Consider the following 57,671-nt stretch of genomic DNA (forward strand, 5'->3'; position numbering starts at 1 on the left):
GCGCCGCGCCGCCGCCCCGGCGACGTTGGGTCGGCGGGGGTTGAAGACCCAGACTCCCTGGGAATGGGTGGCACCCAGCACCCTGCCGATGTCGAGAAGCCAGGGGTTCGCCTTCTGGAAGGGCGCGAAATTGTCGTTGGAGACGATCACTCCGCCCACCTCTTCAGCGATGGAGATGACCAGTGCGTCCCCGCGGCCCTCGGTGCCCGCCGGCGGTTGCACCACGGTGCCGGCTGCGATCGCCTCCTCGACCAGCGGACGTTCCTCGGGAGCGACATCGTGCCGGAGTGTCGCATCGACGACGACGTGGATGTCCCGATCGGAGTTCTTGAACCGCAGTGATTTGATCGCGGCCTGGAGAGCCTGGAAGCTCGGCCGCCCGCCTGCCGAGCGCGGCGGGCGGCCGTTCCACGCAAGGTTCGAACCGTCGACGACCAGAGGCCCACCGGGCTGCTTGCCCGCCTTGGCCGACCGGGCCACCGATGCCGGCGTGGGAGGGGTCGTGGAGCCCGCCGCCGGCGCGGCGGCGGTCGGCCCCGGCCCCATGGCTGCGGGGACGGACTGCGGATGTGTCGGGCGAGGCGTTTCACGGCCGGTCGTGCGCAGTGAGAGAAGCTCGTTGAGTTCACTCTCGATCTCGGGCGGCACGGTGCTGTCACCGAAGACCCGGACCTCGCCGTCGAGGACGACCTGTCCCGTCTTCTGCAGCGTGGCCCTCACCGTCAGCAGGCCTTCCTTGCTGTAGGTGTACTCGAGGTCGAACGCGCCGTCCTCGGCCGCCCGGGAGCGTTCCGGGTAGGCGAGAAGGAGTTCGGTGAGCTTCACATTGTCGGGGTGGTCCACGGGCCGGTCGGGATCGCCTTCCCACACCTCGACGGTCAGTTTGGACACACCGTCCCTGGACGGCTGGTAGGACTTCTTCCGCTGCTGGGGAAGGCGCTGGTTACGGTCGATCAGCGCGCTGAACTCGCGCTTGCCGTACTGGTCCTTCGTGATCGTTCCGAGCGCGTGCGTGTTGACCACGCGGATGATGCTCTTCAGCTCTCCGTCCATGGCGGCCGCGCAGATCGCCGCTCCCTCGGCGACCGCGGTCAGCGGGTGGCAGAGATCCGCGCCGACGAGTTCGCAGTCCAGGGCCTCCGCCACCGCGTCGCGCACGGCAGGTATCTGGCTGCTGCCGCCGATCATCAGCACGGCTTTGAGTTCGCTCGGGTCGATCCGGGCCTGCTCGAGGCACTCCTCGACCGGGTCGAGAGCGCGGGTGATCAGGTCCTGGATCGCGGCGGAGAACTCGTCCTGGCCGATTTCCACGGCGATCCCGTCCGGCCTGGTGACGCGCACGAACTCCTGGGAGGACAGCAGGATCTTATTGCGCTCGATCTCAAGGGCGAACTGTCGCTGCTCGGACTCGGACCACTTCCCGCGTACGGGTGCCCGGTCGAGCACCATGCGGCGCAGGCGCGCGTCTATCTCCAGACCGCCGAGCTTGTTGACTCCGCGGCTGGCCTTCTCGTCGAAGAAGCCGTCGTCGTGCAGCAGCAGGGTGGCGTCCATCGTTCCGCCGCCCCAGTCGAAGACGAGGAACTCGCCGTCCTCCTCCAGGGTGTGCGCGTAGGCGATCGCGGCGGCCGTCGGCTCGTTCAGCAGCGTCTTGACGGCGATACCGGCCGCCCGTGCTGCTTCCCGGGTGCGGAACCGGGCCGCTCCCGTGGCGTTCGCCGGGACGGTGATCACTGCTTCGCCGATCTCCGTCGCGGCTTCCTCCTCCGCTGCCATGGCCATGGAGCGGAACACGCCGGCGGCCGCGGTGGTGGCGGCGAAGCGTCGTCCGCCGACCGTCACGAGCGGCTCCTCGCGCAGCATCCGTTTGCACGCCTCGACCGCCTTCTCGGACCGCAGTTTGGCTTCCCAGCCGAACAGGGCTCCGGGGCGGAGGGAGCTCGTGCCCACCACCGACGGGTAGAGCTTCTCGAAGCCGGGCCGTTCCCAGTCCGCGTCCAGTCCCTGACCACCGAGTTCCAGGATCTCGACGTACTCGCCGTTCCACTGGGCGGCGACCGAGTTCGTAGTGCCGAAGTCGATACCCGTCGTCATTCTTCCTCCCCCACTGCACTGTTGCCTGCGGGAATCCTCCGCAGGTGCCCGGCCAGAAGGACCTTGCCGGTCAGTTCGTCCACGTATGCCGGACGCAGCACTTCGAAGTCCTCGCCCTCGCCCTCGGTGACGACGAACCGATCTCCTTCCTCCGGCTCGGTCACCCTGAGGAGGCGTAGTTGCCGCAGATGGTCCTGCAGCGTGCCGTCGACGAGTTCGCCGCCGTGGTCCGGCTGCGTCCACAGCAGCGCGTCGATCTCCGCGAGTCGCCCCGCGAATTGGGTGCGTGTGCGGAACTCCTCGAGAACGGCTTTGCGCACGGCCACGTTCAGACCGGGGACCGGGGCGGCGCCACCAGCGGTCGTCGCGGTTTCCAAGGCGGCGGAAATCCGTTCCACCACCCCCTGGATGATCGTCTTGGCGTCGATGGGCTCGGGGACTTCGGTCACATCCCGTCGGCCCTCCCGCTTCTCCTTGCGGCGGTGCAGTCCGCCTGGCTTGTGCGGCGCGTCCACGTGGTTCTTGCCCGGTTGTATCTGCCCGCAGTGCGGGCAGGGGCGATGAGCGCGCTGGTTCTTGGGAACTTTCGCCTTTCCACGGCTTGCCGTGGTCTTCCTTTTCGCGGCCATGGACTGTTCGGGCCTCGCTCACCGTCGTGCGTTCGGTCGGGGAAAGCCGTCAGCGGGTGGAACCGTGACGGTCGAGGTGCGGTGGGGTGCTGCGGAAGTCGTCGAGTAGTTCGACGGCTGCCCGGGCACGGATGGACTCGAGGTCCACGCCGCTTGTGAGGGCGGTCCGGCGTGCCATCGGCTGCAGCGGAGGCACCAGCCGCCTGGGTACGGCGTCGGGCAGACCGTAATGGTCCGGGTCGAGGGGCACTCGGAAGAAGACGTCGAATCCTGCCCCGTTGCGGGCCGCTTCGTCTATGCGATCCTGGGCGTGGTTGAGCCGCGCCTGGGCCGCCTGGTCCCTCTGCTCCTCGTACTCGCGGAAGAGGGCGCGACAGTGCCGTTCCCATCCTCCCGCCCCGTGCTCCAGGCCGATTTCGAGAAACGGGTTCGTCATCGTTCCGCGTTTGTTCTTCGGCGTGGACCTCCAGGTGCGGACGTGCATGAGATTGCGCTCTGCGGCAGGCCCGCCGTTCTCCGCCGCTTTCTCCGCATACGTCTCGGCGAGGGCCAACTGCTCCCTTGCAGCCCGGTCGCTGCCTGCCTCGGGTGACGTGACGGCGGCGAGGTAGGCGGCGATGGTGTAGGCCTCGTCCATGAGGTCGGCGGGCAGGGAAGAGTCCTTCCTGCGCTCCCGCACGAAGGACTCGGCCTGATGGCGCGCCCCTTCCAGATCGCCGCACTTCAGCAGGTCGTACGCTCGATCGAGTGCGACCAGGGCGTAGAACTCGCTGCGCCGGGGATCGACGGTCGCGGTCGGCCGCCACAACGCGGCCATCAGTTTCCACAACCCGCGGTCGCGGAGGGTGTCGCCGTCCCATTGGCCGACGAGCGCCCCCGACCTGAGGTCGCGCAACTGGATCTGCTGGGTGCGCGGCAGCGCGGCGTCCAGCGCGTCCAGTGACGACAACTGGACGTCCCTGACCACGTCGTACAGCAGATCCCAGACGTCCTCGGGTTCCTGCCGGAGGATCGTCTCGTCGGCGAGGAACGCCCGGCGGCGCAGCATGTCCTGCCAGTCGAGCCGCTCCGCGTCCTGCGGGCTGATCGTGTGGGGGGCGAGGCGGGCGCGCAGGTAGAGCGCTTCCTCTTCGGTCCGCGCTCGCCAGGGCTCGTCCTCCGCCAGCAGACCTCCGTGGTCGACGAGGTCGTCGAGGACCGACAGCGGCGCCCAGGTAAGGACCCGGCCCAGGACGGCGTTCGGTACGGGGATCGCGCCTCGGGTGGCGGCGGTGGCGAACAGGGAGAAGGCGGGTCCGCCGGAGACCGCGTGGGACCTCGTACCGACGAGTTCGAGGCCGGGAGCGGTCGAGCACAGGATCTGACAGCGTTTCGATCCCTGCTCGTTGAGCCAGCGTACTCCGGCGGCCCACAGACTGCGCAGGTGTCCGAGGACGACCTCGGCCTCCAGGGTCGCGAGGCCGGCCCGGACAGCCGGGAGCAGGTTCTCGCGGTCCGGTGTCCCGGCGACGGCCCGGTTCAGCGTCTCCCGCTGGTCGTCCGTCAGCGTGGGAGCCTCCACGAAGTCCCGCAGCATCACTTGTACGGTGTGGACGGCCTCGTCGCCGTTGACGCCGAGCCAGCGCCACTTCCGTCGGCCGAAGCCGCTCGCGCCGCCAGGTTGTCCCTGGCTCGACCGGCGCTCTCGCGCCCTGGCCAGGCGTTCCTTCTCGGCGGCTATCGCAGCGCGGCGGGCGGCAACCGGGTCGGTCATGTCGTACACGCCGACACTGTAACCGTGCACGAAAACTTCACCCACCCCTCCCCTGAACTGTGATTCCCCAGGTAACCTGCCCGTCGCGGAGCGTGTTGCCGTGCCGGCGAGAGCGCGCCGCCGGGCCGCTCAGCCGACCCTCTTCCACTCCTGGCACCGGTTGGTCTTGAAGTACTCGCCCTTGTTGAGGGTCACGCGGCCCGGGCCGTTGAGGTTGTTGTTGGCGATGATGGCGTCGAACTCGCCGCTGGCGTTCTTGGCCCGCTCCCAGTAGCAACCGAACTCGTCCTCCGCCCCGGCGGTCTTGTAGGTGCCGGGCTTGATGTCCTCGCCGACGAGGAACTCGCCCTCGCCGGAGAAGCTGGTCGCCGGGCCGGGCTTCTTGGTCTTCTTCGGCTTCGCCGTCACCGTTTCGGTCTCGGTGACGGTGGGGGCGGGCTCGGCCTCGGCGGTTTCGGTGACGGTGACCGTGGGGCGGGGGCCGCCCGTGGTGTCGGCGGCCGTCACCGTGCCGGTGTCCGCCGACCCGCTGCTCGTGCCGATGCCGACGCCTATGAAGAGGGAGACCAGGGCGACTCCTCCATATTTCAGCCATCGTCTGCGGTCGCCTACGGGCCGTCCCGGGCCGGTGGGAGTGCCGAGACCGAAGGGGCCGGCGCCCTGCGGAGGGTGGTCGGGGAACGGGGGAGGCTGGTGGAAGGTCATGGCGTGCTCCGCTTCCGGGCGTGTGGTGGGCTCGGTGTGGGGTGGTGCCGCCGGGTTCCGGCGTGCGCCGGGGCTCAGAAGCCGCGAATCCTGCGGCCCGCTTCGGTCGCCGGGTAGAGGATCGCCTCGGCGACCCGGCCGCCGGAGTCCTTGACCCCGCCACTGAAGTTCAGGCGTCCGGACGTGCCGGTCTTGGCGGCGACGCCGTCCCAGTACTTCGCCTCGCGCTCCCAGCGGATGTCGTCGAGGAGGCGGACGAGGTCGTCCGTGCGGAAGGCGGAAGCCGTGTCGGCCCAGGGCATGGTGTGGTGGGCGGCGATGCCGATTCCGGCGAGGACGGCGGGCGCGGTGATGGCGCTGCGCGAGGTGAAGTGGTGGGCGTGGCGGGCGATGAGCTGCGCGAGGACCGGTACGACGGTGGCCTCGACCTGCTCGGGCCGGTACGCCGCCGGCAGTTCGTCCTCCTGCACCGATTCGGCGGACCGCTGGAGACCGTTGCGTCCGTAGAGCGTGGTGACGACGAGGGCGCGCAGCGCGGAGAGGGTGACGACCTCGCGGTCGCTCGCGGACACCTGCCGCTTGCTGACGTTCACGAGCCGCGCGAAGGGCACACGCTGCCCGTCGACGTCGACGTTCACAGCGTCGGCCACGAGGTGCGCGAGCCGGGTGCCGTAGTCCCGCTGGTCCATGGACATGGCCAGGTTCTTGGCGACGGCCACGCCCTGCACGTTGCGGTCGTAGAAGATCTGCCGCGCGTCGGCGGGCGCGAGGTCGATGTACAGCTCGAACGGCAGGCGCACCTGGGCGAGTTCGGGGTAGGTCAGGCCGTACGTCTCGGGGTCGTCGTAGAGGTCGTGCCAGGCGGTGGTCTGGGTCTCGCCGTCGATGGCGATGACCATCGTGCCGGGCGCGACGGTGAGGGTGCGCAGGCCGCTGCCCGGGACGAGTTCGTCGCTGAGCGCGGCGAGTGGTCCGGCGTGCCAGAGGGTGACCGGCGGGGTGGACCAGGCCGCGCCGAGCTCCCCCTTCAGTCCGGCGGCGATGTACTCGGCGTACGGACCGACATTCTTGCCCTTCTGGGACGACTTCAGCGTGCGCTGCACGGTGGCCCGTAGCTCGGCGTGCCGCCGCACCAGGCCGGAGGCCGCCTTCAGCCTGCGCGGGTCCTCCTCGGCGCGGGGTGAGGGCACGAGCTGGACGAGCGTCGGCACGGACATCGTTCCGACGACGGCGTCGGCGCGGAACGGCATCACCGTGAGCTGGGTTCCTTCGACGACGGCCGTCGGCATGGTCAGAAGCATGGGACTCCCCCGGAGCACTTAGCACTTGCGGCTTCCACTCGGAAGCAAGGCTAGAGAAGCATGACAATGAAAGCGTCGTCAATCACGTTGACAGATTTGACGGACGCTGTAGGTTGTTGACTGCTCACTCCAGAGAGGCTCAGGACTCCCGTCATGCCCCAGTCATCCGCTCAGGTGACCGCCGCCGAGATCTCCCGCATCGCGGGCGTCACGCGCGCCACGGTCAGCAACTGGCGCCGCCGGCACGAGGACTTCCCCGCGCCGTCCGGCGGCACGGACAGCAGCCCGCTGTACGACCTGGAGTCCGTGCGCGCCTGGCTCGCCTCGCGCGGTCACGCCTCTGCCGCGACCCCGTCGGAGGAGCTGCGTACGACGCTGCGTCTGCGCACGCAGAGCGGTGGCAGCGGTACGTCGGAGGGGCTGCTGCTCCTCGTCCTCGCGGCGGCGGGGCATTCGGTGGAGGAGCTCACGGTTGCCACGGAGCTGTCGGACGCGGATCTGGTCGCGCACGCGCGGCGTGACACGGCGACGGCGGCGGACGCCGTACCGGCCGCGGACCCGGTGCGTTTCGAGGCGGGGGACGCGGCGGTACTGCGCGCGCTGTACGTGTGTGTACGGGACGAGGGCGGCGAGGCCGCGCTGGGTGTGCTCGCAGAACGGGAGCTGGAGGACAGCGCCGCGTCCGGCGCGTACGTGACGCCCGCGCCGCTGGCCGACCTGCTCGCCCGCCTGATCCCGGGCTCCCCGTCCAGTGTCCTGGACCCGGCCTGTGGTGCCGGCACCCTGCTGGCGGCCGCAGCCCGGCAGGGTGCGCGTGAGCTGTACGGCCAGGACAACCTGCCGGTGCAGGCCCGGCGCAGCGCCGTGAGCCTGATGCTGACAGCACCTGAGGCCACGGTCACCGTGCGGGCCGCCGACAGTCTCCGCGCGGACGCGTTTCCGGAGCTGGTCATGGACGCGGTGCTGTGCAATCCGCCGTACGGCGTCCGGGACTGGGGGCACGACGAGCTGGCCTACGACCCGCGCTGGGCGTACGGCGTACCGGCCCGCGCGGAGTCCGAACTGGCGTGGGTGCAGCACGCGCTCGCGCATCTGGCGCCCGGTGGCTACGCGGCGCTGCTGCTGCCGCCGGCCACGGCAGGGCGTGCGTCGGGTCGGCGCGTGCGGAAGGAGCTGGTACGCAGCGGGGCGCTGCGGGCGGTGATCGCGCTGCCGGTGGGCGCGTCGGTGCCGTTGCACGTCGGGCTTCAGGTGTGGGTGCTGCAACGGCCCGAGCCGGGCGGTCCGGAACGCAAGTCGGTGCTGTTCGTGGACACGGCGGCGGAAGCGGCGGCCGGGGCGGCGGGCAGCGGTACGGCGTCGGGCCGTACGCGGGGTGCGAGCCGGTCCGCCTCCTTGGACTGGCCGGGCGTGACGGCGCGGGCGCTCGGTGCGTGGCGGGCGTTCACCGAGGACCCCGACGCGTTCGAGGGTGAACCGGGTGTCGCGCACTCGGTCGGTGTGGTGGATCTGCTGGACGACGTGGTGGATCTGACCCCGGCCCGGCTCGTACGGGCGTCACGGGCCGAGGTCGATCCGGCGGAGCTGTCGGCGGAGGTCGACGCCACCCGCCGGGACCTCGCCCGGGCCGCGAAGGCGCTGGCGCGGGCGGCCGGTCACGAGGAGTGGAGCGCGGCCGGAGCGGCGGCACGGGAGTGGCGGACGGCCACGGCGTCCGACCTCGCGCGCGGTGGGGCGCTCACGCTGCTGCGTACGGTGCCGGAAGGCGCGCGGGGGCGCGCAGAGGACGCGAGCGGGGAGCAGGGTGCGGCCCGCGCGGTGCTCACCGGGTCGGACATCTCCAATGGTTCGGGCCCCACGGGTGACCCGGCGGAGCTGCGCAGCGACACGGCTCCCGTGATCGCCGTGGGGGATGTGCTCGTACGGGCGGTCGTGGGCGGGGACGGGCCGATGGCCCAGGTAGCGGGCGAGGAGGACGCCGGCGCGCTGCTCGGGCTTCACGTCCACCTGTTCCGTCCGGACCCGAAGCGCCTGGACGCGTGGTTCCTCGCCGGGTTCCTGGGCGCGGACGAGAACATCGCGGGGGCGTCCACGGGCAGCACGGTTCTGAGTGTCAGCCCGGGGCGGCTGCGGGTGCCGCTGCTGCCGCTGGAGGAGCAGCGGCGGTACGGGGAGGCGTTCCGGCATGTGCACGCGCTCCGGGCGGAGGCTCGGCGGGCGACGCGGCTCGCCGAGGAGACGGCGCGGTTGCTGGCGGGCGGACTCACGGGCGGGCAGTTGTTGCCGTCGCGGGAGGCGGCGGAGGTACGCGGTCAGGGTGGCGATTCGCCCCATTAGGCACACGCGCCTTCACACATAGACCACACTTGTCGGACCGTCCCGGCCGGCTGATCGGCTCGGGGCGGTGGGGTTGGGACATTTCGGAAGGAATCCGGGGATCCAGTTGAACAGCAGTAAGCACACGGAGTTGGCGAACCACGCGTGGTCCGTCGCCGACCTCCTGCGGGGGGACTACAAGCAGTCCGACTACGGCAAGGTCATCCTGCCGTTCACGGTGCTGCGGCGACTGGAGTGCGTGCTGGAGCCGACCCGTGAGAAGGTCGCGGAGATCGCGGAGCAGCACAAGGAGAGCGAGATCGACCCGGACCGCTTCCTGCGGCGGGCGTCGGGGCATTCGTTCTACAACCGGTCGAGCCTGACCCTGAAGAAGATCGCCGCGGATCCGCAGAACGCCGCGCAGAACCTCCAGGTGTACGTGGGGGCCTTCTCGGACAACGCGCGGGGTGTGCTGGAGCGCTTCGAGTTCGCGCAGCAGATCAAGCGGCTGGACAGCGCCGGGCTGCTGTACAAGGTCATCGGCAAGTTCACGGACCTGGACCTGCGTCCCGAGGTCGTGCCCAACCACAACATGGGCTACATCTTCGAGGAGCTGATCCGCCGGTTCGCGGAACAGTCGAACGAGACGGCCGGTGAGCACTTCACGCCCCGTGAGGTCATCCAGCTGATGGTGCGGCTGCTGGTCGCACCGGACGGGGACGCCTTGCAGCTGCCGGGTGCGGTGCGCACGGTGCTCGACCCGGCCTGCGGCACGGGCGGCATGCTCTCCGCGATGGACGACCTCATCAAGGAACTGAACCCGGACGCGACGGTGGAGGTGTACGGGCAGGAGCTCAACCCCGAGTCGTGGGCGATCTGCCGGTCGGACCTCATGATCAAGGGGCAGGACCCGGAGAACATCGCCTTCGGCAACTCCTTCTCCGATGACGGGCACGCGCGGAAGTCCTTCGACTACATGCTGGCCAACCCGCCGTTCGGCGTGGAGTGGAAGAAGGTCAAGGACGAGGTCGAGCACGAGCACAAGGCGCTGGGCGAGGCCGGCCGGTTCGGGGCGGGGCTGCCGCGGATCAACGACGGGTCGCTGCTGTTCCTCCAGCACATGATCTCGAAGATGAAGCCGGTGGATGTCAGTGGCGGGGGCGGTTCGCGGCTCGCGATCGTCTTCAACGGTTCGCCGTTGTTCACGGGCGCGGCGGGCTCGGGTGAGTCGGAGATCCGGCGGTGGATCCTGGAGAACGACTGGCTTGAGGGCATCGTCGCGCTGCCGGATCAGTTGTTCTACAACACCGGTATCTCCACGTACTTCTGGATCCTCACGAATAGGAAGAGCCCTGACCACAAGGGCAAGGTCGTGCTGCTGGACGCGCGCGACCAGTGGCAGAAGATGCGGAAGTCACTGGGCGACAAGCGGAAGGCGTTGGGCAAGGAGCACATCGCGGAAGTCGTCAAGCTGTACGGGGAGGCGCTCTCCGTGGCGGGGGATGCGGAGCATCCGTTGCACGGCAAGGTGAAGGTCTTCGCGAACGAGGACTTCGGATACCAGCGGATCGCCGTGGAGCGTCCGCTGAAGCTGCGGTTCGAGGTGACGGAGGAGACGCTGACGGCGCTGGAGGCGTCCAAGGCGATCCAGAAGCTTCCGCAGGCTTCGGCGTTGACGGATGCGTGCAAGTCGCTGGTGGGGGCGAGCTGGGGTACGAAGCAGGAGGCTTGGCTCGCGTTGAAGGACGCGGTGGTACAGGCCGGCGGGACGTGGCCAACGGGGGCGCCGTTCAACAAGGCGCTGCGGGATGTGCTCGGAGTGCGGGATTCGGCGGGCGAGGTGCAGCTCGTCAAGGGGCAGCCCGAGCCGGATGCGGAGCTTCGGGACTATGAGAACGTGCCGTTGGGGGAGGACGTCGAGGAGTACTTGGCGCGGGAGGTTCACCCGCATGTGCCGGATGCGTGGATCGACCACAGCAAGACGAAGGTGGGGTACGAGGTTCCGTTTACTCGGTACTTTTACGTGTACGAACCGCCCCGACCGTTGGCGGAGATTGATGCAGAGTTGAAGGACTTGGAGGAAGAAATTCAGCAGCTGCTCGGTGAGGTGACGGAGTGACTTCGGTACTCGGCATTCCGTTGCCCGCCAGTTGGTCAGCCGCCCCATTGAAGCATGTAACAGACGTACTCAACCGTGGCTCAGCACCGAACTACGCCGACACTGGGCTCGTACGCGCAATCAGCCAGGCTGCGAACCAATCCAGATCGATCGACTGGGAGCGTGCCCGCTTCCACGCCCACGAAGGAGAGCCGTCGTCACTCAAGGGCTACCTGCGCCCGCACGACGTGCTGATCAACTCTACAGGAACGGGAACTCTCGGTCGCATTGGTTACTTCACGGGATCACCCGACGGTTCGCCTTGCATGGCCGACAGCCACGTGACCATCGCGCGAACCAAACCCGGCCTACTGAATCCCCGGTTTGCCTATTACTGGCTTTCATCAAGGCCGTTCCAAGAGTATATCTATGCCGCGCTAGTCGTCGGGGCTACGAACCAGATCGAACTCAATCGGGATCGTCTGGGAGACGCCCTCGTCCCGCTACCGCCCTTGTCAGAGCAGCAACGTATCATCGACTTCCTCGAAGCTGAAACCGCCCGTATCGATCGATTTGCGTCCGCTTCACAGAGACAGTCATCACTCCTCGACGAACGACTGCTAGAGACCTTCCGCACATTGACGACTTCTGATGGAAAGCCGGCGACCCAACTGACCGGAGTACCCTGGATGCCGTCAATAGCATCACAATGGGAACTCCGCAAGATCGGCAGGTCATTCAAGACAGGGAGTGGAACCACTCCTCGTTCTAGCGATGCCGGCTACTTCGGTGGTGAACACTTCTGGATCAACACTGGCGACCTGCGGGACGGAATTGTCAGCCATCCGAGAAAGACACTAACTAACCAAGCCCTCAGGGATTATCCGACACTGAAGATCTATAGACCGGGAAGCCTCCTTGTCGCAATGTACGGAGCCACGACAGGGCGAGTCGGAATCTTGGACGTATCAGCTTGCGTCAATCAGGCTTGCTGTGTTCTGTCTGAACTCGGACCCGTAGATACCCAGTACGCCTTCTACTGGTTTCGCGCACACCGGCAGGAGATTCTGCGACTTGCCTCGGGAGGCGGTCAGCCAAACATCAGCCAGGATCTTGTAAGAAGCTTGCGGATTCCAACTCCCCCCAGAGAGAAGCAAAAAGAAATCATCACTCGGGCCGCCCAAATGGAACGTCAGACAGTCAGCGAACAAGGTTTGCTGCTCCGTCGACGCACTCTGCTGGCTGAGCGCCGCCAAGCCCTCATCTCTGCCGCTGTAACCGGCCAATTCGACGTATTCACCGCCAGTGGCCGCAACGTAACCGAAGGAGAAGCCGTATGAGCCCCGTGCACGACGAGTCCTCCTTCGGGTCCGCCATCGTCGCCGCCCTCTGCGAGCGCGGTTGGCGGAAGGCGAATCCCGAGGACTACCGGGCCGATCTTGGCCTCGACACCAACGAGTTGTTCACCTTCATCGGGGCGACCCAGGCCGACGAGTGGTACGAGCTGGTCACCGTCTACGGCGGCGACACCAACGAAGCCCAGCGTGGTTTCGCGCAGCGGCTCGATCGGGCCGTCGCCGACGACGGGCTGCTCCACGTCCTCCGCAACGGCGTCAAGGACCGTGGTGTGCGACTCCGCGTCGCCTACTTCAAGCCCAACCTCATCTCCGCCGACTCCGTGCTCCACGGCTACCGGGCCAACCGACTCACCTTCGTCCGGGAACTCCCCTACGCCACCAAGCAGGCCGACTGGGGTCACCGGCTCGACCTCACTCTGTTCCTCAACGGCATTCCCGTCGCCACGGCCGAGTTGAAGAACCCGCTCACCGGGCAGGGTGTCGAGCAGGCCAAGGAGCAGTACCGGACCGACCGGGACCCGACCGAGCTGATCTTCACCCGCCGCGTCGTCGCGAACTTCGCCGTTGACCCGGACCTGGTCTTCGTCACCACGCAACTGCGCGGCAAGAACACCCAGTTCCTGCCCTTCAACACCGGCTCGAACGGCCCCGGCCAGCCCGGTGGATCCGGCAACCCTGCTCCCACCGCCCACGGCACGTACGCCACTTCCTACCTCTGGCAACAGGTCTGGGAGCGGGACAACTGGCTCGATCTTCTCCAGCGCTTCGTGCATCAGCAGAAGGAGAAGACGCCCGGCGGCGGCGTCACCAAGAAGACGATCTTCCCGCGCTTCCACCAGTGGGACGTGGTCCGCAAGCTCACCGCGCACGCCTCCGTCCACGGCGCCGGCCAGAACTACCTCGTCATGGCCTCCGCCGGCTCGGGCAAGTCGAACACCATCGGCTGGCTGGCCCACCGTCTCAGTGACCTGCACGCCCGGACCGACCCGAGCGTCCTGAGGCCCGATGCACTGGCCGAAGGCCGTATCAAGCCGGGCGAGCCCGTCTTCGACAAGGTCATCGTCATCACCGACCGGCGCAACCTGGACGCCCAACTCCGGGAAACGGTCGGCAGCTTCAGCCAGACCGACGGCCTGGTCGTCAAGGTCGACGAGAAGCACGGCGCCAAGAGCGAGCAGCTCGCCCGTGCCCTCTCTCGGGACACCGGGAAGATCGTCACGGTCACCCTGCACTCGTTCCCGGCGCTGCTGGACTACATCAAGCGCAACCCCACCGAGATCAAGGGCACCCGCTTCGCGATCATCGTCGACGAGGCGCACTCCTCGCAGTCCGGTGACGCAGCCACCGCCGTGAAGTCCGCCCTGCGCGACCTCGGCCTGGACTCCGACTCGGACGACGAGGGCGCGACCGCGCTCACCGTCGACGACCAGCTCAAGGTGAAGGCAGTCGCACGCTCCCGCGCCGCCAACCTCTCCTACTTCGCCTTCACCGCCACACCGAAGTCGAAGACCCTCGAACTCTTCGGCACGGAAGGCGTCGAGAACGGCAAGACTGTCTATCGCCCCTTCCACACCTACTCCATGCGCCAGGCCATCGAGGAAGGCTTCATCCTCGACCCCTTGCGCAACTACGTCACCTACAACACCTACTGGAAGCTCGCGAACCTCAACCGCGACGAGAAGGAGGTCGACCCCTCCAAGGCGAACAGCCTGCTCGCCCGGTTCGCGCTCATGCACGAGCACACGGTGTCGCAGCACGCCCAGGTGATCGTCGAGCACTTCCTCGCCCACACCCGCGGCCGGCTCGGTGGACGCGCCAAGGCCATGGTGGTCACGGCGTCCCGTCACTCCGCCGTCCAGATGGCCCGCGCCATCCGCAGTTACATCGCCGACCGCGAGTACGACACCAAGTACCCCGACTTGGGCGTGCTCGTCGCGATCTCCGGTTCCCTCACCATCGACGGTGAGGAGACCACCGAGGTCAAGGAGAACGGCGGCATCTCCGAGGCCGCGCTGCCGAAGGCGTTCGGCTACACCCGCGCCGACGACAAGGCCGCGAAGGCCGGCGGCAAGGGGCAGCAGGAGTACCGGATCCTGGTCGTCGCCGAGAAGTACCAGACTGGCTTCGACCAGCCGCTCCTCACCACGATGTACGTCAACAAGACGCTGACCGGCATCGCCGCCGTGCAGACACTCTCGCGCCTCAACCGCACCGCCGAACGCAAGGCCCAGGCCGACCTCGCCGTCCTCGACTTCGTCAACGAGGCCGAGGACATCCAGGAGGCCTTCCGCCCCTACTTCGAGGAGGCGCACACCCTGCCCTCCGACCCCAACCTCCTCTACACGGCACAGAGCCGCGTCATGTCCGCGCCGATCATCTCGGAGCAGGACATGGACGAGTTCGTGGCCGCGTACGTGGAAGCGGAGCAGAAGGCTGGTGGCGTCCAGTCCAAGTGGGAGAAGCTGCACGCCGAGCTTTACCGGCTCCTCTCCCCCGCGGTCGCCCGCTTCACCGCTCTTCTGGAGAGCGAGGAGGAGGACGACGCCGAGACGGCCGAGGAGTTCCGCGCCAACCTCAATGACTACGTCCGCAAGTACGGCTTCCTCGCGCAGATCGTGCCATACCGGGATGCCGAGTTGGAGCGCCTGCACCTCTACGGGCGCCACCTGCTCAACCGGCTCCCCCGTCTCGCGGACGGCGGCGTCGACATAGGCGAGGTCGATCTGAGTCACCTGCGCGTCGAGAAGACCGGCGAGCACGACGTGTCGCTCACCCCCGAGGGTCCCGCTGAACTCAAGGGCTTCGGTGAGGGCACAGGCGGGGCCAAGGATGACGAGAAGTCCCTGCTGTCCGAACTGATCGACAAGTTCAACGCCAAGTTCGGTACGGAGTTCACGAAGGAGGACGTCCTCCCCGCCTTCAACGCGACCAAGGAGGACCCGAAGGTCCGCGCCGCCGCCGTCGTCAACGACGAGGCCAACTTCGGGATCGTCTTCGACAAGAAGTTCGAGGAGAACATGATGGATCATGTCTCTACGATCGACACCCTCGGCAAGCGGTACTTCGGTACGGACCGGGACTTCAAGTCCAACCTCGACAGGAGCGCTCGCCGCGCGGCCTGGCGGATGATCCGCCGGGAGGAAGGGTTGGACGACTTCTGACGGAGGCGAGTGGGCCCGGTGCGACGCACGCACCGGGCCCCTTCATGTTGCGTCCGCCGGTTCAGCGCTCGGCGGCCATGCGCACGAAGCCGCCCCATGCTTCGGGGCCGAAGGCAAGCCTGGCCACCGCGGGCTGCTTCGAGTCCCTGACGAGAACGCCCCCAGAGGCCGCGGCGACCTCGACGCACTCACCACCGTTGCCTGTGCTGTAGCTGCTCCTGACCCAAGCGGCCTCGGGCACAGCCGCCTTGCTGTGCTGCACGCTCATGTCTCTCCCATCAGTTGCTTGATGAACGCCGCTGACTCGCTCGGTGTCAGGGCTTGTGATCGGAGGATGCCATAGCGTGCTTCCAGCGTGCGCACGTATCCAGCGTCGGTGTAGATGCTGCTGTGATCTTGTACTTCCGCGTACGCGATCCGCTGGCCCCTGTCGGTGTCGATCAACGAGAAGGGACCACTCAGCGCCCCGTTGTCTTCCCGCTCAATCGGCATGACCTGCACCTCCACGTTCCTAGACTGGCCCGTGACGAGGATGTGTTCCAGTGTCTCGCGCAAGACTTTCGCTCCACCGATCGGCCTGCGCAGCACGGCCTCTTCGATCACGAAGCTCATCAAGGGTGCAGGGCGACGAGAGAAGATCTCCTGGCGCGCCATGCGTGCCTCAAGTCTCTGCTCGATCACGTCGTCCTCCAGCAACGGCCGCTGCATGTGGAAGACCGCACGTGCGTAGGCTTCGGTCTGCAACAGACCAGGCACCGCGTACATGGCGTACAAGTTCAGGGCCGTGGCTTTCGACTCGATCCCAGCCATGTCCCGGAACATTGCCGGGTACTGGGCCTTCCCCACTTCCTCCTTCAGTGCGCGGAGTACGCCCCCGGCCCCCAGCACCTCATCCGCCTTGTCGATGAACGACGCCTGCGGAATCCGCCTCCCCTGCTCGATAGAAGCAACCGTCTCCCCCGAGTACCCCACCCGCTTCCCGAACTCCGCCCGCTCCAGCCCCGCCCGCGTCCGCAGCAGCTTCAACTGCCGTCCGAACGCGGTCACCACGCCCGTACCGGGCTCGTCCTCCGGCCGCCGCTGCTGCCGTACCGTCTCCTCGTCCCGCACCTCGGTCACCGCCCTTGCCGCCTCTCCCCGCGTACCGTCCCGTACAGCGCCCACGCCGACCCGTACGGAAGCCCGGCGACGGCGCGTCACCACTGGTCACGCTATGCCACAGGGCGCCACCGTAAGTGCATGAACGTCACACAATCACCCCCCACGGTGCATCAGTTCTCGATGCGCTTCAGCTCCACCCCGCGCGGCGCCCGCCTCGCCCGGCGCATGTGCGAGCACTGCCTCGACGCGTGGGGCGTGCCGTACGACAGCGACGCCCACGACGTCGTCACGCTCGTCGCCGCGGAGCTGTGCGCAAACGCCGTACAGCACGGGCACGTCCCGGGACGCGACTTCCACGTACGCCTGACCGCCGCCCCGGCCGCCCGCACCGTACGGATCGAGGTCACCGACACCCGAGGCGAAACCGTCCCCGACCTCCCCGCCGCCGACGCCTCACCGGACGGCGAGAGCGGGCGCGGCCTGCTGCTCGTCGCGGCACTCGCCGACCGCTGGGGCTGCTCGCCCCGCGCGGGAGGCGGGCCCGGCAAGACCGTCTGGGCGGAGTGCACCGCCTACCCCGCCTGACCTGATCACATAACCAGCACCCGCCCTGGTTGGACGCACACGCCCCCGCCCGGAAGACTGATCCCCGACTACCACGCAGACCTCTTCGGGCACTCCACGTGAGCGGGGGCGGGACCAGGTGCCGGACGTACGACGGATCGCGGAACGCTACGAACTGCTGGAGCAGTTCGACAACGGCGGCATGGGTGACGTCTGGCGCGGCTACGACGCCGTACTGGACCGGCCGGTGGCCGTGAAGCTGATCCGACCGCAGGCCGTGACGTCCCCGCACGTGGCGGAGGAGTTCGAGAAGCGCTTCCGGCGCGAGGCACGCGTCACCGCGCGGATCCAGCACCCGGGCGTGCCGCAGGTGTACGACGCGGTGCTGGACGAGTCGTACGAGCAACTGTTCCTCGTCATGGAGCTGGTCGACGGCGTCCCCCTGACCGCCTACGTGCGCCCGGACCAGCGGCCGCCCCTCCCCCTGAGCTGGGCGGTGTCCGTGGCGGCGCAGGTGGCGACCGTGCTGTCGTACGCGCACGACGTGCCGGTCGTGCACCGTGACCTGAAGCCGGGCAATATCCTCGTCGCCCGCGATGGCACGGTGAAGGTGCTGGACTTCGGTATCGCGGCGATCCTGCGGACGGACGTCACCAAGCTGACCGCGACGGGCAGCCCGATCGGCACGCACCAGTACATGGCACCGGAGCAGGTACGCGGCGCCCGCGTCACCCCGCGCACCGACCTGTACGCGCTCGGGTGCATCCTCCACGAACTGCTCTGCGGGCGGACGCTGTTCGCCGGGGACAGCGAGTGGCAGCTGATGATGCAGCACGTCAACGCGGCTCCGACGCCGCTGCGGCAGCTGCGCGCCGACGTACCGGAGACGCTGGAGGAACTCGTCCTGCACCTGCTCCGCAAGGCGCCCGAGGCGCGTCCGGCGGATGTGCAGGAGGTGTACGAGCGGCTGCGGCCGTTCCTGCCGGCGCCCGGTGAGGAGTCCGCCCCGGCGGAGACGGGTCCGTCCGGGACGCCCGACCCGACCGGGATCTTCCGCCGCCCGTACGCACCCCGCGCGCGTACCGGTACCTCCAGCGCCCGCCCCGCAGCGGCCCCGGGCGGCGCACCGCCCGCCGTTCCCGCGGCCGAGCGGGAGGCGCTGCGGGAAGAGATCCGCGAGGTGTACGCGCACTACCGCGCGCTGCTGGAGGAGGAGCGGTACGCGCAGGCCGCCGAGGTGGTGGGCGAGATGATCGAGCCGGCCGCGCGTGCGCTCGGCGCCGACAGCAAGCCCGTACTCGGGCTGCGGATGCGCCGGGCGGTGAGCCGTCAGCTGGCCGGTGACCACCGGGCCGCCCTGCCCGAGTTCGAGGCGCTTGCCGACGCCTACGCGCGCGTGAGCGGTCCGAGCAGCGAGGAAGCCCTGGACAGCCGCGCCCAGGCGGCCCGCTGCCGTGGCGAACTCGGCCAGGTGACCGAGGCGCTGGCCGGCCTGAACGGCGTACTGGACGCCGTACGTGCCGTCGACGGCGATGTGAGCGAGAACGCGGTGGAGCTGCGCCGCGACATCGGCATGCTGCTGCTGGCGCAGCAGCGGGCGGCGGAGGCGTACGACGTCCTGGAGCCGCTGCACGCCGACCTTTGCTTGGTGTTCGGTCCGGACGACGAGCTGACCGCCGAGGTGGCCGAGACGCTGGCCGTGATCCGTCTCGATCTCGACGGCGGGGCCGCCGGGTCCTCTCCCTGACCTGGCCTTCATCTCCGTCCCCACCCGCACGGACACTAGGATCCACACATGCCGCGACTCGCCTTCGACATCGGCTTCTTCGCCGAACTCCCCAAGCTCCAGCCGCCGGTCAGGAAGGGCGTCCTGGACGCCTGGGAGAAGTTCGACCGGCTCACCCTCGACCAGCTCTTCAAGGACCAGGGGCTGAAACTGGAGAGCCTGTCGAAGGCCAAGGACAAACAGATCCGGACGATCCGTATCGACCAGTTCTGGCGCGGTGTGGTGCTCGCGCCGCCCACCGGGGACACGTTCGTCCTGCTGCGGGTCATGCCGCACGACAAGGCCATCGCCTGGGCGATGAAGCAGAAGTCCAGCATCAACGAGGTCACGCGGGCGGTCGAGATCCGGGATGCGGCGACCCTGGACGAGATCACGCCGGCCTACGAACGGGTGGCGGAGGCGTCGCCGAAGCCGCGCCTGTTCGCGAAGTTCTCCGACGGGGACCTCATCGCGCTCGGCATCGACGCCGAGACGCTGCGGCAGGCCAGGTCGCTGGTCGACCAGGAGCAGTTCGACGTCTTCGCGCCGCTGCTCCCGCAGGATCAGCGGGAGGTGCTCCAGTACCTCGCCGCGGGGTGCACGGTGGAGGAAGTCTGGCAGGACATCGTGGCGCCCGCGCTCCAGGCGTCCACGCAGCCGGTGGACACGGGCGACTACGAAACGGCGATCCAGCACACCCGTGCCCGCATCGCGCTGGTGACGGCACCCGAGGAGCTCCGGGACATCCTGGAGAAGCCCTTCGCGGCCTGGCGGGTCTTCCTGCACCCGTCCCAGCGGAAGGTGGCGTACCGGGCCTCCTACTCTGGGCCCGCACAGGTCACGGGCGGGCCCGGCACCGGCAAGACCGTGGTCGCGCTGCACCGGGTCAAGCATTTGCTAGGGCATCTGCGCGACGGCGACCGCATCCTGCTGACGACGTACACCAACGCGCTCGTCAACGCCCTCCGTTCGGGCCTGGAGTCGCTGGTGGACGATCCGGAGCTGCGCGAGCGGGTGGACATCTCGACGGTGGACGGCTTCGCGAGCCGGGTCGTGGCGGAGGCGCCCGACGCGGTGGCGCTGCGGCCGCTGATGAGCAACGAGGAGGTGAGCCGGTGGGGAAAGGCGGCGAAGGCGACGGGCTTCACCGGCAGCGCCCAGTTCCTCGCGCAGGAGTACCGGCACGTCATCCTGGCTCAGGGCATCACCACCCTGGACGAGTACGAGGCGGCGGACCGGCGGGGGCGGGGCAGTCGGCTGGCGGCGGCCGAACGGCCGCTGGTGTGGGAGACGGTGGAGCGGTTCACGGCCGGTCTCGCGGCCGACGGCTGCCGCACCTGGCTCCAGACATGCGCGGAGGCGGCGCGGCTGCTGGAGGAGAAGGGACCGCAGTACCGGCACGTGGTGGTGGACGAGGCGCAGGACCTGCATCCGGCGCAGTGGCGGCTGCTGCGCGCGGCCGTCCCGGTCCGCCCGGACGACCTGTTCATCGCGGGCGACCCGCACCAGCGCATCTACGACTCGAAGGTGTCACTGAAGTCGCTCGGCATCAGGGTGACGGGGCGGTCGGTGAAGCTGCGCAAGAACTACCGCAGCACGCAGGAGATCCTGCGCTGGTCCACCTCCCTGCTCATCGGCCGGCCGATCGCCCAACTGGAGGACGAGGGCCGTAACGAAACTTTGCTCGGCTACCGTTCCGCCCTGCACGGCGACGGTCCGGTGGTACGGGGCGCGGCGAGCGAGGAGGCCGAACTGGACGCGCTCGTCGACCAGGTGCGGGCATGGATGGACGCGGGCGTCGGTGCCGGGGAGATCGGGGTGAGCGCCCGGTTCAACAAGACGTGCGCGAAGGCGGTGGCACACCTGAAGGACGCCGGCATCCCCGCGGTGACCCTGCGCAACGCCTCCGGCGATTCCGCGGACGGCGAGGTGACGGCCGTACGGGTCGGGACCATGCACTCCTTCAAAGGGCTGGAGTTCCGCTGCGTCGCGGTCATCGGCGTCAATGACGAGGCGCTGCCCTTCGCGAAGGCGGTCACGCCGTCCGACGTGGATTCCAAGCAGCACGAGACGGACCTGATGTCCGAGCGCTGCCTGCTGTTCGTGGCCTGCACAAGGGCCCGCGACAGCCTGTACGTGTCCTGGTGGGGCGACGCGAGTTCTTTCCTGACGGAGGCGGGCGTTTCGCAACAACAGGCTGTCTGAGCTGTTACTGCCGTCAGATCGGGGTCAGGTGGGCACCGTATGGCAGGAGGGCCGACCACGGGCGCTCGGGACCGGGAGTTCCCAGATGTGGAGCTCATCGACAGCACGAGGACCCACGTTCGCTGGGCGTTGCAGCAGTCCTCCCGCACTGCACGGACTGCCACCGGCGGAAGGTCCCCACTACTCTCGACGGCCGTGATCGTCAGGGCTCACCGGAAGGCTGGCCTAACCGGCAGCCACAAGCTGCCCGGTGGCGGTGACGGTCCGGAGTTCTCAGGTACCGTGGGCGGGCTCCGTGGCGCGGTCCCGCGGCACAGCGGCCGCGTGTGCTAGGCATGTTTCCATGTCGCTGCCGCACATCGCGCTCACGAAGTCTCAGGCTCGCCTGCTCGCGGACCTGGTGCTCGCACCCCTTCCGCTCTCGGAGGACAGTGACTCCGGAGTTCCGGAGAACGAGGTGACGGCGCGTCCGCAAGGCAGTGCGCTGCATGTGGAACTGCGCCACCTGGAATTCCTCGGGCTCGCCGTGCGAGAGGCCGGTGTCGCGCGGGCCACCGACCTTGGGACAGCCGTGCACTACGAAGCGCATCTCGACGCTGCTCACGCCCGCCTCGGCGACGTGGTGCGCTTCGCCGACGCTCTGCAGACGACGCACCCTCGACTCGGCCGGACGCTTCGCCTGCTGGCGCAGGGCGAGATTCCTCTTCGGACAGCGGTCGCCGAGGCCGGAGGCGTGAAGCGGCGCGGCTGAGGCGCGGGGTGGATCAGTCTCGGTCATCGGGAAAGAGTCCGTCCGCCGCCGGCCGCCTGGCCTTGCGTGCCGAGAGGTGTACCGGCAGGACTCCTGCCGCTGTCAGCTCTTCCTCCGTCACCACCGGGCCGGCCAGGATCGCGGTGAGCAGGTCGCCCTGTTCCGGGGAGAGATCAGTGAGGTGTCGCAGGACGGAGAGCAACTCGATGAGTTCGGTCGTCCATGCGGGTGGCCAGGTCTCGACGTGAAGGTCGTCGAGAGGGCTGGTCTTCTTGCTGTTGGGCGAAGCCTTCCGGTAGCCGAACCACTTCTTGACGACCGGCATTCCGCCGACGTCGTACGACCACACCGCTGTCGGCACCGGCGCGAACTCCCCCTCGCCGACGTACAGGGTCTCCGACTCGGCATCATGTCGTATGCGCTCGGGAAGTGTGTCGCCGATGTGGGCGACGTACCGCACTCTGCGAGGGTCGCCGACGGGGAACTCGACACTCGCGGGCGTTCGACCCCGTACAGGGTCTGCGAAGCGCGCTCCGAAGGTGGACGCCCAGAGGATCTGGTGGCCCAGAGTGACGGCCCGGTCCCACAGAAGGCCGTCGCGGGTGAGCGGGAGCCGTACGCCGGGTGTGAGCAGTTCCTCGCTGAAGCGCTGGGTGAAGGCGTTATGTCCCGCGACGGCCACGGCGTACGCCGCGAGGTCCTCGGCCTCGATACCGGTGCGGTCGAGTGCTCGTGCGAGGTGAGGCAGGAGACCTGCCGCGGTGTTGGCCGAACCGTCGGGGTGCAGCACGGGCATGATGCGGCCGCCGCGGCCGTTGAAGTGGTCAGTGTCGGGGATCAAGTGGGTCGCGACCAGTGCAGGGCCTGAGTCGATGGGATGTGAAGACTGCTGGTTGAGGAAGATCTGCCCGCTGCGCAGGGCCGCCGCCCACAAGTCGGGGCGTGGACGGTCGAGCACGCGGCTGTCGGAGACGATGTACTGGCGGTCGAAACTGCGCATGGCCATGCGCGCGAGCTTCGGAGTGGTGCCGCGTTCCTCGGTGAGCGGGTGCCGGGAGGTGGACTGGCCGGGTAACGGGTCCCGCTTGCTCTTCAGGGTCCGGTCATCCGTCTCCTTGAAGAGTGCCGCCTGCTGTGCCGGATCAGTCTCGCGCAACAGCGTCGCCCATCGGCGGCGCAGTACCTCCTCCGAAGGCGCGATCACCCATGACCGGTTCGCCTTGGAACCAGGACTGCCCCAGGGGAACAGGTCGTTGAGCGCCGGAAAGTCCTCCCAGCCCGACTCCGTCACCGGCGTCAGCGGCCGTGTCGGGTGAGTGTGCGTGTCGCGCCACCCGCCGTCGTCCAGCCGGATCTCCCGCAACTGGCGGAACTTGTCCGCACGCTTCCCCGCCACCGCCCGGTAGTGCATACGTGCCCGGTGCTCGGGTCCTCGTACTGTTCCCGCACGACGGACGAACAGGAAGATGGCGAGCGGCTGGGCGACACCGGGGAAGACGCGGGTGGCGACATCGGAACGATGTCCCTCAGGGGTGAGGTTGACGATCCAACCCTCGTCGCAGGTCCGCCGAAGATACTCGCGCATTCCGCGTCCGCCGGGGCCGGTGGCCCATCCGGAGGGGGTGATGAAGCACACCACGCCGTGCCGGTCGTCGGCATGGGCGTCGAAGACCTTCCACGTCGCCCATCGCCAGAAGTACACGTACAGGTTCTTCAGGATGTGTTCGTAACGGCCGTTGCCGGTGTGGCGGAAGTCGTCGAGCAGCGCCGCTTCCCTGCGGTCCGCGCGCTTCTCCACCCAGCCACCACGCCCGTCGGCCTTGTCGTCGTACGGCGGGTTGCCGGCGACCACGGTGATCGGGATGTCCGCCTTCACCTTGTTGGCCCGTCTGCGTGACTGGGCGAGCGGCTCGTACGTGGACGCCAGGTACTCCTCCTCGGCGTACGGATTGTCCAAGGTGTCCGTGACGAAGAAGTTGAGGCCGCCCGCGGGCACCGGAACGCCGTGCTTCTTCAGCAGGTCGGAGGCGCGCAATTCGGCGACGGCGAACGAGCCCATCTGCAGTTCGAAACCATAGAGACGCGAGGCGAGCCGCTGGATGGCGTCGCGAGCCATTGCCGGCCCCTGCCGGTCGGCGGCCTGTTCGGCGACGCGCTCGATGACGGTGTGCAGAAAGGTGCCCGTACCCATGGCGGGGTCGACGATCCGTACGTCGTCGTCGGCAAAGCCGTGTTCCCGGCCCAGTCGGGTGCGCAGGACGTCCTCGGTGAGACGGATCATCTCCTCGACCACTTCACGGGGCGTGTAGTACGAGCCGCTCCTCTGGCGCAGGGCCGGATCGTAGACCGTGAGGAAGTGCTCGTAGAGGTGGAGGTAGGCGTCCCGGTTCCCGCTGCGGACGGCCGGCCAGTCCACTTGCGCGACGGTACGCGTCAGCAGGTCGAGCGTGACGGTGAAGCGCGCGTTGACGTTGTCCGTCAGAAGCTGGAGCGCCTTGCCCATGAGGGCGTGGCCGTTGTCCAGGCGGCGGCCGATCTCGTGGAAGGAGCCGGACGCGAGCGGGATGCCCTCCGTCTGGGCCAGCAGGAGCGAGAAGGTGACAGTCTGGGCGAAACCGTCGGCGAAGGTGGCATCGTCGGCGGACGGGAAGAGGTAGCGGCGCCAGTCGTTCTTGAGGCCCGTGAAGGGCCGTGCGCGCACGTCGTCGTCGGGCGCGGACGACCTGGCCTCGGCCACCAACTGCTCCTGAACGGCGGCCCGCAGCAGCCTGCACAGGCGGGCGATCTCCTGCACCAGGCGGGCGACGTGTCTGATCGGCTCGGGTTTCCACCCCAGGAACTGCTGGAGCAGCGCGTCGAAGGCCAGCGGGTCGGGGACGGCGAGTTTCTCGCCCGCGCTCCGCAGGGTGCCGGCGAAGAACACCGTATCGCCGACCTGCCGACCGCCACGGAAGAGCCGCCACTCCGTGCCGTTCGAGTACAACAAGTTGGGCAGGTCCCGGAGTTTGTGCCACTGCTCCCGGTTGCCACGACCGAAGGTGTCCGGATCGACGGACAGCCCTGGCCGCTTGAGTTCGACGTAGCCGCTGATCTCCCCGGCCACGCTCACCGCGTAGTCCGGCCGGACACCGAGATCCGGCAGCGGGTACTCGTCGTGCCAGCTCACCCGGTGCTGTTCGTGGTGCTCGCTCACCGTTCGGAGCAGGACTTCCAGCGGTCCGCGGATCGCGGCCTCCTGGCCGCCGCCTCCGCTCAGCTTGTCCTTGCACATCCCACCGAACTGCGACACGGCAGCACGAAGCCACCCGTACTGATCCCCACCCATGGTCCCCCCAAGGACACGATCACTGACACCGGCGCACGGTCCCGGGCCCCCACCACGTCCATGCTGACAAGGACACGGTGGTGCGTCAGCCCTCTGGACGACCTCCCGGTGGTGTGTGCACTCGACAAGGGGGAGCGCGCCACGATGGCACGCCCCCGCTCCCACACCAGCGCACACTGACAGGGCTGAGCCCCATTCAAGGGGCAGGCATCCCCGCCGGCCCATCGAAAGCCGCAATCAGGGAAGCAGTTACTGAAAGCACTGTCAATATTTCTGGCGCTCCCGACGCCCCTCGCCCTCGCAGTCGCATGAGCTCACCCCACCCTTAAGAGATTGTGATTGACAACGCTTTCATCGTCATGGTTGGGTGTCCGTGCTTCTGGTGTGGCTGGAGGTACCACCGAAAGCGCCAGAACGCCCCAGGCCGGGCACTCCGTTCCCACACGTCAGGAAGAACCGTGAAGATCAAGCGCGTCCGCATCGAGAACTTCTGCTGCCTTGGCAGCCTCGATGTCTCCTTCGACTCCATCACCTCACTCATCGGCCCCACGGGCGTCGGCAAGTCCACCGTCCTGCGCGCCCTGGACTGGTTCTTCAACGGCGAGAAGGGCGGCATCCTCAGCGAGGAGGACGTGCACTCCGGGGCTGAGACGAAGCGGATCCGCGTGGAAGTCCAGTTCGACGGCCTCACCGCTTCCGACCGGTCCGCGCTCGGCCACTACGCGCCCGACGGACTGGGCACCCTGAGCATTTGGCGGACCTGGGAGAACGGTGAGGACCGGATCACGGGCAAGGCCCTCGCCTTTCCACCTTTCGAGCGGATCCGTGAGGGCGTCGGCAGCCGGGAGAAGACAGCCGCGTACAAAGCCTTACGTGACCAGGACCCGGCGCTCGGGCTGCCCGCCGTCCGCAGCTGGGACGCCGCCGAAGCCGAGATGCGCTCCTGGGAGGCCAGGAACCGGGACCGGCTCACCGAGGCGGAGGTGGAGGGCACGCAGTTCTTCGGCTTCGCCGGCCAGGGACTGCTCGGCAAGCTGATCGACTTCGTCTTCATCTCGGCCGATCTGCGAGCCTACGAGGAGACCGACGACAACAAGGCCTCGGTGATCGGCCGGATCCTCGAGCACGCCGTCGACCGCTCGGAGGCCGAAGCGCAGTTCACGGCCATCGACGAGGACGCCCAGGCGGCCCGAGAAAAGGTGCACAAGGAGATCTACGAACCAGTGCTCGCGAAGTTGTCCGGCGCTCTGTCGGACGAGGTGCGCCGGTTCACGACCGGACGGGACGTCGTCGTCACCCCGACGGCTCAGGTCCCGAAGCGGGCCAGGACCACCTTCGCCGTCAGTATCCGTGACGGGGCCGCATTGACCCCGGTCCGCCGCCAGGGACACGGATTCCAGCGCGCGCTGGTCATCGCGGCACTCAGGTACCTCTCGGAGTGCCGCCGCCCCGAGAATGGCACGCGCTCCCTGTGCCTGGCGATCGAGGAGCCCGAGCTCTTCCAGCACCCGGCGCAGACAAGGGTGTTCGCGCAGGTCCTGCGCAGTCTGGTCGCGTCGGCCGAGGACCAGACCCAGGTGATGTACGCGACGCACAGTCCGGTGCTCATCGACCCGAGCAACTACCAGCAGGTGCGCAGGCTCTGCCGCGTCGACAGTGACAAGCACCCGGAGGTGCGTCTGCGCGCCCTCCCCGAAGCGGAGTTGCGCCAGTCCCTCGCCGGCCATGTGAAGGAGACGTCCATCGCCCGGCGAGGGACCACCCGGTACGTCAAGGACCTTGCCGAGGCGCTGTTCGCGAACGTCGCAGTCCTGGTCGAGGGCGCCACGGACGAGGGCGTCCTCCTGGCCTTCGCACAACGGCAGGGTCTCAACCTCGGCGCCGACGGCATCTGCGTGGTGAACGCCGAAGGCAAGGGCAACATGATCCTCTGCCACGCCGTCCTCACCGGGTTCGGCGTGGCCTGCCACCTCGTCTTCGACGCCGACACCGGGCCGCGGAAGACGGCCGACGCGACCACTGACAAGAAGGCCGACGCCCTCCGGGAGAACATCGGCAAGAACGCGAAGATCTTCCGCTATCTGGGGATCGCCGCCGAAGCCAGTCCCGCGAGCGTGAGCGAGGCGACCCACACCCTGTTCGAGGATGACCTCGACACCTACCTCAAGGACTACTGGCCCGCTTGGAACACCCGCCGCCAGGAACTGATCGCGCAGGGCGACGGCTACGTGGACGGCAAGCACGTACCAACCTACGCAGAGGCCGCACGCACCGCAGACGGTGAACCGAAGCTGCTGCACGCGCTGTTGGAGAACGTGCGGGCCCTGGCAGTCCGGACGACACCCGGCGCATGACGCGTATCCACAAGGTTCATGCCGTTCCCGTCGCACGGCGGGTCGTGGTCCTCCAGGCCGTCGAGCACGCCCAGTCCGACCCCGGCAACCTGTTCGAGAGCTTCACCCGCACGCTCAAAAACGACCAGAAGCGCCTCGACGAACTGGAGTCGGGCCTCGCCGGTGTCCTGGTCCGTCTGTCGACGCCGGAACTGGCCCGCCCGCAGGGCTTGCGGCCCGTCTTCACGACCGCTGAAGTCGATCGCCTGATGCGCGCGGCACACCGGTTTCGCCGGCTGGGCGACGGCGTCGTGGTCGACGTCCGCGCGATGGACGTGGCGATCGACATCGCCCGCAACGAGGACGGTTCGGTGCTCGTGTTCCCGGCGCTGCCCACGTCGGCGTAAGCGCGCACGCGCCCACCGGTCGGGGCGCCACAGGGTGGCGCCCCGGACTGTGCGAGTCCCCTGCGATCCCGCCGGCCGGGTAGCGTCAACAGGTGGTCGGCTCACACGGCGCCGACCACCTGCGAGCCGTACGGCGTGTGTGTCACGCCGGCAGCGCGTGCAGCTTGGTGCCGTGCAGGGCGAAGACGCGCTTGCCGTCGGTCGCCACGAGCCAGGCGTGGTGGTCGCCGGTCCCGTCGTTGAACGTCCAGCGCACGGCACCGGTCTTCGCGTCCATGGCGATGACGCCGCCCTTCTTGTCCAGGTCCGTGGCCCCGTAGAGCGTGTCGCCCACCTTGACGTACTGTCGCGGCACCTGGAGTCCTGCGTCCGCGAGGGCCTCGGACTGCCAGAGCTGCTTGCCGGTCCGGGGATCGACGGCGCGCACCGTCCTGGAACTGTCGGCGATGTAGAGCACGCCCTCCACGACGGCCGGCTCCTTGAAGAGGGAGAACTCCGACGCTTCCAGGGACCACTTCTCCTTGCCGTCCGACAGGTTGAAGGCGTGGAGCTTCTGCCCCTGCGGGACGATCACCAGATCCTCGTGGATCGCGAAGAAGCCGTAGTTCGTCTTGGTGGTCTTCTGCGTCCACACCTGGCTGCCGGTGGCGGTGTCGCGGACGGTGAGGTTCTTCTTGAAGTCGGTGTAAACGAGGTGGCGGCCGCGGACGGCGGCGTGGATGCCGTTCTGCTCGGTGCCGACGTCGCGCTGTTCCTTCCAGGCGATCCGGCCGGTGCTGCTGTCGAGGGCCGCGATGACGTTCGTCCTGGACGAGCCGTCGTCCTCGAGGATCTCGGCGACGACGTACACCTGCTCGTCGTCCACGGCGATCGGCCGCGGCTGCCGGTAGCCCTTGCCCAGGCGGCTGCGCCAGGTCTCCTTCCCGGCAGCAGGGTCGTATCCGGTGACGCTGCCGTCGTACTGGCTGCTGGCCAGGTACAACGTGTCCTTGCCGAGCAGCAGGGGCGCGCCGGGGACCACGCCGCCCGGCAGGGACCACTTCTCCCCGCCCGTCGCCACGTCGAGGGCGGCCAGCGGGGTACCGCCGGCGATCACGACGCCGCCCGCCACCACGAGCTCGTCGTTGTCCCCGTAGGTCTCGGCGGAGGTCGTCTTCGTCCACAGCGGCTTGGGAGCCTTGCCGTCGCCGCCCGGACCGCCGCCGTCGGCGGAGCCCTTGTCGTCGCCCTGCGGCTGGTCGCCGCCGGCGCTTCCGGGTTCCTCGACCTCCACGGCACCCTCGTCGCAGCCGACCGTACCGGCGGTCAGGGCGGCCAGCGCGAGACCGCCGCCGGCCAGTCGGAGCAGCCGCCGTCGGGAAGTGGTCCGGGACGTCCCGGACGGCCTGAAGGATCTGCCGTGCGCCATGCCGTTGCCCGTGGCCATGCGTCTTACCCCCGTGATGCGTCGAAGCGGGATCACAACAGGAAGGGCCACGCCGTACCGACCGTACGGATGTACGCCCTCGCCGCGAGGAACGCTAACCGAGACCTCGTTGCCCGTACTCCGGCGGAGCACAAACGCTACGGCACCGTGAAGCGATCGAGACAACTCGGCCTGACCCCGCGGGACCCGGCGCGCCCTGGTACGGCAGGCACGAGTGTCAGTGACCTCTGGTGGGCCCGCGGAACCGCTTACCACCCGCCACCCCTCACTATCGTTCGACGTTCAACAAAAATCGTTTACGGTTGAACTAGTACCCGGTCGCGGGTGCTCACCGCTGGAAGGAGCCGACATGAGGGCATGGCAGTTCAACGAGGTCAACGAGCCGTTCACGCTGGTCTCGCGAGAGGACCCGAAGCCGGGCGCCGACGAGATCGTCGTCGACGTCAAGGCCTCCGGCCTGTGCCACAGCGACGTGAGCTTCGTCGACGGCACCCTGACTCCCCTGCTGGGCCACAAGCCGATCATCCTGGGCCACGAAACCGCCGGAGTCGTCAGCGCCGTCGGTCAGGACGTCAGCGAGTTCACCGTCGGTGACCGCGTGGGCGTCCCGGCCGTCACGGAGGGTCCCGGTACCGCGGTCGACGGCGGGTTCGCCGAGAAGGTCCTCGTCAAGGCCGACCTCGTCGTCCGTGTTCCCGACGAGGTCGACTTCTCGCAGGCCGCCCCGGCGATGGATGCCGCACGCACGGCCTACCGCGCACTCGTGACGTACGGCCGTGTCGAGGCGGGGCAGAACGTGGGAATCATCGGATTCGGCGGACTCGGCTCGCTCGGCGCGCAGATCGCCAAGGAAGTGGGCGCCGCTGTCTACGTCGCCGAGGTCAACGAGAAGGTCTGGGACACGGCCGACGCACTCGGAGTCGAGGGCGTCTCCAAGGACATCCGCGATTTCGCGGACCGGGATCTCGACGTGATCGTCGACTTCGCCGGCTTCGGCACCACCACCGCCTCAGCAGTGGACGCCGTCAAGCACGGCGGCCGCGTCGTGCAGATCGGCCTGGCCCGCGAGGAGGCCACCCTCTCCATGCAGCAGGTCGTCCTCAAGGAGATCACCATCGTCGGCGCCTCGAACGGCGAGAAGTCGGAGGCGGAGGAAGTCCTCAGGCTCATGGCCCGCGGCAACATCGCCTCGAAGGTCGTACCCATCACGTTCGAGCAGATCCCGGAGTACGTCGACAAACTCGCGAAGGGCGAAGTCGCGGGACGGGCCGTGGCGATCCTCTGAGCCGGGAGAAGCACCGGTCGTCGCCGTCCACCCCGGAGTCGGCCGTCGCGGGTGGCACCCCGGCGTTCGCGGTGACGGCAAGCCCGGCCCGTTCCCCGGGGGCGCCGGTACCGGCGCCCCCGGGGGACCGCCTGATCCGCACGGCGGCCCACCGGATCCGCCGGCGGGGCGGCGTCGTGAGGCCGACAACCGCACGACAGGCAGCCGCACGCGTGGCGGTCAGAGGCTCAGGAGCCTCAGGGTGCCAGAGTGCGCAGCACGCAGAATTCGTTGCCCTCGGGATCCGCCATGACCACCCAGTTGCGGGCCGGACCCTGGCCCACATCCGTCCTCGTCGCGCCGAGAGCGAGCAGTCTGGACACCTCGTCCTCGGTACCGCGGTCGATCGGGCTGACATCGAGGTGAAGCCGGTTCTTCACGGCCTTGTCCTCGGGCACCCGGACGAACAGCAGGGTGGGAGGCATCTGCCGGCCCCGGACTTCCTCGACGGTCGGCACCCAGGAACCGATCTCCACCTTGCCCTCGCTCCGGTCAATCACCTCGAAGTCCAGGACCTTGCACCAGAAGGCCGCGAGCCCCTCCGGATCCCGGCAGTCGACGGTCAACTCGGTGAACCTGCTCGTCATGACTCCCCCGCACCCCGCGTGATCCACTGTCCCGCCCAGTATTCCCACGCACCGACCTTCCCGTACGTCCCGTTGGGACAACTCCGCTCGTGCCTCGAAGACATGACGGATACGAGGCCCGGTACGACCGGTTGTGTTCAAGTCATTGACACGTGCATTACATCGGCTTTACGTTCCGGCCATCTGAGAGCGCTCTCAGAGTCTCCCCACTGTCACGACCCGAGGTGACGCATGCCATCCCCACGCACCAGACCGGCCACCGTTCTGCTGCTGGCCTCAGCCCTCGCCGTCGCCGGCCTGGCCGGCCCTGCCGCCGTACCGGCGTCCGCCGCCACCGTGCCGGTGGGCTCCGGCAGTTACTCCGACACGCGGCCTCCCGGAACGTCGGGCCCCACCACCAACACGGGGACCCCGGTCACGCCCAAGGTGACCGCCGCCGCCAAGGACCGGCCCGTGCCCACCAACGACTGGTGGTCCTCCCTCGCCTTCCAGCGCTACGGCGACAACCCGTACTCGACCCCCATGTACGGGCACCCCCTCACCTACCAGGCCACGGCCGGCGGGCTCGACGTCGGCTACCCGACGTCCCCCACGATCGTCGGTGACGGCCGCCAGTACGAGTACGCCCACAAGCGCGACCTCACCATCGGACTGACCGGCCTCAACTCCCCCGACACCAAGGCGGACGACTGGTCCGACTGGACCGTCACCCCCTACTGGTCCGACGGTGCCCGCACCCTGCGCACCACCATCGGCCACGGCTCCCCGTTCGTGTATGCCAAGGGCACCGGCGGCAACGCCCAGATCACCACCGCCGGCACGCCCACCGTCTTCGCCGACCAGGGGAACGTCCTCGGCATCACCGTCGCCGGGCACCACTACGCCCTGTTCGCGCCGACCGGCAGCGACTGGAACGTCGCCGGATCCACCGTCACCGCGGGTCTCGGCTCCAAGGACTACTTCTCCGTCGCGGTGCTGCCCTCCACCGGCGCGCTGGCGACGTTCAAGAAGTACGCCTACAGCTTCGTCACTGGCTCCAAGGTCACCTGGAACTACGGCGGGGGCACCGTCGGAGCCACGTACACGCTCACCACCGAGGCGAAGGAGGGCACCGAACGCGGCACGCTCCAGGCCCTCTACCGCCACCAGTGGCTGCACACCACGGACCCCCTCACCTCCTACACCTACGTCTCACCGCGCGGCACGATGAAGGTCCGCGAGTCGGCCTCCTTCACCACCCGCCAGAAAGCGGCGGCGGTACTGCCCGCGCTCCCCAAGTCCAGCGGCGTGGACACCGCCCGGCTGCGCGGCTACCTGAACGACGTCGTGAACGCCTCCGACCCCTTCTCCGGTGCCACCGACACCTACTGGACCGGCAAGGCCCTCGGCCGTCTCGCCCAACTCGTCCCGGTGGCCGACCAGATCGGTGAGACCGCCGTCCGCGACCGGATGCTCGGCCTGATGAAGGGCAGGCTCCAGGACTGGTTCACCGCGGGAGGAGCCAACGAGTTCAGCTACGACAAGGACTGGAAGACACTCACCGGTTACCCCGCCTCCTACGGCAGCGACACCGAACTCAACGACCACCACTTCCACTACGGCTACTACGTCTACGCGGCGGCGATCGTCGCCCAGTACGACCAGGCGTGGGCCGCCGACTCCGCCTGGGGCGGCATGGTGAAGACCCTCGTACGGGACACCGCCAACCCCAGCCGCACCGACTCCGCCTTCCCCTTCCTGCGCGGCTTCGACGTGTACGCGGGCCACGGCTGGGCCTCCGGACACCAGGGATTCGCCGCCGGCAACAACCAGGAGTCCTCCTCCGAGTCCACCAACCTCAGTACGGCGCTGGTCCTGTGGGGCTCCGCGACCGGCGACACCTCGCTGCGTGATCTCGGCGCCTTCCTGCTGACGACCGAGTCGGAGTCGATCGCCCAGTACTGGTTCGACGCCGACGAGCAGGTGTTCCCGTCCTCGTTCGGCCATGACACGGCCGGCATGGTGTGGGGCAGCGGCGCCGCCTACGCCACGTGGTGGACCGCCAACCCCGAGGAGATCCACGGGATCAACGTCCTGCCCGTGACCGGCGGATCGCTCCACCTCGGCGGTGAGAAGGCCGCGATCCGGCGCAACATCGCCGAGATGGAACGGGAGAACGGCGGCCCGGCCGTCGAATGGCGTGATCTCCTCTGGGAGTTCGAGTCCTTCGCCGATCCTTCCTCGGCCAAGGCGAAGTGGGACGCGGGCCACGCCGGTTACACGCCGGAGGAGGGAGAGTCGAAGGCGCACACCTACCACTGGATCAACACCCTCTCCGCCCTCGGTGCCCCGGACGCCACCGTGACCGGTGACATCCCCACCTCGGCTGTCTTCACCAAGGGCACCACCCGGACCTACGCCGCCCACAACCACGGGTCCACGGCACGCACCGTGACCTTCTCCGACGGCAAGACCCTTTCCGTACCGGCCCGTTCCACCGCGACCGGCACCGGGACCGGATCTCCGGACCCCGATCCCGACCCCGATCCGGACCCGGAGCCGCCGACCGGCAACACCTTCCAGCTCCGCAGCGGTGGCGCCCTGACCACGGCGACCGGCGGAACGGCGGGCAGCGACACCATCGCCTCCGCCGGCGGTGCCAACCACGACGGCACCCCGCACCAGCCCCTCGTCTACGAGGTCCGCGGCGTGAACGGCACGCTCACCCCGGGCGCGGCGACCGCCTTCCGGCTCCAGGTGGACGCGGGCAGTTCGGTCGGGCTGGGCCAGCAGGCCCGGATCAGCTACGACTTCACCGGCGACGGCAGCTTCGACCGGACCGAGACCTACCACTACTTCGCGACCGACCCGGTCACCGGCTGGGAGGAGTACACGCAGGCCCGCGGCCTCAAGGCGGCCACGGGCAGCCTCGGCAACCTCAACGGCGGCACCGTACGCCTCGAGGTGTGGAGCGCCATCGGCAACGGCACCTCCAAGCTCCAGACGGGCACGGACAAGTCCGTGCTGGTGATTCCGTACAACTGAGCCACCGTCCAAGGAGGCGTACTTCCGTGGAGGCGGAGGGCTTTCCCGAGTCCTCCGCTACACGTCTGAGAACAGGTCGGAGGACGGCTCGACGAGCTTCTCTCTGCGCAAGGTGGCGCGATGCACCGATCCGTCCAGTGCCAGGAGCAGCTCGGGGACGTCGGTTTCGTAGAAGCGGAGATGTCCTACAGGGCCGGTGGTGGTCGTACGGGCGCCGAGCCACCGTACGAGTCGGCTCAGGTCGTGGAACTCGTCCGGGTGCACCTCCTGCCGTGCGGTCAGCGCCCAGCCCCTGTCGGCCGCGTGCAACTCCCCGATGAGCACGCCCCCGATCCGGCGGGCCGGTCCCCGGGAATGGAGCAGCGGTTGCTCGTATGTGTCGTCGTTCCGACCGCCCTCCTCCCCCAAGTGCCAGCGGAGCTGCGCGAGTTCCTCGGCCTTGAGGGAGTCCGGGAGATCGAGGGCGAGTTGGAGCTCGTACCAGTCGGCCATGGCATCGAAGGGTATGTGCCGGATGCGGGCCCGGTGCGGGCAGGGGGCGCGCTCGCGGGTCTCAGCGGTTCAGGCCGAGCGCGCCGAGCAGCATCGGTAGTGAGGCGTGCAGTTCGCGTTCCCAGTAGGGCCAGGCGTGGGTGCCGGGGCCGTAGAAGTGGGTGGTCAGGTGCTTCGCGCCCACGCGCTCGAGTTCGGCGGCCAGGGCGTGGTTCTGGCGGTTGAAGTCGGCTTCGAGGGCGCTGGTGCTGCCCGGTGGGTCGAGGGGGCCGGTGGTGCCGTCGCCGGAGGACAGGTAGACGGGGAGTGACTTGAGGCGTTTGGCCAGGTGGAAGGGGTCGTGGGCCTGCCAGACGCGGCGCTGGGCGACCGGGTCTCCCCAGACGCGCAGGGGGTCGTTGCCCTGGCCCGCGAAGAAGCCCATGATCCGGTTGACCGACTCGTCGTTCAGGAGCGGGTGCGCGGAGCCGGAGTAGGCGGCGGTCGCCTTGAACATCCCGGGGTGGCGGGCGGCGTACAGGAGGGCGCCCTGGCCTCCCATCGAGAGGCCGGCGACGACGCGGTCGCGGCCGGCGCCCCAGTCGCGTTCCAGGAGGTGCCGCAGCTCCACGGTGTGGAAGGTCTCCCATGCGGGGTCGCCGCCCCGGCCGTGGTTCCACCAGTCGCTGTACCAGCCGTTCCAGCCGGCCTCGGGCATGACGACCAGCACGTCGCGAAGGCTGTCGATGTCCGCGACGTCCGTCTTGGCGGTCCATGAGGTGTAGTCGCCGCAGCAGCCGTGCAGGAGCCAGAGGGTGGGCCAGTGCTTGCGGCGGTCGGCCGGGTTCCAGCCGTCGGGGGTGAGGAGACGGACGTTGACGGTACGGCCGCCCAGAGCCGTCGAGCGGACCGTGAGGTCGGTCTGGCGGTCCGCCACCCGGGTGACCGCGACGACCTCGGCGCCGTGCGGTCCGGCGGTGGCGGGGGCCGGCGCCTGGGTCGCGGTGGCTGTCGGCGGTGGGGCTGCGGCGAGTGCCGGGGTGGTCGGCGCAAGGGTGAGGAGGAGTACGGCGAGGATGAGCCGGATGCGGGCTCGGAGGGTCGGTGCGGCGGTCACGGCGGCTCCCTGCGGTGCGGTTCGTCGCTTCATGAACGGTTCGACCGGGCTCTGGGACGGACTTGCCTCGGGGCATGATCCACCATGGGGGCGTGGTGCGACAGTGCCGGTGGTCGGTTTCCACGTGGCCGTCCGCGCCGGGCCGGCGTGTCGGATGTCCCTTCCGGGGCCGCACGGGCGGCCGGCCCGGGGCCTTCCCTGTTCCTCGCTGCTGCGTACAACCTTTTCGTGAGGTCGCGGGTCACCTTCGGTGTGTACGTGCCCTTCCCGCACGGGCCGGCCGAGCCCGGCCGGCCCGTGATGCGGTCGTTTCCGCTCACCGTCCCCGAGCCCGAGCGCTCGCATGGCTTCGGCGACGGGCCCGGCCCGGCTGACCAGCGCCGGTGTCCGCGTGGGCACCGCCCGGAATTACCCCCGCTCCCACTCCGCCCTTCCGGGCCATGGCCCTTCGACACCCCGCTGCCTGAGGAAGCCCTCGTTGATCGACAGCACCACCCCTCGTAACGACGGACCGGCTCCCGTCCCTCCGTCCGCCAGCCCTTCCCCCTCGGACGTGCGCGCGGAACGCCGTCGGCTCATCGAGTCGATCCGTGCCCTCCGCCACCTCCTCTCCGAGCGCCCCGCCTTCGAGGTCGCCGACCGACGGCGCCTGAGCCAGGAGGAGCGGCAGCGGCAGCGCGTCGACGCCGCCCACGGCAAGAAGCTGGACCGCGTCAAGGAGGAGCAGGTCCGCCGAGAGGCCTCGCTGAACCGGGAGCTCCACGCCCTGGACGGGGAGCGCGAGCGGCGGGAAGCCCAAGCCTTGTCCGTCCTGCGCCGTCAGTCCGTCGAGCGGGCGCTCAGCAGTACCCGTCTCACCGCCAACGAGGTGAGCGGCATCGGCGCCGGTCTCCTCCGCAGCCTGGCGGCACAGGGCATCAGAACCGCTGCCGACTTCCACAAAGTGAGCTGGGAGAAGGCGCCGAACGGCAAGGGCGGCGACGTGCTCTACATCCACCGCACCAACGGCGGCAAGGTGCACATCAACGGCATCGGCGAGCACCGCGGCCGCCCGCTGCTGGAGTGGCGCCGGGCCGCCCTCGCCCGTGCGGAGGCCCGTGCCCCGCGCACGCTGCCCCCGGACGAGCGGCACCGCATCACCGAGATCATCGAGGCCGAACGGGTCCGTCTCCGCGAGGAGCTGGCAGAGGTTCCGCGGACCGCCGTGGCGGCGCGGGAGGAAGCCGTACGGCTGCACGGCGAAGCCCTCGACCTGCTCGGCGCCGCCGCGAGCGAGGCCGCGCGGCTCGCCGCCGAGCGCCGGGCGGAGTTCGACACGATGGCCGAGCAGTTGATGGACCTCCAGGCCCGCTTGTCCGCCCACGTGGACGCGTACGGCGGTGCCGGCCTCCGCGTCCGACGCGCACAGCGGCGTGCGCTCCGCCCGCTGCCCCCGCCGTCACCCCTGCCGGGCATCCCGTCTCCCCGTACGCCGGAGGACTCGACCGCCGGGGTCCGTCTCACCAAGGGCACGCACCGGGCCGGTCCCGAACCGGTACCGGGCGTCCGGGCGAGCCCGGGCTGGCTGGTCCCCATTCTCTATTTCGGTCTGACCACCGTCGTCGGCGTGGGCGAACTGGGGGACAACACGGCTCACCCCTCCACGATGATCATCTCCCGGCTCGTCGCCCTCGCGGCCACCGTCGAGCTGCTGCGGCTGTGGCTGCCCCGCCTACGCACGCGAACGGCCGGCCCGATGCCCGACGGAACCGGCTGGCAGACCTCCGGGGTGTTCTTCGCCCTGACCGCGGCCGGCATGTTCGAGGACGAGAATTCCGACGTCTTCGGGGTCGCCTGCGTCGTTTCCGTCCTTGCCGCACTTCTCTTCCTGGCGGGGACCGGCAGCCGCATGGTGAAGACGGACGAGCGCACCGGGGACAACCCGCCCGAGTCCGCCTGAGCGACGCTCTGCCGTACCGCCGCCGTCCGCACCAGGGCCTCCCCGGCCCGCGTGCGGGCGGCGTTGTCAGTGGTCGTCGATAGATTCATTTCCGTCCCGCCGGTCCGGCGAGGGCGTTCCCTTTCGCATGCATGGGAGATGGTGCGTTGTCCGTCTGGGAGAGGTCGAGCACGGTGCGGGTGGTGCCGGCCGCGCGGCCGCGGAAGCTTGCCAAGGTGCCGTTCGTCGAGTTGGCGGACGGGCGGTTGCAGGGGGTGGTGTCCAGTGGGTCGGACATCGGGCGGGTGTATGTGTCGTCGGTCGCGGCGGGGACGTACGCGTTCGCGTGCAGCACCAACAACAACCGGCCCTGCGGCGGGGCGCGCGGGTCGTTCTGCAATCACATACGGGCGCTGATCGGTGAGGCCGTGCTGCAGTACGGGGTCGAGCGTGTGGCCCGGTATCTGAAGGTCGAGGTCTCCGGTGAGGAGGCGGACGCGCACACCGTCACCGGTGCCATGACGTCCACGCATCCGGCACAGGGGGACAGTTCGGCGGCGGCTCAGGTGTTCAGCCGGTTCCTGCGGCATCTGGCCTACCTCGAATGCGCGCCGGCCACCGCCGCGTTGCCCGAGATGCAGTGGTTCCCGACCACGAGGGCGGTGGCCTGATGCGTGCCGATCTGCTGACCGACGCCGTCGACGGGCTCGACGAGGCGCTGGCCGCCGTGGACGGGTTCGACGAGGCGCTCGTCGACGGGCTGCTGCGGCCGCAGCCCGCCCAGGCCGTCGGGCCGGCCGGGCTCGCGGACGCCGTCGCCGGGTCGCCGCTGGCCGGGCGGGTGGCCGAGGCGGCCGGGAAGACCGCTGCCGGTGCCGCGGGTGAGGAGCACTTCGTGGCGCTGGCCGCCGCGCGCACCGCGCTGCTCGGTTCCGTGCACGATGCGCTCGTCGCGCGGATCGAGGAGGCCGTCGGTCGGCCGCCCGCCGGGGAGAGCGGTGACGCGGCAGCGGTCGCGGGTGCGGAGCACGGGGAGAATCTGCTGGCCGCGGCCCGTGGTTGGCTGTGTGACCTGGCGCGGGCCGGGTGGCGCGGTATCGACCACGAGCTGGTCGCGGGAGCCTCGGCCGTGGTGTCCGCGATGCTGCCGGAGCCGGGGCTGCGCCGTCTGGCCGCGCTGCTCGACGGATTCGCCGCGGAGCTCGCCGCGTCCTGTCCCGGGGCGACGCTGGAGCGGGTTCCGGTACGGCGGTGGGCCGACCTGTGGTCGCGGGCCGTGCTGCTCACCGTGCCGGGTGCGCTCTCCGCGCCCGCCGTCGCCGAGGTCACCGGTCGTCTGCTGCCGCTCGGGGTGGACGTGCAAGAGCATGCCACCGCCGTGCAGGCCCAGGTGCACGCCGTGTTCGAGTCGGCCGGCGGTGGTGCGCCGCGGCTGGTGCGGGCCAGTGTGTCCGCGCCGAAGCCGGACAGCGTCGTCGGGGCGGGGCTGTGGCAGCTGCTCCGGCCGCACATGTCGCTGCTGGCCGCCGTGAGTGAGGGGCGGGCCATGGAGCTGGACGCCATGCCCGTGACCGGTGAGGGCGATCTGGTGTGGGACGACGCCAGGGCCAGGACGGGTGAGCCCGCCGAGGTCTTCACCGCGGCGCGGGTGGCCCTGCCGTCCGCGGTCGCTTCTCCGACCGCCCCGCTGGACCGGCATCCGGCGCGGATCGCCGTGCCGGTGCTGCTGGAGAGGTACGGGGTGGCGGACGGTGCGGACGGGCTGGTGTTCCGGGTCGCCGGGGAGTCTCTCGCCGTCGATGTCGACCGGGTTCCGGCCGCCGGTCCGCTGACCCCCGAGGTCGTCGCCTCGTCCGGTGCGTGTGTGGGGCTGCTGCGCTGGGACGCCGGGGAGTTCCGGCTCCAGCCGCTCGCCGTCGAGCGGACGGTGCGGAAGAAGGCCGTCGCCGTGCATGCGGGGGCGTGGGCCGGGGGGACGACCGACAAGGCCGGTGTGCGGGCCGAGAAGGCGGCGACCGATGCCGTCACCGTGCTGCGTGAGCGGGCGGGAAGGCTGCTGCGGAAATGAGCGAGGGGAGCATCGGCGGGGCCCCGGCACCCGGGTCCGAGCACGGGTCAGGGCAGGGGCCAGAGCCCGACGAGAACCGGCGGCAGGTGCTGTACTGGCGGCTGCTGGCCCGGCTCTTCGACCCGGAGGAGCAGGCGTCCCTGGAGTCGGCGAGCCTCGCCGTGGTCGAGGACATCGGTCTGCCGTCGGCGCTGCTCGACCCGGGGGCGTCGGTCGATTCGGTGGTGCAGCGGCATCCGGAGCTGGCGGCCGAGTTCGACGGGCTGATGACGCCCGCACCGGATGACGGCGACGGCGGCCGTGACCGGGCGGCGGAGGTGCGGCGTGCGGCGCTCGCGTCGAAGGTGCTGCTGAACGTCTTCTCCACCGGTTCCGGGACGGTCACCGCCGAGCAGTTGGCCCGGTGGCAGTCCGACGCGGGCTGGCTGGAGCGGTCGCTGGGCTGCCGGCCCGGTGAGCTGCGTGGCGGTGGCGGCCGGCGGCCGGGAGCCGCGGGAGGCGTCAGCCCGACCGGTACCGGCGTCGGCGGGCCCACGCCCGACCTCAGCCGGCTGATCCCCGAGATCGGTCCGGAGCTGGGCTCGATCGAGGCCGGGCTGGTCAAGCGGATGCATCTGCGCGAGGTGCTGGCCGACCCGGCTCTGGCGTCGCGGCTGACGCCGAGCATGTCCCTGATCGAGCAGTTGCTGCGGGACAAGGACAACCTCTCCGGGGTGGCCCTGGCGAACGCCAAGGCACTGATCCGTCGTTATGTCGACGAGGTCGCCCACGTGCTGCGCTCCCAGGTGGAGAAGGCGACCGTCGGCGAGATCGACCGGTCCGTCCCGCCCAAGCGGGTCTTCCGCAACCTCGACCTGGACCGCACCATCTGGAAGAACCTCACCAACTGGAGCCCGGAGGAGGAGCGGCTCTACGTCGACCGGCTCTACTACCGGCACACCAGCCGCAAGACGACACCGCAGCGGCTGATCGTGGTCGTGGACCAGTCGGGTTCCATGGTCGACTCCATGGTCAACTGCACCATCCTGGCGTCCATATTCGCGGGGCTGCCGAAGGTCGACGTGCACCTCATCGCGTACGACACGCAGGCGCTGGACCTCACGCCGTGGTCGCACGACCCGTTCGAGACGCTGCTGCGCACCAAGCTCGGCGGGGGCACCGACGGCACCGTCGCCATGGCGCTGGCCCGGCCGAAGATCGCCGAGCCGCGCAACACGGTCGTGGTGTGGATCTCCGACTTCTACGAATGGCGCACGGACGAGCTGTTCGAGAGCATGGCCGCCATCCACCGTTCGGGGGCGAAGTTCATCCCGGTGGGTTCGGTGACCAGCTCCGGGCGCGGCAGCGTCAACCCGTGGTTCCGGGAGAAGTTCAAGGACCTCGGTACGCCGGTGATCTCCGGCCACATCAAGAAGCTCGTGCACGAGCTCAAGACGTTCCTCACGTGATCGGCGCGGCAGCGTCACACGTCTCTGTTCGATCACCGTACGAAAGGCTTTCCCTCATGTCCGACCTGCTGCGCGCGCCCGCCGAGATCAAGTACGCGGAGGAGCTCGACTGGCTGGAGTCGATCGACGACAGCCCCAAGCCGTTCTCGTGGCGCCTGTCCCCGAAGATGGTCCGTCTGTTCATCCTCGGCTCGGAGCGGGCCGACGGGCTGGACCGGGAGGTGTCGCAGAAGTGGTTCGGTGACCGGAGCTTCGTGGAGCGGTCCATCGTCACGCTCGCCTCCGACCGCGGTCTGCTGCTCATCGGCGACCCCGGCACCGGCAAGAGCTGGCTGGCCGAGCTGCTGTCGGCCGCGATCTGCCGCAATTCCACGCTGGTGGTGCAGGGCACGGCCGGCACGACCGAGGACCACATCAAGTACTCGTGGAACGTGTCGATGGTCATCGCCAAGGGGCAGTCGCGGGAGTCGATGATCCCCTCTCCGATCATGACCGCGATGGAGGGCGGTGCCATCGGCCGTTTCGAGGAGCTGACCCGGTCCACGAGTGATGTGCAGGACGCGCTGATCTCGATCCTCTCCGAGAAGTACATCTCCGTTCCGGAGCTGGAGAGCGGGGGCGGTGACGACAACATCGTGTTCGCCAAGCCCGGCTTCTCGATCATCGCCACGGCCAACAGCCGCGACCGGGGGGTCAACGACCTGTCGTCCGCGCTGAAGCGCCGCTTCAACTTCGTCCGCATCCCGGTGGTGACGAACAGGAAGAGCGAGGCGGAGATCGTCCGCTTCCGCACCGAGGAGCTGCTTCGCCGGCACTCGATCGACCTGGACGTGCCGCCGACCCTGCTCGACGTGCTGCTGCAGAGCTTCGCCGACCTGCGGGCCTCGGCCGCGGCGGCCGGCAGCGACGACGAGAAACTGGAGTCGGCGCTGTCGACGGCCGAGCAGATCGGCGTGCTGGAGGACGCCGTCCTGCACAGCAACTTCTTCGGCGAGCGCGCCCTCACCGCCCGGACCCTGGCCTCCTCGCTGGTCGGTTCGCTGACCCGGCGCGAGCCGGAGGACCTGGCCATACTCAACAAGTATCTGCACGGGGTCGTCGAGCCGCGCAGCAAGGAAGAGGGCGGTTCCTGGCCCGAGTTCCTGGAGGGCGGCCGCGACGCGATCGCCACCCTGTCGTGAGCGGGCTCCAGGAGAGCGCGGAGAACACGTCGTTCGCCGCGCTGCGCGGGCAACTCCAGGAGGCGGCCGCCACGTTCGCGGGCGGGCCGGACGCCCTGGAGGACATTCTCCTCGGCATGGTCGACGACGTCGACCGGGCGGTGCGCGAGCCGCTGGAGATCTTCCCCGTCTGTCACCACTCCCCCGCCTCGGCGCTGGCGATGGCCCGCCGGCTGCGGGAGAAGCAGCCGAAGGTCGTGTACCTGGAGCTGTGCGAGGACATGGCGCCGCTGCTGACGGAGCTGCGCAACTGCCGGCTGCCGGTGGCGGTGCAGGCGTTCGCCGGTGACATCGACGGCTTCCCGCAGGAGTGGGCGCCGCTGTCGGTCGTCGCGCCGATCACCGAGGCGTCGGCCGAGTACCAGGCAATCGCGTACGCCCTGGACACCCCGGGGGTGGAACTGGTCCTGGTCGACCGGTCCTCGGACCACGTCTTCCAGTGGGGCAGGGAGGACGAGCGGGCCCCGGAGGGCGCGGAACCCCCGGCCGAAGCCGAGGCCGCGCTGCACGGTGAGGCCGTCGGGGTCGAGATCGGTGACCTGCGGCCCCGCTTCGCCGAACTGGAGGAGCATCTGCTGCGCCACGGCAAGGTGCGGCACTGGTCGGAGTGGTGGCACCAGTACGTCGAGGTGCCGCTCGGGGACGGCGCCGCCGACCACGACACCTACCGCCAGGTGATGTTCCTCATCGGCAGCCTGTTCCGGCGGCTCGCCCCCGGTGACGGCGGGCGGGTCCGGGTGGACGAGGACCGCGAGCGGTACATGTGGACGCGGATGCGTGAGCATCTGTCGGCGACGCAGACGGACCCGGAGGACTGTCTGTACGTGTGCGGGGCGTTCCACGCGGCCAGCCGGGTCGAGGAGTTCGGCGTGCACGGCAGCACGGACACGTTCACGATCTCGCCGCGTACCGCCACCACCTGGCAGTACGGGCTGATCCCGTCGAGTCACGCGGCGATCGAGGCGCAGTTCGGCCTGGCGGCGGGCTCGGTGTCGATCGCGGCGACGGAGTGGGCGAAGAGCCTGAAGCGGACCCGGGTGAAGCCGTACCGGCTGGAGGGCCAGGCGGGGACGAAGAGGTCCGGGCAGAAATCCGGGCAGAAGCCCGGGCAGAGGTCGGGACAGAAGGCGGTCCCCGCCGCGGTCGTCCCCGCGCCGGCGTCCCCGGCCGCCGGGGACCGGCTGTCCGGGTTCCTGCGCCGGCCGCCCGTGCTCGACGGTCTGGACGAGGCCGAACTGCTGGGCTGGTCGGTGGAGATCGTGCGGTCGGCCCGGCGCAACGGCTATCTCGCCTCCACCGCCGACGCCATCGCCGTGTTCGAGACGTCGATCCTGCTCGCCGGCATGCGGGACCGGGCCAAGCCGACGCCGTACGACTTCCAGGACGCGGCGGTCACCTGCATCGAGAAGGACAGCGTGCCGGGGCGGCGGGACGTGCGGCGGCTCGTCGAGATCATGATGGGCGGCGACCGGATCGGGCAGGTGGGCTACGAGGCGCTGCCGCCGCTCGCCCGGGATGTGTACGACCGGCTGGAACCGCTGGGGCTGAAGTTGCAGCAGCGCGGTGTGCGGCGGGCGCTGCTGGACATGACGTCACGGCCGGAGCTCGAGGCGTGTTCCGATGTGCTGTGGATGCTGCGCCGGCTGATGCCGCAGGGTGCGGCGCGGCCCATCATGGGTGAGCGGCGGCTCGGTGAGCGGTCGATCCAGGAGTCCTGGGACCTGGCGATCGGCACGCATCAGCGGGCGCTCATCGAGCTCGGCTACGAGGGTGTCAGTCTCGAACAGGTGCTTGAGCAGCGGCTGCGGCGTGACGCGTACGGTCCCCGGGCGACGACGGCGACCGTGCTGGCGGCGGTCGAGGACACGCTGCTGTACCTGCGCAGCCGCCGTCTCGCCGACGAGCTCGGTACGCACGCGCTGAAGGTGCTGGCGGCCGAGCGCAGTGTCGACGGGGCACCGGAGGTGCTGCGGCGGGCGCGTGCGCTGCTGGCGTACTACCGGACCAGCGAGCCGGTGCTGCCCGGGTGGATCGAGTCGTTCGTCAAGACCGGTTACGCCCACTACTGCACGCTGCTGCCGACGGCGTTCCGGGACGAGGACGCGACGGTGGGACAGGTCGCGGCGATGCTCGGCTTCCTGTTCAGCATGGAGAGCCTCGCGTTGTCGCTGGGCTGCGACCGGACGCAGCTGGAGCTGGCGGTCGCGCAGTCGCACCCCGACGACCCGGCGAAGACGGCACTGCTGTGGGCGGCGCAGGTGCAGCTCGGCACGCTGTCCCGGGCGGAGCTGCGGGCGCGCTGCGACGCGTTGCTGGACAACCCGCTGGTGGTGCCCGCCTATCCGCGCTATCTCAGCGGTTTCGTGCACGCCCTGGAGCCGGTGCCGGGGCTGGCGGACGTGGTCGTGGAGGCGGTGTCGAACGCGTTCGGGCGGTTGCCGGACACGGTGCTGCTGCCGTGGCTGCCGTTGCTGATCACCACCCTGCGCTCCGGTGCGGCGGATCTCGCGCCGCGGCTGATCCGCGAGGCGGGGCGGATCTTCCCTGGCCGGCTGGCGGCGCTGGACGCGTGGGTGCCGCCGTGGCGGACACCGGAGACGGATCCCTTCGCCGCGTCCCGGGCGAAGCCCGCGGCCGACGTCCCCCGGGGCGCCGCGCTGCTGTCGGCGCAGCCGGTGACGTGCGACGCGGTGGCGGAACTGCTCGGCTGCGAGGGGGGCTGGGCACGGCCGGACGTCCCTGCCGCGCCGGGCGCCGCGCTGCTGTCCGCCCACCCTGCGGCGTGCGACGCGGTGGCGGGGCTGCTGGGCTGCGACGACGGCTGGGCGGCGGCTGCGGCTCCGGCCGGCGCCGTACTGACGGCCCGGCATCCGGCGACGGCCGGGGCGCTGGAGGCCCTGCTCACCCACAGGTGAGGTGATGTGGTCCTCCTGCCCCCGGTACCGGGGCACGCCCTGGCCGACGCAGACGGCCGGGGGGTGCCCGTACGGCGGCGGTGGCGGGGGTGTGCCCGAGCCGTCGGCGGTCGGGATGCGCCCGTGGTACGACGCCGACGGCCGGGTCGCGCCCGCACCGCGGCGGGGACGCCCGGAGCGTACCCGTACCGCGGCGGGGGCGGCCGGGGCGTGACCCGTACCGCGGCGGGGCGGCCGGGGCATGCTCCGTACGACACCGACGGCCGGGGTGCGCCGGGGCCGTCGACGCCCGGGGCATGCCCGCACCGCGGCGGAGACAGCCGAGGCATGCTCCGTACGACACCGACAGCCGGGGCCGTCGGCGCCCGGGGCGTGCCCGCACGACACCGACGGCCGGAGCGTACCCGCACCGCGAGGGTGGCGGCCGGGGTGTGCCCGTAATACGACGCAGACGACCGGGGTGCCCCCTACGACACCGACGGCCGGAGCGTGCCCGTACCGCGGGCGGAGACGGCCGGGGCGTGCCCGTACCGCGGGCGGAGACGGCCGGGGCGTGCCCGTACCGCGGCGCACAGCGGCCCCTCCCCGCTGTGTCGTGGGAGGGGCCGCTGTCTCGCGGAGGGGGCCGTCCGCTCGCCGGCGGGGCCCCGTCCATGCCCTACCGCGCGGGCTCCGGGGCCGGCGCGGGAGCGTATCCGGTGGGCCGGGTGGTGAAGGTGCCGCGGCCCTGGGTGCGGCTGCGCAACCGGGTCGCGTAGCCGAACAGTTCGGCCAGCGGCACGGTCGCGGTGACGACCGTCGCACCCGCCCGGCTGACGGAGCCGGTCACCCGGCCGCGGCGCGCGGCCACATCACCGAGCACCCCGCCGACCGCGTCCTCGGGCACGGTCACCGTCACCTCGGCCACCGGTTCCAGCAGGACCATCGCGCAGGCCCGCAGGGTGTCCCGCAGTCCGAGCCGTCCCGCGGTGCGGAAGGCGGTGTCCGAGGAGTCCTTCACATGGGTCGACCCGTCGGTGAGCGTGACCCGCAGCCCGGTCACCGGGTGGCCGCCGAGGGGTCCCCCGGCGAGCGCGTCCCGGCAGCCGGCCTCGACGGCACGGACGTACTCCTGCGGCACGCGCCCGCCGACGACCGTGGAGCGGAACTCAAAGCCGGACTCCGGGGAGTCCAGTGGCTCGACGTCGAGGACGACATGGGCGAACTGGCCCGCCCCGCCGTCCTGTTTGACGTGCCGGAACACGAACCCGGACACCCCTCGGCCCACCGTCTCCCGGTAGCCGACGCGGGGCCGGCCCACGTTGACACCCAGCCCCTGATCACGCCGGACCTTCTCCACCGCGACCTCCAGATGCAGCTCACCCATGCCGGACAGCACCGTCTGGCCCGTCTCCGGGTCGGTGCGCACCACCAGCGAGGGGTCCTCCTCGGCGAGCCTCGCCAGCGCCGACGCCAGGCGCCCGGTGTCGGTGCCCTTCAGCGCCTCGACCGCGACGGAGACGACCGGTTCGGCGACCCCCGGAGGTTCCAGGACCAGCGGGGCGTCCGGCGCGCACAGGGTGGAGCCGGCGCGGGCGGACTTCAGTCCGACCACGGCGACGATGTCCCCGGCGACGGCACGGTCCAGCCGCGCGTGCCGGTCGGCGCGGACGCGCAGGATGCGCCCGACGCGTTCGGCGCGGCGTGCGGTGGCGTCCCACACGGTGTCTCCCTTCTCGATCGTTCCCGCGTAGACGCGCAGGTAGGTCAGCCGCCCGGTGGCGGTCGCGTTCACCTTGAACGCGAGGGCGGCCAGCGGTGCCGCCGGGTCGGCGGCCCGCGACTGCTCGACGCCGTCGTGGGTGCCGGTGACCGGCGGCACGTCGAGCGGCGACGGCAGGTAGGCGAGTACGGCGTCCAGCAGTGGTTCGATGCCGCGGTCGCGGTAGGCGGAGCCGCACAGTACGACGACGGCGTCACCGCTGCGGGTCAGGTCCCGCAGGGCGGCCGTGAGCGTGCCGGCACCGAGCGCACCGGTGTCGCAGAACTCCTCCAGGGCGCCCGGATGCAGCTCGGCGACGGCCTCCTCCAGCCGCCGGCGCCGTCGGTGCGCCTCCTCGCGCAGCTCGTCCGGCACCGGTGCCGGGCCGCGTGCCTCGCCCTGGTCGGTCCAGGTCAGGGCCCGCATACCGAGCAGGTCGACGACGCCGCTGAAGGTGTCCTCCGTACCGATCGGCAGGTGCACCGCCAGGGGCGCGGGGTGCAGTCGCTCCCGGATGGAGGCGACGGCGGTGTCCAGGTCGGCGCCGGCCCGGTCCATCTTGTTGACGAACGCGATGCGCGGCACACCGTGCCGGTCCGCCTGGCGCCACACCGACTCGCTCTGCGGTTCCACACCGGCGACCGCGTCGAACACGGCGACCGCGCCGTCGAGGACGCGCAGGGAGCGCTCCACCTCGTCGGCGAAGTCGACGTGGCCGGGGGTGTCGATGAGGTTGATGCGGTGACCGTCCCAGGTGCAGCTGACGGCGGCGGCGAAGATGGTGATGCCCCGGTCGCGTTCCTGCGGGTCGAAGTCGGTGACGGTGGTGCCGTCGTGCACCTCGCCGCGCTTGTGCGTGGTGCCGGTGGCGAACAGGATCCGCTCGGTGACGGTGGTCTTGCCGGCGTCGACATGGGCGAGGATGCCGAGGTTGCGGACGGCGGCGAGTGGGTTGGCGTTCATCGGCTTGCGCATGGCCCGTGGTGGCCTTTCGACTGATCCGGAAAAGGGCGGCGCGATTGTCCCCGGCGCGCACGGCGCGTCGGACGCCCCTGATGGCGTGGGGCGTCGTCGGTGATCAGCCGTGCGTCGTGGGGATCCGGTGCCGGGCGCGCAGCGGGCACCGGACGGCCGGGGACACCAGGATCACCACGGACCGGCGGGACCGGGAACGGGAACGGGGAGCGGCAGCGGTGGCGTGATCGCGCACGGCCGGACTCCCCCCACTAGTCATGAACGCACCGCCCGTCGGAGGGCGGCGCCCGTCGCGGTGAGTGTAGGGAGCGAGGAGGGAGCGGAGCCACGCATTTTCCCGGGGAGCAAGTCGACCGTTTCCCGGGACGCGCCCAACCATCCGTCTCACACTCTGGTACGGCGTTCCTGAGAATTGAGATGTCTGAGAGCCTTGGGCAACCGCTCAACCGGAAAGACCGTGAAATGCCCGCACCAACCACCAGTCCGGCCCCGGCGCCCGTCAACTCGCGGTCCCGTGTCCTCATCGCGAGCCTCATCGGGACGACGATCGAGTTCTACGACTTCTACATCTACGCGACCGCCGCCGTCCTGGTCTTCCCCACCCTCTTCTTCCCGAGCAGTGACCCGACCACGGCACTGCTGTCGTCCTTCGCCGTGTTCGGCGCCGCGATGGTGGCCCGCCCGATCGGCGCGGTGGTCTTCGGTCACCTCGGCGACCGGCTCGGCCGCAAGGGGACGCTGGTCGCCTCGCTCCTCACCATGGGCATCGCCACGTTCCTCATCGGTGTGCTCCCCACCTACGCGCAGGCCGGCTGGATCGCCACCGCGCTGCTGGTGCTGATGCGGCTCGCCCAGGGCTTCGCCCTCGGGGGCGAGTGGAGCGGCGCGGCCCTGGTCGCCACCGAGAACGCGCCGAAGGGCAAACGCGCCCTCTACGGCACGTTCCCGCAGCTGGGCGCGCCGCTGGGCTTCATCATCGGCAACGGGCTCTTCCTGATCATCGGCGCGCTGCTGCCGTCCTCGGCGGGCGCCGACCCGTCCCAGCCCTCGGACGCGTTCCTGAGCTGGGGCTGGCGCATCCCGTTCCTGTTCTCCGCGGTGATGGTCGTGATCGGGCTGTGGGTGCGGATGCGTCTCGTCGAGGCGCCGGTCTTCGCCCAGACCCGCGAGGCCGGACTGGTGCGCAAGCTGCCGCTGGCCACCGTCTTCCGCAGCCACTGGAAGCAGCTGGTCCTCGGCACGTTCTTCATGCTGGCGACGTACGTGCTCTTCTACCTGATGACCACGTTCTCGCTGAGCTACGGCCGTACGCCCGAGGACGACGCCGTGCCCGGGCTGGGGTACAGCTACACCACCTTCGTGCTGATGATGATCTTCGGCGTGCTGTTCTTCGCCGTGTTCACCCTGGTCTCCGGCCCGCTCGCCGACAAGTACGGCCGACGCTCCACCCTCATCTGGGTCACCGCCGGAATCCTGGTCTTCGGGCTGGTCTGGGTGCCGCTGATCGGCATGGGCACGCTGGGCGTGGTGCTGTGGCTGGTGTTCGGCTTCACGCTGATGGGCATGACCTTCGGCCCGATGGGCGCGCTCCTGCCGGAGCTCTTCCCGACGAGCGTGCGGTACACGGGTTCCGGCATCTCCTACAACGTCAGCTCGATCCTCGGCGCGGCCGTCGCCCCGTTCATAGCGGTGGCCCTGTGGGAGGCCGGCGACGGTTCGCCGTGGCTGGTCGGGGTCTACCTGTCCGCGATGGCGCTGCTGACGCTGGTCGCGCTGCTGCTCGGCAAGGAGACGAAGGACGTCGGCCTGGACGAGGGCGAGACGTCCGCCGGCCCCGGGCACGACGAGATCCCGGCCGCTACCACCGCGGCCCGCTGAGCCGTCCGGCAGGCCCCACCGAGGCCCTCCCCGCCCGTGTACCGGGCGCGGAGGGCCTCGGTGTCTTTGCCCCGGCCGGAGGTGGATATCTGAGCGTCACCCGCGCGAGGTCCGTCATCCCCTGGTCCGCGCCCACTGTCGCGACTCGTCCGCGCTCGCACCCGGTTCCGGCACACCGCCCAGGCCGCACGCCGTGTCGAAGTCCGTCTCCCGGACCTCGAGCAGCAGCGGCAGGTCTCCGGTGTCCCCGTGCAGCCCGACCAGCACGGCCGCGAGCCGCAGTTCGTACGTCATCGATGACCGCGTCTCAGGCCGCGGCAGATGCCGCAGCGGTTCGCGAGCCGCGCACTCGGCGGGGACGGTCCGATGCGCCATCGTGATCAGCGGGCGTACAACTTCGTAGGGATGCCGGGTGTCTTCAAGGCGCCGGAGAGATGCGCCTCCGGCGCCTTTCCGAGCAGATTGGGGACCAAGTGGGGAAGCAGGTCTGGAGAGTCGTCGTGGCCGGTGGTGCGGCGGCGGCGTTCACGGCCGTGGCCGCGGTGCCGGCCGGGGCGGCCGAGGGTGGGGTCTCGTTCAGCCGTGTCCAGGTGAACGGCGGCAAGCCGATCGTGATCGGGACGTCGGCGGAGGTCGCGGTGCCCGCCTCCTTCCGGATGACGACCACGCGCAAGTGGAAGTCTCCGGCGGTGTTCCTGTACCGCAAGGGGGCCGACCGGCTGTGGCACGCCATCGAGACGAGCGACTGCATCAAGGTGAAGTCGGGCGTCTGCGACTTCGACGAGACGATGTACTTCGACCCGAGCGTGTGGGACATGCACAACAGTGAGGCCGGCGCCTGGAGGGTCGGGGCCGAGGTGTACTTCAAGGGCGGCGGCAGTGACGTCGACGACAAGGGTCTGACGGTCCACGTCAAGCGACAGTCCCGACTCACCGTCAACGCCTCGCCCGAACCGGTGGTCAAGGGCAGGACCATCACCGTGACCGGAAAGGTCACCCGGGCCAACTGGGAGACCAGGAAGTACGGCTCCTACGGAGGCCGCCTGGTGAGGCTGCAGTTCAAGCCCGCCGGAGCCACCTCCTACACCACGGTGAAGAAGGTGTACTCGAACGGCTCGGGCAACCTCAAGACGACCGTGAAGGCCTCCAAGACGGGTACGTGGCGCTGGTTGTACAACGGCAACACCACCACCGGGCCGTCGACGTCGTCCGGGGACCACGTCGTAGTGAAGTGATCACCGAAGTGATGTCCGCGGTGCCGACGGGCCGGTGGGCACCGCGCCGGCGGTAACTGCCGCGACGGTCCGGGCGTCGGGTCCGCCACGATCGGGCGAACCCGACGCCTTGCACCCTGGCCGACCGGCCCTGGGGGAACGGCACGCCACCGTAAGCGGTGACGCCAGCTCCCGTAAGAAGGCGGTCCTCGCGGAGCTTCGGGGGCGGTGCCACCGGGGATGATCCAGTCGTGGGGCAGCGCTCTCGTGCCACTTCCCCGCCGCGCGTCGGCGTCCGTGTACAGCGCCCTCCCATACAGGCGTCGCTGCTGACCCGCCCGTCGCAGTCACCACGCCGGCGGTCATGCACAGTCCCTCCCCGCAGCAGCCCCGGCTGCCCTCCGTCCTCCCCATGCCCTGCACCGAGTTCGCGATGGCCTTCACCCGGCTACGGACCCGCGTGCACCTGGCACGCCCACAGGCTCGGGGTCCCCGGGTACGTGTCGCGCAGGGTGCGTACGGCCAGGTGCAGGGCCTCGGCCGTGCGGGCGACGTCGAGTGTGCCGTCGCCCGTGTTCAATTCCTCGTACACGCTGAGCGCGACCTCCGCCCCGATCGCATCGTCGACGTGCCACAGCGAGCCGACCACATGGGGGAAGCCCGCCATCTGGAAGGCGCTGACGATGTGGACGGCCTCGTCGGCGAGTTCGGGGCTGGTGTGCAGGGTGGCGCAGGCGGAGAGGTAGGCGAGCCGGACCGACGGGAGCCGGAGCCGGGCCAGGTCGCGGACGGTCAGCGGATGTTCGGTGTGGTCGTGCAGAACGAGCCGGCTGCCCGACGGGCGCTCCAGGTCGCCCAGGGCGTGGCACGCGAAGTGCGCGTAGGCGTGGCGGCGCAGGGCGGAGGCGACCGCGGAGCGCGTGGCGGAGGTGTCCGCCAGCAGCGCGGCTCCGGGGAGCAGTCGTGCCAGGTGCTCGGCTTCGTGGCGGGCGCCCGGCAGCGGGGCCTGGCCGGTGGCCTCCGCGACACTGACGACCAGGGTGCCGGTGCCCGTCGGGCGGACCACGCGCCGGCGGGCGTGGTGCAGGGCCCGCAGCGTCGGCGTGTAGGAAGAGACCACCGTGTCCAGGGCGCCGGGAGAGCCGTCGGCGGGGGCCGCCGCGTGCACGGGCAGCGTGCCCAGCAGGCCGCCGGGCGACCACCACACGCGGGTGGCCCCGGGCAGGCGGTCGAGGACCGGGCCGGTGACCGTCTGCCAGAGCCAGGCGAGGGTTTCCCGTATGTCCTGCTGCGCGCGCCGGGACTGTCTGCGTGAGGTTCCGGGCGTCTCGATGCGGACCAGCGCGTCCTCGAAAGTCCGTCGGCGCTGGGCCGTCGTCTCCGGGGCGAGCCCGGGGAGCGGTACGGCCTCGATGGCGTGTTCGGTGACGACCAGGGCGTCGCTGCCGTACGGGGAGACGTTGACCAGGACCACCGGGCCCGCCGCGGCCGTCGCGCGCAGCTCGCGTTCGTCCCAGTCCCGTACCGGGCGCAGCAGGCCCAGTTCGGGGTGTTCGGCGCGGATCCGGTCGGTGAGGTCCCGCCACTCCGCGGCCAGGCGCCGGCGCTGATCGGCCCGTGATCTCCGGCCGGGCGATCCCTCTTCCGGCAATTCTTCGCCGGCGGTGGCCGTGTCAAGGGCGTCCCGGAGCTCCTCGAAGCGGACGGCGAGGTCCGGGGCGGTCTCCCGGAGCCGGGTGAGGTCGCTGTCGGCGTCGAAGGCGTGGGAGAGGATCACGCCCCTCGCGTGCTCGAGCAGGCCGACCGCGAGCCCGGGGCGGCCGCAGCGCACCGCGCAGGCAGCGGCGGCGGCGCCCAGACCGACGGTGCGGCTCAGCAGGAACTCCTGGTCGTCGCGGACAAGCTCGCGGGGAGCCACGGAGTGCAGCAGATCGACCGCCACCACGAAGCCGTCCAGGGCGCCGTCCCAGTCGCCCAGCTCCGCCCGGACCTCGCCCCAGGCCCGTGCCGCGTGCAGCCGCTCGGAGGGCGCACACTGCTGTTGCAGGGCCGCCTCCCTGAGGACCTCGGCGGCCTCGGCCAGGTCCGCCCGGCGGCGGCGCCGGTCCAGGGCCAGCTCGTACAGGGTCGTGCCAAGGGCGCCCAGGCGGAACGTGCGCTTGGGGTCGCCTGGTGGTGTGGCCTCGACCGCCCGGCGGTGCAGCGCGACCACCTCGCGCCGGGCGGCCGACGACAGCAGGGTGCGCGGGCTCTCCCTCCGCGCGGCTGCGGCCACCACCAGGGCGCGCGGCAGGTCGGGCGAGTTCGCGGGCAGTGCCGCGATCACGGCGTCGGCCAGCTCCCGTGCCTCACGGACCGCGCCGGGCCGCGGCGTCCGCCGGTGGAGCGTCACCAGGGCGACGGCGAGGCGGAACCGCCGACGGGGCACCTGGGGATCGCCCTCCGGCGTCAGTGCCAGAGCCTGGCGGAAGAGCTCCACGGCCTCCTCGAGTTGGGCGACTGGGTCGGCGGCGCGCTCGTGGCCCGTCAACAGGCCGATCCCCATCGAGCTGAGCAACACGGCATCATGGGCTTGACCCAGGCCGGGCAGCGTGGTGGCGCGGCGGCGGCATTCCCGGGCTTCCTCCAGGTCCTCGCCGTCCTCGGTCAGGCGGTGACGCAGATTCAACGCCGCACTGAGGTTAAGCAGCCGCAGCCCGAGCACTCCGTGGCCCTCGGGGGTGAGTGCGACCGCCTCCCGATGGGCCTCCACCGCCGCGTTCAGCTCCTCCACCCTCCCCGAGCGTTCGTGGCAGGCCAGCAGCACCAGGCCAAGGTAGCTGAGTGTCGAAGGGCGGTCCGGGTGGGCCGGCGGCAGGGACGCCACGGTCTCCCGGATGCGGCGCAGCACCTCGTCCAGGTCCGCCCCGTTCCTCGCCGGATCGCGTGTGTAGCGGGTGTACAGGGCCAACGCCGGGGCAAGGAGGGCCGGCTGCGGGGCACCCGTCGTACTCCCGGACGCGGTGGTGCGGCCGGCGAGGTCCAGTGCCGCCTGCAGATCGTCCTGGGCTCCGGTTCTGACGGAGCGGGAGCGCAGCACGTTGCCGAGTGCGTTGCGCAGGGCTGCTCTCTCCCCTGGATGCCGCGCCACCCGGAGCGCCTCGTCCAACACGTGGGCCGCCTCGTCCAGGTCCTCCACCCGGCCGGTGTGCTGCGACCTCAGGGTGAGCGCCATGCCCAGGTCGTGGCCCGCCACCGCAGGTCCCTGCTGCTGGACGGGGAATCCCCGGCGACACAGGTCCACCACTTCGTCGCACTCCTCCGCCGTCGCCCCCTCCGCCATCCGCAACATCAGCAGGGCGCGTCCCAGCGCGCCGTGTCCGTGAGCCAGGTGCGGGTGCCCCGGCGGGAGCTGGGCCGCCACGTCACGGGCGATGCCCACCGCATCGCGCAGGTCCTCGGTGTCGAACGACGTCTGGTAGCGATCCAGGAGCCGGCGGCCCAGGCCGTCCAGGGCGAGGAGCCGTGCGGGGGAAGCGGCCGGGGCCCCCTTGACCGCGCGGTGGATGAACCGGACCGGGTCCCCGTCCGCGAGGTCCCCGAACGGCCAGGTCGTCCCGGCGAGGGCCACGGCACGGGCCGCCGCTTCGAGCCGGTCGGCGAACCAGTGGTCGTATTCCCAGGTCGCGAGGACGGCGAGGCTGCCGCTTCCGACGGCCTGCGCAAGAAGGTGCTCACGGGAGAGGGCCGGCGCGGCCACCACCACGGCCATCCGGTGGAGCCGCAGGACGTCTTCGGACGCGTCCGGCGGCGGGGTGTGCTGCCGGCCCTCCGCCGCGATCACGGCGGCGGTGCACAGGGCCGACCACTCGGAAGGGCCGTCCGCGCCCGTCGGGTCGGGGTGTTCGGCCGGGTCGGTGGCCGCGTAGGGTGCCGCCAACTCCGGTGGGACCGACGCCGGATCGGCGACCCATACCGGGAAGAGCAGCGCCCCGGCCATCGCCCCGTACACACCTGCGTGCTCCGCGGGGCCGGCCGCCGCACGCAGGAAGCAGAGCCAGCCGACCGCGTGCCGAGCCTCCATGTCCGTCCTCGGGTCGGCGGTCCTCAGCAGACCCCGGAGTTCGGCGTCCGCTCCGGGGCACGCCACCACCTCCGTGCCCGTTCCCCCGTCCGCCTTCACGGCCCGGTCGAGGCGCGCGTGGAGCGCTCTCAGATATCCATCCCGGTCGTACGCCATCCCGTCACTCCCCCACCGCAGAGGTTCACCGACACCTCGAAGAGGCTCTCAACTCTTCTTTATTGCGGCACACTTGAACCATGACCGCATCTCCTTACCTACCCCGACCCGACAGGGCGGCAGCGGCGCTGTGCGCCTTGCTCGGCTCGCCCGAGGATCTGCGGCAGCCCGGGGTCGGGGAGGCGGCCGAGCGGGCGCGCGACCTGCTGCGGTCGGGTGCGGACGCCGACGAACTCGCGGCCTGCTACCGCGCCCTGGACACGGCGCTGCGCCGGAACGGGGACGCGCGCGGGCTGGTCGGCGCGTCCCGGGGCGTCACGGCTCCCGGCATCGCGCCTCACGTCAAGGTCGCCGTCTGCCCCGAGTCGCCCGTCTGCGCCCGCGTGGAACGGGCCCGCGACCTGCTCCCCGCACCGTTCTGCGCCGTGCACGGCACCCGTATGCGCAAGAGCCGGCTGGGCTCGGCACCGTGACCCCGCGCCCATGAACCCCCTCCTCGCCACCCTTGGCGGCAAACTCACCGAACGCTGGCTGAACTCGCTGGTCCTCCCCGGTGCCCTGTTCCTCGCCACGACCGCCGTCGGCGCCGTCCTGGGACACCACCACTGGCACGACGTCGACCGGCTGCGCACCACCCTTGACGACCTCGCCGCCCGCCCGGCCGTGGACCGCACCGGCACCGCCGCGCTCCTGGTCGCCCTCGTCCTGCTCACCGCGACCGGGGCCTCGCTCGGCGCGCAGTTCGTCGGCAGCGGGATCGAGCGGTGGCGGCTGCGCTTCGGCCGGGACCGGTACTCGCGTGTCAGGACGGCGCGCCGGGCCCGTCGGTGGCGGCAGCGGGACGCGGAGCTCACCGTGGCCGTCGAGCACGCCCACCGCGCGGGTACCGGACCCGATGCTGCGGGGGCGGGCGCGGAGGCTCTGGCGCGGGTCCTGGCCCTGACCGAGGCCCGCGACCGCATCGCGCTGCGCGAACCGTCCCGCCCCACCTGGTACGGCGACCGCATGCAGGCGGCGGCCGATCGCGTCGAGGCCGCCTACGGTGTGGACCTCGCCGTCCTGTGGCCCCGGTTGTGGCTGATCCTCCCCGAACCCGCCGTGGGCCGGATCCAGTCGGCGCACGACTCCTTCGGCGCCGCCGCCCGCCTCGCCGCCTGGGCCGTCGGCTATGCCCTGCTCGCCTGCTGGTGGTGGCCCGCTGCGGCGGCCGCCATCGGCTGCGCGGTCGTCGCCCGCTCGCGCGCCCGCAGCGCCCTGGACGCCCTCGCGGGACTCATCGAGGCCGCCGTGGACGTGCACGGCCGCGAGCTGGCCACCCGGATCGGACTGTTGCCCCCCGAGGCACCGGGACGGCTGACCCAGGACACGGGAGACGACATGTCGGCGCTGTTCAGGAAAGCCGAGTGACGGCGGGAGCCGTACGGCCGGTCCGGGAATCCGACCAGATGGTACCGACGTCCGATCAGGCGATGGGCATGCCCGGGGCCCTCGAGGGAGCGGTCGGCCACCGGGTCCTGGACATCGGCACGGCACCGGATACGTCGCGGCCCGGCTGTGTCACCGGCTCGGCGACGACGCGCTGACCTCCGTCGAGGTCGACGAGGACCTGTCCACCCGCGTCCGCGCCGCCCCTGGGCCACTTGCGGGTTCGCCCCGGACCTGGTCGTCCGCGACGGCCTCGCCGGGCACCGGGCCGGGACCCCTACGACCGAACGACCGCCACCTGCGGCTTCCCCGCCGTCCCCCGCGACGGGATCACCGGCGATCTCGTCTCACTTGCTCGCGCAGTGGCGTCGGCCCGCTTCCCGCCACAGCCCCCGGCGGCCGATCCGGACGGAGCAGATGTACTCGGTCAGGACCGAGCGGGCGGACGGATTCCACGCGGCGTTCCTGTCCCCTGGTCTCTGCAGCAACGCCCTGACGGAAAGCAGCCGACGAGGGCCGACGATCTCCTGGATAAGCTACCCGGGCGCCGCGGAAGGCCGGAGGCGAACGGGGAAGGACGACGCATGGCATGGGACGAGTGGGAGCAGCTCAAGCAGGAAGCCGCTCAGCAGCACGGGACGCAGGTGCAGCTCAACCAGCTTCCGCCGGGTGACGAACCGGGTGCCTCCATACCCACCAGCAGCGTCACCAAAGGGCTCGTCTCCAGCAAGAAGGCGTGGAACAAGGCCGGGGAGGACATCGGCGGGCTGGGGGGCGACGTCGACAAGGCCGTGAAGAAGCTGCAGGACGGGCAGCAGGGACTGGGCGACACGGC

At 70.3% G+C, this 57,671-nt stretch carries 37 protein-coding genes and 1 pseudogene (2 of these 38 only partly in view); 23 read left to right on the forward strand and 15 right to left on the reverse strand.

All coding sequences use genetic code 11. The features are described 5' to 3' along the window. From ACZ434_RS08250 to ACZ434_RS08270, 5 genes are all read right to left on the reverse strand, one after another. A protein-coding gene (locus tag ACZ434_RS08250) for an Hsp70 family protein (RefSeq protein ID WP_468453122.1) crosses the window boundary here: on the reverse strand, positions 1–2,094 show its 5' portion. The gene continues 6 nt to the left of window position 1, outside the view; only the first 2,094 of its 2,100 coding nucleotides appear in the window; it begins with the start codon at positions 2,092–2,094; its stop codon lies beyond the left edge, outside the window. Beyond that, positions 2,091–2,609: a hypothetical protein gene (locus ACZ434_RS08255; RefSeq protein ID WP_468453124.1), complete on the reverse strand. Its 519-nt coding sequence runs from the start codon at positions 2,607–2,609 to the stop codon at positions 2,091–2,093. The genes ACZ434_RS08250 and ACZ434_RS08255 overlap by 4 nt, the downstream gene beginning before the upstream one ends. Positions 2,610–2,772: 163 nt before the next feature. Then, positions 2,773–4,476 (reverse strand): hypothetical protein, encoded by a 1,704-nt coding sequence (locus ACZ434_RS08260; RefSeq protein WP_468453680.1) that lies wholly within the window; start codon positions 4,474–4,476, stop codon positions 2,773–2,775. Positions 4,477–4,605: 129 nt separating this feature from the next. Next, on the reverse strand, positions 4,606–5,181 hold the full coding sequence (locus tag ACZ434_RS08265) for a hypothetical protein (protein ID WP_468453126.1): 576 nt from the start codon (positions 5,179–5,181) through the stop codon (positions 4,606–4,608). 74 nt (positions 5,182–5,255) lie between these two features. Continuing rightward, entirely contained in the window at positions 5,256–6,482 is a 1,227-nt protein-coding gene (locus ACZ434_RS08270) for a DNA sulfur modification protein DndB (RefSeq protein ID WP_468453128.1), read from the reverse strand. Positions 6,483–6,635: 153 nt separating this feature from the next. Here ACZ434_RS08270 and ACZ434_RS08275 point away from each other — a divergent pair, with 153 nt between their 5' ends. The 4 genes from ACZ434_RS08275 (at position 6,636) to ACZ434_RS08290 (ending at position 15,415) form a co-directional block, all read left to right on the forward strand. Then, positions 6,636–8,819, forward strand: a complete 2,184-nt coding sequence (locus ACZ434_RS08275; RefSeq protein WP_468453130.1) for an N-6 DNA methylase — start codon at positions 6,636–6,638, stop codon at positions 8,817–8,819. Positions 8,820–8,925: 106 nt separating this feature from the next. Beyond that, positions 8,926–10,917 (forward strand): type I restriction-modification system subunit M, encoded by a 1,992-nt coding sequence (locus ACZ434_RS08280; RefSeq protein WP_468453132.1) that lies wholly within the window; start codon positions 8,926–8,928, stop codon positions 10,915–10,917. Continuing rightward, complete coding sequence (locus ACZ434_RS08285) at positions 10,914–12,236, forward strand: restriction endonuclease subunit S (RefSeq protein WP_468453134.1); 1,323 nt, start codon at positions 10,914–10,916, stop codon at positions 12,234–12,236. The genes ACZ434_RS08280 and ACZ434_RS08285 overlap by 4 nt, the downstream gene beginning before the upstream one ends. Continuing rightward, positions 12,233–15,415: a type I restriction endonuclease subunit R gene (locus tag ACZ434_RS08290; protein WP_468453137.1), complete on the forward strand. Its 3,183-nt coding sequence runs from the start codon at positions 12,233–12,235 to the stop codon at positions 15,413–15,415. Before ACZ434_RS08285 ends, ACZ434_RS08290 begins: the two co-directional genes overlap by 4 nt. 61 nt (positions 15,416–15,476) lie before the next feature. On the opposite strand, the gene ACZ434_RS08295 is transcribed toward ACZ434_RS08290, so the two are convergent. Both ACZ434_RS08295 and ACZ434_RS08300 read right to left on the reverse strand, forming a co-directional pair. Beyond that, on the reverse strand, positions 15,477–15,683 hold the full coding sequence (locus tag ACZ434_RS08295; protein ID WP_468453139.1) for a DUF397 domain-containing protein: 207 nt from the start codon (positions 15,681–15,683) through the stop codon (positions 15,477–15,479). Continuing rightward, positions 15,680–16,534 carry a helix-turn-helix domain-containing protein gene (locus ACZ434_RS08300; protein WP_468453141.1) on the reverse strand — a complete coding sequence of 285 codons (855 nt, stop codon included), beginning with the start codon at positions 16,532–16,534 and terminating at the stop codon, positions 15,680–15,682. The genes ACZ434_RS08295 and ACZ434_RS08300 overlap by 4 nt, the downstream gene beginning before the upstream one ends. A gap of 120 nt (positions 16,535–16,654) precedes the next feature. On the opposite strand from ACZ434_RS08300, the gene ACZ434_RS08305 reads away from it, so the two are divergent. The 4 genes from ACZ434_RS08305 (at position 16,655) to ACZ434_RS08320 (ending at position 21,801) form a co-directional block, all read left to right on the forward strand. After that, positions 16,655–17,101 carry an ATP-binding protein gene (locus ACZ434_RS08305; RefSeq protein WP_468453143.1) on the forward strand — a complete coding sequence of 149 codons (447 nt, stop codon included), beginning with the start codon at positions 16,655–16,657 and terminating at the stop codon, positions 17,099–17,101. Positions 17,102–17,282: 181 nt separating this feature from the next. Next, positions 17,283–18,827: a serine/threonine-protein kinase gene (locus tag ACZ434_RS08310; protein ID WP_468453682.1), complete on the forward strand. Its 1,545-nt coding sequence runs from the start codon at positions 17,283–17,285 to the stop codon at positions 18,825–18,827. A gap of 48 nt (positions 18,828–18,875) precedes the next feature. Continuing rightward, positions 18,876–21,050 carry a UvrD-helicase domain-containing protein gene (locus ACZ434_RS08315; protein WP_468453145.1) on the forward strand — a complete coding sequence of 725 codons (2,175 nt, stop codon included), beginning with the start codon at positions 18,876–18,878 and terminating at the stop codon, positions 21,048–21,050. 343 nt (positions 21,051–21,393) lie between these two features. Next, complete coding sequence (locus ACZ434_RS08320; RefSeq protein ID WP_468453147.1) at positions 21,394–21,801, forward strand: hypothetical protein; 408 nt, start codon at positions 21,394–21,396, stop codon at positions 21,799–21,801. Between the two features lie 13 nt (positions 21,802–21,814). Here ACZ434_RS08320 and ACZ434_RS08325 read toward each other — a convergent pair whose 3' ends face one another. Further along, entirely contained in the window at positions 21,815–25,090 is a 3,276-nt protein-coding gene (locus ACZ434_RS08325; RefSeq protein WP_468453149.1) for a type ISP restriction/modification enzyme, read from the reverse strand. 494 nt (positions 25,091–25,584) lie between these two features. Here ACZ434_RS08325 and ACZ434_RS08330 point away from each other — a divergent pair, with 494 nt between their 5' ends. Both ACZ434_RS08330 and ACZ434_RS08335 read left to right on the forward strand, forming a co-directional pair. Further along, positions 25,585–27,480 (forward strand): ATP-dependent nuclease, encoded by a 1,896-nt coding sequence (locus ACZ434_RS08330; protein WP_468453151.1) that lies wholly within the window; start codon positions 25,585–25,587, stop codon positions 27,478–27,480. Positions 27,481–27,500: 20 nt separating this feature from the next. Further along, positions 27,501–27,866 (forward strand): annotated as a pseudogene (locus tag ACZ434_RS08335) (hypothetical protein); the annotation flags it as partial. 142 nt (positions 27,867–28,008) lie between these two features. Here the strand turns inward: ACZ434_RS08335 and ACZ434_RS08340 are convergent. Further along, positions 28,009–29,274 carry an outer membrane protein assembly factor BamB family protein gene (locus tag ACZ434_RS08340; RefSeq protein WP_468453684.1) on the reverse strand — a complete coding sequence of 422 codons (1,266 nt, stop codon included), beginning with the start codon at positions 29,272–29,274 and terminating at the stop codon, positions 28,009–28,011. A gap of 367 nt (positions 29,275–29,641) precedes the next feature. Between ACZ434_RS08340 and ACZ434_RS08345 the strand changes: the two genes are divergently transcribed. Beyond that, positions 29,642–30,577 (forward strand): zinc-binding dehydrogenase, encoded by a 936-nt coding sequence (locus tag ACZ434_RS08345; RefSeq protein ID WP_468453153.1) that lies wholly within the window; start codon positions 29,642–29,644, stop codon positions 30,575–30,577. 236 nt (positions 30,578–30,813) lie between these two features. Here the strand turns inward: ACZ434_RS08345 and ACZ434_RS08350 are convergent, their stop codons facing one another. Next, positions 30,814–31,203: a VOC family protein gene (locus ACZ434_RS08350; RefSeq protein ID WP_468453155.1), complete on the reverse strand. Its 390-nt coding sequence runs from the start codon at positions 31,201–31,203 to the stop codon at positions 30,814–30,816. A 231-nt stretch (positions 31,204–31,434) separates the two neighbouring features. Here ACZ434_RS08350 and ACZ434_RS08355 point away from each other — a divergent pair, with 231 nt between their 5' ends. Further along, the gene (locus ACZ434_RS08355; RefSeq protein ID WP_468453157.1) at positions 31,435–34,227 is read left to right on the forward strand and encodes a glycosyl hydrolase; all 2,793 of its coding nucleotides are present in this window, start codon (positions 31,435–31,437) and stop codon (positions 34,225–34,227) included. Positions 34,228–34,284: 57 nt separating this feature from the next. On the opposite strand, the gene ACZ434_RS08360 is transcribed toward ACZ434_RS08355, so the two are convergent. Then, positions 34,285–34,719 (reverse strand): hypothetical protein, encoded by a 435-nt coding sequence (locus tag ACZ434_RS08360; protein ID WP_468453159.1) that lies wholly within the window; start codon positions 34,717–34,719, stop codon positions 34,285–34,287. A 61-nt stretch (positions 34,720–34,780) separates the two neighbouring features. Continuing rightward, positions 34,781–35,848, reverse strand: coding sequence for an alpha/beta hydrolase (locus ACZ434_RS08365; protein ID WP_468453161.1), 1,068 nt, complete (start codon positions 35,846–35,848; stop codon positions 34,781–34,783). Between the two features lie 520 nt (positions 35,849–36,368). On the opposite strand from ACZ434_RS08365, the gene ACZ434_RS08370 reads away from it, so the two are divergent. From ACZ434_RS08370 to ACZ434_RS08395, 6 genes are all read left to right on the forward strand, one after another. After that, the gene (locus ACZ434_RS08370) at positions 36,369–37,754 is read left to right on the forward strand and encodes a hypothetical protein (RefSeq protein WP_468453163.1); all 1,386 of its coding nucleotides are present in this window, start codon (positions 36,369–36,371) and stop codon (positions 37,752–37,754) included. A gap of 131 nt (positions 37,755–37,885) precedes the next feature. Next, complete coding sequence (locus ACZ434_RS08375) at positions 37,886–38,404, forward strand: hypothetical protein (protein WP_468453165.1); 519 nt, start codon at positions 37,886–37,888, stop codon at positions 38,402–38,404. Then, positions 38,404–39,801 (forward strand): hypothetical protein, encoded by a 1,398-nt coding sequence (locus ACZ434_RS08380; RefSeq protein WP_468453167.1) that lies wholly within the window; start codon positions 38,404–38,406, stop codon positions 39,799–39,801. Before ACZ434_RS08375 ends, ACZ434_RS08380 begins: the two co-directional genes overlap by 1 nt. Next, positions 39,798–41,249 carry a vWA domain-containing protein gene (locus ACZ434_RS08385; protein ID WP_468453169.1) on the forward strand — a complete coding sequence of 484 codons (1,452 nt, stop codon included), beginning with the start codon at positions 39,798–39,800 and terminating at the stop codon, positions 41,247–41,249. Before ACZ434_RS08380 ends, ACZ434_RS08385 begins: the two co-directional genes overlap by 4 nt. A gap of 56 nt (positions 41,250–41,305) precedes the next feature. Then, positions 41,306–42,430: an ATP-binding protein gene (locus tag ACZ434_RS08390; RefSeq protein ID WP_468453171.1), complete on the forward strand. Its 1,125-nt coding sequence runs from the start codon at positions 41,306–41,308 to the stop codon at positions 42,428–42,430. Then, entirely contained in the window at positions 42,427–45,384 is a 2,958-nt protein-coding gene (locus ACZ434_RS08395; RefSeq protein WP_468453173.1) for a DUF5682 family protein, read from the forward strand. The genes ACZ434_RS08390 and ACZ434_RS08395 overlap by 4 nt, the downstream gene beginning before the upstream one ends. 658 nt (positions 45,385–46,042) lie before the next feature. Here the strand turns inward: ACZ434_RS08395 and fusA are convergent. After that, positions 46,043–48,088, reverse strand: a complete 2,046-nt coding sequence (gene fusA, locus ACZ434_RS08400; protein WP_468453175.1) for an elongation factor G — start codon at positions 48,086–48,088, stop codon at positions 46,043–46,045. A gap of 474 nt (positions 48,089–48,562) precedes the next feature. Here fusA and ACZ434_RS08405 point away from each other — a divergent pair, with 474 nt between their 5' ends. Further along, positions 48,563–49,978: an MFS transporter gene (locus tag ACZ434_RS08405; protein ID WP_468453177.1), complete on the forward strand. Its 1,416-nt coding sequence runs from the start codon at positions 48,563–48,565 to the stop codon at positions 49,976–49,978. A gap of 114 nt (positions 49,979–50,092) precedes the next feature. On the opposite strand, the gene ACZ434_RS08410 is transcribed toward ACZ434_RS08405, so the two are convergent. Further along, a complete protein-coding gene (locus ACZ434_RS08410; protein ID WP_468453179.1) occupies positions 50,093–50,272 on the reverse strand; it encodes a hypothetical protein in 180 nt (59 codons plus the stop codon). Between the two features lie 179 nt (positions 50,273–50,451). Between ACZ434_RS08410 and ACZ434_RS08415 the strand changes: the two genes are divergently transcribed. After that, positions 50,452–51,213, forward strand: a complete 762-nt coding sequence (locus tag ACZ434_RS08415) for a hypothetical protein (protein ID WP_468453181.1) — start codon at positions 50,452–50,454, stop codon at positions 51,211–51,213. Positions 51,214–51,640: 427 nt separating this feature from the next. Here ACZ434_RS08415 and ACZ434_RS08420 read toward each other — a convergent pair whose 3' ends face one another. Continuing rightward, positions 51,641–55,411, reverse strand: coding sequence for a CHAT domain-containing protein (locus ACZ434_RS08420; RefSeq protein ID WP_468453183.1), 3,771 nt, complete (start codon positions 55,409–55,411; stop codon positions 51,641–51,643). An 80-nt stretch (positions 55,412–55,491) separates the two neighbouring features. Here ACZ434_RS08420 and ACZ434_RS08425 point away from each other — a divergent pair, with 80 nt between their 5' ends. From ACZ434_RS08425 to ACZ434_RS08435, 3 genes are all read left to right on the forward strand, one after another. Next, positions 55,492–55,884 (forward strand): hypothetical protein, encoded by a 393-nt coding sequence (locus ACZ434_RS08425; RefSeq protein ID WP_468453185.1) that lies wholly within the window; start codon positions 55,492–55,494, stop codon positions 55,882–55,884. 10 nt (positions 55,885–55,894) lie between these two features. Beyond that, positions 55,895–56,818 carry a hypothetical protein gene (locus tag ACZ434_RS08430; protein WP_468453187.1) on the forward strand — a complete coding sequence of 308 codons (924 nt, stop codon included), beginning with the start codon at positions 55,895–55,897 and terminating at the stop codon, positions 56,816–56,818. A 602-nt stretch (positions 56,819–57,420) separates the two neighbouring features. Then, positions 57,421–57,671: the 5' portion of a hypothetical protein gene (locus ACZ434_RS08435; protein ID WP_468453189.1), read on the forward strand. The gene runs 217 nt beyond the window's last position; 251 of the gene's 468 nt are visible here — the first part of the coding sequence; its start codon is at positions 57,421–57,423; its stop codon lies off the right edge, out of view.

This window comes from Streptomyces sp. NPDC030893 (assembly GCF_055571535.1).

Excerpts from the sequence above, each read along its gene's own strand:
- ACZ434_RS08260 (WP_468453680.1), bottom strand. The coding sequence starts at position 4,476 with ATGACCGACCCGGTTGCCGCCCGCCGCGCTGCGATAGCCGCCGAGAAG.
- ACZ434_RS08385 (WP_468453169.1), top strand. The coding sequence starts at position 39,798 with ATGAGCGAGGGGAGCATCGGCGGGGCCCCGGCACCCGGGTCCGAGCAC.
- fusA (WP_468453175.1), bottom strand. The coding sequence starts at position 48,088 with ATGAACGCCAACCCACTCGCCGCCGTCCGCAACCTCGGCATCCTCGCC.
- ACZ434_RS08290 (WP_468453137.1), top strand. The coding sequence starts at position 12,233 with ATGAGCCCCGTGCACGACGAGTCCTCCTTCGGGTCCGCCATCGTCGCC.
- ACZ434_RS08365 (WP_468453161.1), bottom strand. The coding sequence starts at position 35,848 with ATGAAGCGACGAACCGCACCGCAGGGAGCCGCCGTGACCGCCGCACCG.
- ACZ434_RS08420 (WP_468453183.1), bottom strand. The coding sequence starts at position 55,411 with ATGGCGTACGACCGGGATGGATATCTGAGAGCGCTCCACGCGCGCCTC.
- ACZ434_RS08375 (WP_468453165.1), top strand. The coding sequence starts at position 37,886 with ATGGGAGATGGTGCGTTGTCCGTCTGGGAGAGGTCGAGCACGGTGCGG.
- ACZ434_RS08340 (WP_468453684.1), bottom strand. The coding sequence starts at position 29,274 with ATGGCGCACGGCAGATCCTTCAGGCCGTCCGGGACGTCCCGGACCACT.
- ACZ434_RS08275 (WP_468453130.1), top strand. The coding sequence starts at position 6,636 with ATGCCCCAGTCATCCGCTCAGGTGACCGCCGCCGAGATCTCCCGCATC.
- ACZ434_RS08405 (WP_468453177.1), top strand. The coding sequence starts at position 48,563 with ATGCCCGCACCAACCACCAGTCCGGCCCCGGCGCCCGTCAACTCGCGG.
- ACZ434_RS08360 (WP_468453159.1), bottom strand. The coding sequence starts at position 34,719 with ATGGCCGACTGGTACGAGCTCCAACTCGCCCTCGATCTCCCGGACTCC.
- ACZ434_RS08265 (WP_468453126.1), bottom strand. The coding sequence starts at position 5,181 with ATGACCTTCCACCAGCCTCCCCCGTTCCCCGACCACCCTCCGCAGGGC.
- ACZ434_RS08345 (WP_468453153.1), top strand. The coding sequence starts at position 29,642 with ATGAGGGCATGGCAGTTCAACGAGGTCAACGAGCCGTTCACGCTGGTC.
- ACZ434_RS08305 (WP_468453143.1), top strand. The coding sequence starts at position 16,655 with ATGAACGTCACACAATCACCCCCCACGGTGCATCAGTTCTCGATGCGC.
- ACZ434_RS08430 (WP_468453187.1), top strand. The coding sequence starts at position 55,895 with ATGAACCCCCTCCTCGCCACCCTTGGCGGCAAACTCACCGAACGCTGG.
- ACZ434_RS08410 (WP_468453179.1), bottom strand. The coding sequence starts at position 50,272 with ATGACGTACGAACTGCGGCTCGCGGCCGTGCTGGTCGGGCTGCACGGG.
- ACZ434_RS08425 (WP_468453185.1), top strand. The coding sequence starts at position 55,492 with ATGACCGCATCTCCTTACCTACCCCGACCCGACAGGGCGGCAGCGGCG.
- ACZ434_RS08320 (WP_468453147.1), top strand. The coding sequence starts at position 21,394 with ATGTCGCTGCCGCACATCGCGCTCACGAAGTCTCAGGCTCGCCTGCTC.
- ACZ434_RS08350 (WP_468453155.1), bottom strand. The coding sequence starts at position 31,203 with ATGACGAGCAGGTTCACCGAGTTGACCGTCGACTGCCGGGATCCGGAG.
- ACZ434_RS08355 (WP_468453157.1), top strand. The coding sequence starts at position 31,435 with ATGCCATCCCCACGCACCAGACCGGCCACCGTTCTGCTGCTGGCCTCA.
- ACZ434_RS08270 (WP_468453128.1), bottom strand. The coding sequence starts at position 6,482 with ATGCTTCTGACCATGCCGACGGCCGTCGTCGAAGGAACCCAGCTCACG.
- ACZ434_RS08295 (WP_468453139.1), bottom strand. The coding sequence starts at position 15,683 with ATGAGCGTGCAGCACAGCAAGGCGGCTGTGCCCGAGGCCGCTTGGGTC.
- ACZ434_RS08380 (WP_468453167.1), top strand. The coding sequence starts at position 38,404 with ATGCGTGCCGATCTGCTGACCGACGCCGTCGACGGGCTCGACGAGGCG.
- ACZ434_RS08315 (WP_468453145.1), top strand. The coding sequence starts at position 18,876 with ATGCCGCGACTCGCCTTCGACATCGGCTTCTTCGCCGAACTCCCCAAG.
- ACZ434_RS08310 (WP_468453682.1), top strand. The coding sequence starts at position 17,283 with ATGGGTGACGTCTGGCGCGGCTACGACGCCGTACTGGACCGGCCGGTG.
- ACZ434_RS08390 (WP_468453171.1), top strand. The coding sequence starts at position 41,306 with ATGTCCGACCTGCTGCGCGCGCCCGCCGAGATCAAGTACGCGGAGGAG.